Source organism: Pseudomonas sp. AG1028 (genome assembly GCF_007993955.1).
Taxonomy (GTDB): Bacteria; Pseudomonadota; Gammaproteobacteria; order Pseudomonadales; family Pseudomonadaceae; genus Aquipseudomonas; species Aquipseudomonas straminea.
The window spans coordinates 228,737-284,242 of sequence record NZ_VIVP01000001.1 but is presented as its reverse complement, the minus strand read 5'-3'; the positions used below and the strand labels follow the sequence as shown (position 1 = coordinate 284,242).

56 protein-coding genes and 1 pseudogene (2 of these 57 only partly in view) are annotated in these 55,506 nt (G+C 63.8%); 19 read left to right on the top strand and 38 right to left on the bottom strand.

What is annotated here, in order from left to right:
- The 6 genes and pseudogenes from carB to grpE form a co-directional block, all read right to left on the bottom strand.
- Positions 1-738, bottom strand: the 5' end (the start) of a protein-coding gene (gene carB / locus FB481_RS01280; RefSeq protein ID WP_147174845.1) for a carbamoyl-phosphate synthase large subunit. It extends 2,484 nt beyond the left edge of the window; the window shows 738 of its 3,222 coding nt (coding positions 1-738); it begins with the start codon at positions 736-738; its stop codon lies off the left edge, out of view.
- A gap of 36 nt (positions 739-774) precedes the next feature.
- The gene (carA, locus tag FB481_RS01275) at positions 775-1,911 is read right to left on the bottom strand and encodes a glutamine-hydrolyzing carbamoyl-phosphate synthase small subunit (protein WP_147174844.1); all 1,137 of its coding nucleotides are present in this window, start codon (positions 1,909-1,911) and stop codon (positions 775-777) included.
- A gap of 237 nt (positions 1,912-2,148) precedes the next feature.
- Positions 2,149-2,949, bottom strand: a complete 801-nt coding sequence (gene dapB, locus FB481_RS01265) for a 4-hydroxy-tetrahydrodipicolinate reductase (protein WP_147174842.1) — start codon at positions 2,947-2,949, stop codon at positions 2,149-2,151.
- Between the two features lie 68 nt (positions 2,950-3,017).
- Positions 3,018-4,145, bottom strand: a complete 1,128-nt coding sequence (dnaJ, locus tag FB481_RS01260; protein ID WP_093504146.1) for a molecular chaperone DnaJ — start codon at positions 4,143-4,145, stop codon at positions 3,018-3,020.
- Between the two features lie 123 nt (positions 4,146-4,268).
- Entirely contained in the window at positions 4,269-6,188 is a 1,920-nt protein-coding gene (gene dnaK, locus FB481_RS01255) for a molecular chaperone DnaK (RefSeq protein ID WP_093504147.1), read from the bottom strand.
- Between the two features lie 99 nt (positions 6,189-6,287).
- Positions 6,288-6,857: pseudogene (grpE, locus tag FB481_RS01250) on the bottom strand (nucleotide exchange factor GrpE); the annotation flags it as partial.
- A gap of 173 nt (positions 6,858-7,030) precedes the next feature.
- On the opposite strand from grpE, the gene recN reads away from it, so the two are divergent.
- Positions 7,031-8,704 (top strand): DNA repair protein RecN, encoded by a 1,674-nt coding sequence (gene recN, locus FB481_RS01245; protein ID WP_147174841.1) that lies wholly within the window; start codon positions 7,031-7,033, stop codon positions 8,702-8,704.
- 81 nt (positions 8,705-8,785) lie between these two features.
- Here the strand turns inward: recN and fur are convergent, their stop codons facing one another.
- Entirely contained in the window at positions 8,786-9,193 is a 408-nt protein-coding gene (gene fur / locus FB481_RS01240) for a ferric iron uptake transcriptional regulator (protein ID WP_093504150.1), read from the bottom strand.
- Positions 9,194-9,289: 96 nt separating this feature from the next.
- On the opposite strand from fur, the gene FB481_RS01235 reads away from it, so the two are divergent.
- Complete coding sequence (locus tag FB481_RS01235; protein ID WP_027903629.1) at positions 9,290-9,799, top strand: outer membrane protein assembly factor BamE; 510 nt, start codon at positions 9,290-9,292, stop codon at positions 9,797-9,799.
- A 75-nt stretch (positions 9,800-9,874) separates the two neighbouring features.
- Here FB481_RS01235 and FB481_RS01230 read toward each other — a convergent pair whose 3' ends face one another.
- Together FB481_RS01230 and FB481_RS01225 are read right to left on the bottom strand one after the other, a co-directional pair.
- Positions 9,875-10,195, bottom strand: coding sequence for an RnfH family protein (locus FB481_RS01230; protein WP_147174840.1), 321 nt, complete (start codon positions 10,193-10,195; stop codon positions 9,875-9,877).
- Entirely contained in the window at positions 10,185-10,622 is a 438-nt protein-coding gene (locus tag FB481_RS01225) for a type II toxin-antitoxin system RatA family toxin (protein WP_093504152.1), read from the bottom strand. Before FB481_RS01225 ends, FB481_RS01230 begins: the two co-directional genes overlap by 11 nt.
- A gap of 201 nt (positions 10,623-10,823) precedes the next feature.
- Here FB481_RS01225 and smpB point away from each other — a divergent pair, with 201 nt between their 5' ends.
- Positions 10,824-11,306 carry an SsrA-binding protein SmpB gene (gene smpB, locus FB481_RS01220; protein ID WP_013792693.1) on the top strand — a complete coding sequence of 161 codons (483 nt, stop codon included), beginning with the start codon at positions 10,824-10,826 and terminating at the stop codon, positions 11,304-11,306.
- Between the two features lie 78 nt (positions 11,307-11,384).
- Here the strand turns inward: smpB and FB481_RS01215 are convergent, their stop codons facing one another.
- A complete protein-coding gene (locus FB481_RS01215; protein ID WP_093504153.1) occupies positions 11,385-12,152 on the bottom strand; it encodes a GntR family transcriptional regulator in 768 nt (255 codons plus the stop codon).
- A gap of 296 nt (positions 12,153-12,448) precedes the next feature.
- On the opposite strand from FB481_RS01215, the gene FB481_RS01210 reads away from it, so the two are divergent.
- The 6 genes from FB481_RS01210 to FB481_RS01185 all read left to right on the top strand — a co-directional run bounded on the left by FB481_RS01210 (position 12,449) and on the right by FB481_RS01185 (position 18,995).
- On the top strand, positions 12,449-14,134 hold the full coding sequence (locus FB481_RS01210) for a lactate permease LctP family transporter (RefSeq protein WP_093504154.1): 1,686 nt from the start codon (positions 12,449-12,451) through the stop codon (positions 14,132-14,134).
- Positions 14,135-14,289: 155 nt separating this feature from the next.
- On the top strand, positions 14,290-15,429 hold the full coding sequence (gene lldD / locus FB481_RS01205) for an FMN-dependent L-lactate dehydrogenase LldD (RefSeq protein WP_093504155.1): 1,140 nt from the start codon (positions 14,290-14,292) through the stop codon (positions 15,427-15,429).
- Between the two features lies 1 nt (position 15,430).
- Complete coding sequence (gene dld / locus FB481_RS01200) at positions 15,431-17,137, top strand: D-lactate dehydrogenase (RefSeq protein WP_147174839.1); 1,707 nt, start codon at positions 15,431-15,433, stop codon at positions 17,135-17,137.
- Positions 17,138-17,459: 322 nt separating this feature from the next.
- Positions 17,460-17,939, top strand: a complete 480-nt coding sequence (locus FB481_RS01195; protein ID WP_027903635.1) for an Lrp/AsnC family transcriptional regulator — start codon at positions 17,460-17,462, stop codon at positions 17,937-17,939.
- A gap of 391 nt (positions 17,940-18,330) precedes the next feature.
- Positions 18,331-18,534, top strand: a complete 204-nt coding sequence (locus FB481_RS01190; protein ID WP_093504157.1) for a DUF2788 domain-containing protein — start codon at positions 18,331-18,333, stop codon at positions 18,532-18,534.
- A gap of 62 nt (positions 18,535-18,596) precedes the next feature.
- Positions 18,597-18,995 carry a globin gene (locus tag FB481_RS01185; protein WP_147174838.1) on the top strand — a complete coding sequence of 133 codons (399 nt, stop codon included), beginning with the start codon at positions 18,597-18,599 and terminating at the stop codon, positions 18,993-18,995.
- Between the two features lie 10 nt (positions 18,996-19,005).
- Here FB481_RS01185 and FB481_RS01180 read toward each other — a convergent pair whose 3' ends face one another.
- Both FB481_RS01180 and FB481_RS01175 read right to left on the bottom strand, forming a co-directional pair.
- Positions 19,006-19,575 carry a pseudouridine synthase gene (locus FB481_RS01180; protein WP_178109820.1) on the bottom strand — a complete coding sequence of 190 codons (570 nt, stop codon included), beginning with the start codon at positions 19,573-19,575 and terminating at the stop codon, positions 19,006-19,008.
- Positions 19,576-19,680: 105 nt separating this feature from the next.
- The gene (locus tag FB481_RS01175) at positions 19,681-20,607 is read right to left on the bottom strand and encodes a LysR family transcriptional regulator (RefSeq protein WP_147174836.1); all 927 of its coding nucleotides are present in this window, start codon (positions 20,605-20,607) and stop codon (positions 19,681-19,683) included.
- A gap of 126 nt (positions 20,608-20,733) precedes the next feature.
- Between FB481_RS01175 and FB481_RS01170 the strand changes: the two genes are divergently transcribed.
- Both FB481_RS01170 and lipA read left to right on the top strand, forming a co-directional pair.
- Complete coding sequence (locus tag FB481_RS01170; protein WP_147174835.1) at positions 20,734-21,129, top strand: RidA family protein; 396 nt, start codon at positions 20,734-20,736, stop codon at positions 21,127-21,129.
- 127 nt (positions 21,130-21,256) lie between these two features.
- Entirely contained in the window at positions 21,257-22,309 is a 1,053-nt protein-coding gene (gene lipA / locus FB481_RS01165) for a lipoyl synthase (protein WP_013792704.1), read from the top strand.
- Between the two features lie 63 nt (positions 22,310-22,372).
- Here the strand turns inward: lipA and lipB are convergent, their stop codons facing one another.
- The 11 genes from lipB to FB481_RS01110 form a co-directional block, all read right to left on the bottom strand.
- A complete protein-coding gene (lipB, locus tag FB481_RS01160) occupies positions 22,373-22,996 on the bottom strand; it encodes a lipoyl(octanoyl) transferase LipB (protein WP_093504162.1) in 624 nt (207 codons plus the stop codon).
- Complete coding sequence (locus FB481_RS01155) at positions 22,996-23,274, bottom strand: DUF493 domain-containing protein (RefSeq protein WP_093504163.1); 279 nt, start codon at positions 23,272-23,274, stop codon at positions 22,996-22,998. The genes lipB and FB481_RS01155 overlap by 1 nt, the downstream gene beginning before the upstream one ends.
- 68 nt (positions 23,275-23,342) lie before the next feature.
- Entirely contained in the window at positions 23,343-24,518 is a 1,176-nt protein-coding gene (locus tag FB481_RS01150; RefSeq protein WP_013792707.1) for a D-alanyl-D-alanine carboxypeptidase family protein, read from the bottom strand.
- Positions 24,519-24,649: 131 nt separating this feature from the next.
- Positions 24,650-25,663 carry a septal ring lytic transglycosylase RlpA family protein gene (locus tag FB481_RS01145; protein ID WP_093504165.1) on the bottom strand — a complete coding sequence of 338 codons (1,014 nt, stop codon included), beginning with the start codon at positions 25,661-25,663 and terminating at the stop codon, positions 24,650-24,652.
- A complete protein-coding gene (gene mltB / locus FB481_RS01140) occupies positions 25,660-26,673 on the bottom strand; it encodes a lytic murein transglycosylase B (protein WP_147175034.1) in 1,014 nt (337 codons plus the stop codon). The genes FB481_RS01145 and mltB overlap by 4 nt, the downstream gene beginning before the upstream one ends.
- A gap of 17 nt (positions 26,674-26,690) precedes the next feature.
- Entirely contained in the window at positions 26,691-27,794 is a 1,104-nt protein-coding gene (rodA, locus tag FB481_RS01135; protein ID WP_178109819.1) for a rod shape-determining protein RodA, read from the bottom strand.
- 44 nt (positions 27,795-27,838) lie between these two features.
- Complete coding sequence (gene mrdA, locus FB481_RS01130) at positions 27,839-29,743, bottom strand: penicillin-binding protein 2 (protein WP_147174834.1); 1,905 nt, start codon at positions 29,741-29,743, stop codon at positions 27,839-27,841.
- A gap of 12 nt (positions 29,744-29,755) precedes the next feature.
- Positions 29,756-30,223 (bottom strand): 23S rRNA (pseudouridine(1915)-N(3))-methyltransferase RlmH, encoded by a 468-nt coding sequence (gene rlmH, locus FB481_RS01125; RefSeq protein WP_013792712.1) that lies wholly within the window; start codon positions 30,221-30,223, stop codon positions 29,756-29,758.
- An 8-nt stretch (positions 30,224-30,231) separates the two neighbouring features.
- Positions 30,232-30,591, bottom strand: a complete 360-nt coding sequence (gene rsfS / locus FB481_RS01120; protein WP_027903646.1) for a ribosome silencing factor — start codon at positions 30,589-30,591, stop codon at positions 30,232-30,234.
- A 42-nt stretch (positions 30,592-30,633) separates the two neighbouring features.
- Positions 30,634-31,278: a nicotinate-nucleotide adenylyltransferase gene (gene nadD, locus FB481_RS01115; protein ID WP_147174833.1), complete on the bottom strand. Its 645-nt coding sequence runs from the start codon at positions 31,276-31,278 to the stop codon at positions 30,634-30,636.
- On the bottom strand, positions 31,278-32,543 hold the full coding sequence (locus FB481_RS01110; protein ID WP_147174832.1) for a glutamate-5-semialdehyde dehydrogenase: 1,266 nt from the start codon (positions 32,541-32,543) through the stop codon (positions 31,278-31,280). The genes nadD and FB481_RS01110 overlap by 1 nt, the downstream gene beginning before the upstream one ends.
- A 244-nt stretch (positions 32,544-32,787) precedes the next feature.
- Between FB481_RS01110 and FB481_RS01105 the strand changes: the two genes are divergently transcribed.
- The gene (locus FB481_RS01105) at positions 32,788-34,104 is read left to right on the top strand and encodes a bifunctional DedA family/phosphatase PAP2 family protein (RefSeq protein ID WP_147174831.1); all 1,317 of its coding nucleotides are present in this window, start codon (positions 32,788-32,790) and stop codon (positions 34,102-34,104) included.
- 1 nt (position 34,105) lies between these two features.
- Here the strand turns inward: FB481_RS01105 and FB481_RS01100 are convergent, their stop codons facing one another.
- Genes FB481_RS01100 through FB481_RS01090 form a run of 3 tightly spaced genes read right to left on the bottom strand, consistent with a single transcriptional unit; the run spans position 34,106 to position 35,779 of the window.
- Complete coding sequence (locus tag FB481_RS01100; protein ID WP_093504170.1) at positions 34,106-34,696, bottom strand: LON peptidase substrate-binding domain-containing protein; 591 nt, start codon at positions 34,694-34,696, stop codon at positions 34,106-34,108.
- A gap of 7 nt (positions 34,697-34,703) precedes the next feature.
- Complete coding sequence (locus tag FB481_RS01095) at positions 34,704-35,420, bottom strand: LrgB family protein (protein ID WP_093504171.1); 717 nt, start codon at positions 35,418-35,420, stop codon at positions 34,704-34,706.
- Positions 35,417-35,779, bottom strand: coding sequence for a CidA/LrgA family protein (locus FB481_RS01090; protein ID WP_093504172.1), 363 nt, complete (start codon positions 35,777-35,779; stop codon positions 35,417-35,419). Before FB481_RS01090 ends, FB481_RS01095 begins: the two co-directional genes overlap by 4 nt.
- 167 nt (positions 35,780-35,946) lie before the next feature.
- Here FB481_RS01090 and FB481_RS01085 point away from each other — a divergent pair, with 167 nt between their 5' ends.
- Together FB481_RS01085 and FB481_RS01080 are read left to right on the top strand one after the other, a co-directional pair.
- A complete protein-coding gene (locus tag FB481_RS01085; RefSeq protein WP_147174830.1) occupies positions 35,947-37,626 on the top strand; it encodes a C13 family peptidase in 1,680 nt (559 codons plus the stop codon).
- A 58-nt stretch (positions 37,627-37,684) separates the two neighbouring features.
- Positions 37,685-38,326 carry an oxidoreductase gene (locus FB481_RS01080; RefSeq protein ID WP_147174829.1) on the top strand — a complete coding sequence of 214 codons (642 nt, stop codon included), beginning with the start codon at positions 37,685-37,687 and terminating at the stop codon, positions 38,324-38,326.
- A 54-nt stretch (positions 38,327-38,380) separates the two neighbouring features.
- On the opposite strand, the gene FB481_RS01075 is transcribed toward FB481_RS01080, so the two are convergent.
- Positions 38,381-39,694 (bottom strand): CitMHS family transporter, encoded by a 1,314-nt coding sequence (locus FB481_RS01075; RefSeq protein WP_147174828.1) that lies wholly within the window; start codon positions 39,692-39,694, stop codon positions 38,381-38,383.
- A 198-nt stretch (positions 39,695-39,892) separates the two neighbouring features.
- Between FB481_RS01075 and FB481_RS01070 the strand changes: the two genes are divergently transcribed.
- A complete protein-coding gene (locus tag FB481_RS01070; protein WP_147174827.1) occupies positions 39,893-40,579 on the top strand; it encodes an SDR family oxidoreductase in 687 nt (228 codons plus the stop codon).
- Positions 40,580-40,690: 111 nt separating this feature from the next.
- Here the strand turns inward: FB481_RS01070 and FB481_RS01065 are convergent, their stop codons facing one another.
- Complete coding sequence (locus FB481_RS01065) at positions 40,691-41,791, bottom strand: calcium:proton antiporter (protein WP_147174826.1); 1,101 nt, start codon at positions 41,789-41,791, stop codon at positions 40,691-40,693.
- Between the two features lie 164 nt (positions 41,792-41,955).
- On the opposite strand from FB481_RS01065, the gene FB481_RS01060 reads away from it, so the two are divergent.
- On the top strand, positions 41,956-42,903 hold the full coding sequence (locus tag FB481_RS01060) for an adenosine deaminase (RefSeq protein WP_093504178.1): 948 nt from the start codon (positions 41,956-41,958) through the stop codon (positions 42,901-42,903).
- Between the two features lie 97 nt (positions 42,904-43,000).
- Here the strand turns inward: FB481_RS01060 and FB481_RS01055 are convergent, their stop codons facing one another.
- The 4 genes from FB481_RS01055 to FB481_RS01040 all read right to left on the bottom strand — a co-directional run bounded on the left by FB481_RS01055 (position 43,001) and on the right by FB481_RS01040 (position 46,327).
- Positions 43,001-43,480 (bottom strand): copper chaperone PCu(A)C, encoded by a 480-nt coding sequence (locus tag FB481_RS01055; protein WP_093504179.1) that lies wholly within the window; start codon positions 43,478-43,480, stop codon positions 43,001-43,003.
- A gap of 54 nt (positions 43,481-43,534) precedes the next feature.
- Complete coding sequence (locus FB481_RS01050; RefSeq protein ID WP_147174825.1) at positions 43,535-44,896, bottom strand: PepSY domain-containing protein; 1,362 nt, start codon at positions 44,894-44,896, stop codon at positions 43,535-43,537.
- A 71-nt stretch (positions 44,897-44,967) separates the two neighbouring features.
- Complete coding sequence (locus tag FB481_RS01045; protein WP_147174824.1) at positions 44,968-45,351, bottom strand: DUF2946 domain-containing protein; 384 nt, start codon at positions 45,349-45,351, stop codon at positions 44,968-44,970.
- Positions 45,352-45,409: 58 nt separating this feature from the next.
- Positions 45,410-46,327: a LysR family transcriptional regulator gene (locus FB481_RS01040; protein WP_093504289.1), complete on the bottom strand. Its 918-nt coding sequence runs from the start codon at positions 46,325-46,327 to the stop codon at positions 45,410-45,412.
- 111 nt (positions 46,328-46,438) lie between these two features.
- Between FB481_RS01040 and FB481_RS01035 the strand changes: the two genes are divergently transcribed.
- Positions 46,439-47,455, top strand: a complete 1,017-nt coding sequence (locus FB481_RS01035; protein WP_147174823.1) for a zinc-binding alcohol dehydrogenase family protein — start codon at positions 46,439-46,441, stop codon at positions 47,453-47,455.
- 78 nt (positions 47,456-47,533) lie between these two features.
- On the opposite strand, the gene FB481_RS01030 is transcribed toward FB481_RS01035, so the two are convergent.
- The 5 genes from FB481_RS01030 to FB481_RS01010 all read right to left on the bottom strand — a co-directional run bounded on the left by FB481_RS01030 (position 47,534) and on the right by FB481_RS01010 (position 52,249).
- On the bottom strand, positions 47,534-48,418 hold the full coding sequence (locus tag FB481_RS01030; RefSeq protein ID WP_093504183.1) for a ChaN family lipoprotein: 885 nt from the start codon (positions 48,416-48,418) through the stop codon (positions 47,534-47,536).
- A 10-nt stretch (positions 48,419-48,428) separates the two neighbouring features.
- Positions 48,429-49,196 carry a heme ABC transporter ATP-binding protein gene (locus tag FB481_RS01025; protein ID WP_093504184.1) on the bottom strand — a complete coding sequence of 256 codons (768 nt, stop codon included), beginning with the start codon at positions 49,194-49,196 and terminating at the stop codon, positions 48,429-48,431.
- Entirely contained in the window at positions 49,196-50,233 is a 1,038-nt protein-coding gene (locus tag FB481_RS01020; protein ID WP_093504185.1) for an iron ABC transporter permease, read from the bottom strand. The genes FB481_RS01025 and FB481_RS01020 overlap by 1 nt, the downstream gene beginning before the upstream one ends.
- Complete coding sequence (locus FB481_RS01015) at positions 50,230-51,117, bottom strand: hemin ABC transporter substrate-binding protein (protein WP_147174822.1); 888 nt, start codon at positions 51,115-51,117, stop codon at positions 50,230-50,232. Before FB481_RS01015 ends, FB481_RS01020 begins: the two co-directional genes overlap by 4 nt.
- A gap of 70 nt (positions 51,118-51,187) precedes the next feature.
- Positions 51,188-52,249, bottom strand: coding sequence for a hemin-degrading factor (locus tag FB481_RS01010; RefSeq protein WP_093504187.1), 1,062 nt, complete (start codon positions 52,247-52,249; stop codon positions 51,188-51,190).
- Positions 52,250-52,441: 192 nt separating this feature from the next.
- On the opposite strand from FB481_RS01010, the gene FB481_RS01005 reads away from it, so the two are divergent.
- Together FB481_RS01005 and FB481_RS01000 are read left to right on the top strand one after the other, a co-directional pair.
- Positions 52,442-54,646 (top strand): TonB-dependent hemoglobin/transferrin/lactoferrin family receptor, encoded by a 2,205-nt coding sequence (locus FB481_RS01005; RefSeq protein WP_147174821.1) that lies wholly within the window; start codon positions 52,442-52,444, stop codon positions 54,644-54,646.
- Positions 54,647-54,730: 84 nt separating this feature from the next.
- Positions 54,731-55,048 carry a Rieske (2Fe-2S) protein gene (locus tag FB481_RS01000; RefSeq protein ID WP_093504189.1) on the top strand — a complete coding sequence of 106 codons (318 nt, stop codon included), beginning with the start codon at positions 54,731-54,733 and terminating at the stop codon, positions 55,046-55,048.
- A gap of 97 nt (positions 55,049-55,145) precedes the next feature.
- On the opposite strand, the gene sfsA is transcribed toward FB481_RS01000, so the two are convergent.
- Positions 55,146-55,506 carry the 3' portion of a DNA/RNA nuclease SfsA gene (sfsA, locus tag FB481_RS00995; protein ID WP_147174820.1) on the bottom strand. 350 nt of this gene lie beyond the right edge of the window, so the window shows 361 of its 711 coding nt (coding positions 351-711); its start codon lies off the right edge, out of view; it ends in the stop codon at positions 55,146-55,148.

The following is a 55,506-nucleotide window of genomic DNA, read 5'->3' as shown; positions in this document are numbered from 1 at the left end:
GTCACCGGTGTGCACGCCCATCGGGTCGAAGTTCTCGATGGAGCAGACGATGATGCAGTTGTCCTTCTTGTCGCGGACCACCTCCATCTCGTATTCCTTCCAGCCGATCAGCGACTCGTCGATCAGTAGCTCGTTGGTCGGCGACAGGTCCAGACCACGGGTGCAGATCTCCTCGAACTCTTCACGGTTGTAGGCGATGCCGCCACCAGTGCCGCCCATGGTGAAGCTCGGACGGATGATGCACGGGAAGCCGACCTTCTCGAGCACGCCATAGGCTTCTTCCATGCTGTGGGCGATACCCGATACCGGGCAGGCCAGGCCGATGTCCTTCATGGCCTTGTCGAAGCGCGAGCGGTCTTCGGCCTTGTCGATAGTGTCGGCGTTGGCACCGATCATCTCGACGCCGAACTTCTCCAGCACGCCGTGACGCTCCAGATCCAGCGCACAGTTCAGCGCGGTCTGGCCGCCCATGGTCGGCAGCAGGGCGTCGGGGCGCTCCTTCTCGATGATCTTGGCCACGGTGGCCCATTTGATCGGCTCGATGTAGGTGGCGTCGGCCATGGCCGGGTCGGTCATGATGGTGGCCGGGTTGGAGTTCACCAGGATGACGCGGAAGCCTTCCTCGCGCAGGGCCTTGCATGCCTGGGCGCCGGAGTAGTCGAACTCACACGCCTGGCCGATGACGATGGGGCCGGCGCCGAGGATCAGGATACTTTTGATGTCTGTACGTTTTGGCATAGCGGTTACTCGAATCCTTGGGTCAGTCGGCGAGGCTTAGCGGCGCTTGGCCATGGCTTCGATGAAGCGGTCGAACAGCGGGGCGACATCGTTCGGGCCCGGACTGGCTTCGGGGTGACCCTGAAAGCTGAAGGCGTCCTTGTCGGTACGCTCGATGCCCTGCAGGGTGCCGTCGAACAGCGACTTGTGGATCGGACGCAGATTGCTCGGCAGGCTGTTCTCGTCCACGGCGAAACCGTGGTTCTGGCTGGTGATCATCACCACGCCGCTGTCGAGATCCTGTACCGGGTGGTTGGCACCGTGGTGGCCGTGGCCCATTTTCAGGGTCTTGGCGCCGGAGGCCAGGGCCAGCAGCTGGTGGCCGAGGCAGATGCCGAATACCGGGATGTCGGTTTCCAGAACGTCCTTGATCGCCTGGATGGCGTAGTCACATGGCTCGGGGTCGCCAGGACCGTTGGACAGGAACACGCCATCGGGATTGAGCGCCAGTACTTCGCTTGCCGGAGTCTGCGCCGGCACCACGGTCAGGCGGCAACCGCGCTCGACCAGCATGCGCAGGATGTTCAGCTTGACGCCGTAGTCGTAGGCGACCACATGGTACGGCAGCTCGCTGGCAGCGATCTCGGGATGGCTGTCGTCTTTCAAGTTCCACACGCTGGAGCGCCACTCGTAGCGCTCGGTGCAGCTGACTTCCTTGGCCAGGTCCATGCCTTTCAGGCCCGGGAAACCACGCGCCAGCTCCAGAGCCTTTTCCTCGGTGGCGTCGGCGCCAACCAGGATGCAGCCATTCTGGGAGCCTTTTTCACGCAGGATGCGGGTCAGGCGGCGGGTATCGATACCGGCAATGGCGACGGTGCCGTTTTCCTTGAGGTAATCGGGCAGCGACTGCTTGTTACGCCAGTTACTGGCGATCAGCGGCAGATCGCGGATGATCAGGCCGGCAGCCCAGACGCGATTGGACTCGGCGTCTTCCGGCGTGGTGCCTGTATTGCCGATATGTGGATAGGTCAGGGTAACGATCTGCTGGGCATAAGACGGATCGGTAAGAATTTCCTGATAGCCGGTCATGGCGGTGTTGAACACCACCTCCCCGACAGTTTGGCCGTCGGCCCCGATGGCCTCGCCGCGAAAAATGCTGCCGTCAGCAAGGGCGAGTATGGCTGGCTTACTCAAGAAGACCTCCCGTAGATCGTGGAGCAAACGCAGATTGTAAAAAAGCGGGATGACGTGTGAAGGTCATCCCGCTTTTTTGATTGATTCATTCTGCGCAACTTTTAGTGGACACACTAAAGCGGAAAGCTTACAGGAAAAGTGCCTTTTTCGAAAGCCGTTCAGGGCCAAAAACCTGAAATCCGATCCGTGGTCGCCCCTGATAACCACCGAGGGCGCCATTGGCACCCTCGGTTTCGGTTACTTCAGCCCCAGCACGTCCTGCATGTCGTAAAGCGCTGGCGAGCGCTGCTGCAGCCAGGATGCCGCGCGCACTGCGCCCTTGGCGAAAGTCATACGACTGGACGCCTTGTGGGTGATCTCCACGCGCTCGCCGTCAGCGGCGAACAGTACAGTGTGATCGCCGACTACATCACCGGCGCGCACCGTGGCGAAACCGATGGTCTCGCGCTGACGTGCGCCGGTTTGCCCTTCACGCCCATAAACCGCGACCTTTTCCAGGTCACGCCCCAGCGCATTGGCCACCACCTCGCCCATGCGCAGCGCAGTACCAGACGGCGCATCGACCTTATGACGGTGATGGGCCTCGAGCACTTCGATGTCCACATCGTCACCCAACACACGGGCGGCGGTGTCGAGCAACTTCAGGCACAGGTTCACGCCCACGCTGAAATTGGCAGCGAAAACGATGGGAATCTCTCTGCCGGCATCGGCCAGCAACTGCTTTTCCGCAGCACTGAAGCCGGTGGTGCCGATGACCATGGCCTTGCCGGCGCGGCGGCAGATTTCCAGGTTTTCGAGGGTCACCGTGGGATGGGTGAAGTCGATCAGCACGTCGAACTCGTCGATCACGCCCTCCAGGCTGCCGTACAGAGCCACGCCCAGCTTGCCGACGCCCGCCAGCTCACCGGCATCGGCACCAAGCAACGTGCTGGTCGGCCGCGCTACGGCGGCACCGAGCACGACGCCATCGGCCTGGTGAACGGCCTCGATCAGGTTCTTGCCCATGCGCCCGGCGGCGCCCGTGACTGCAATACGCATATGCATAACTCCAAAGTACAAACGGCGAGCAGCCGGCCACTGCCAGCTGCTCGCCGTGCATTACCGCATTAAAGGTCGCCGAAGAAGCGCTTCACGCCTTCGAACCAGCCATTGGCCTTGGGCGAATTGGAGCTGTTACCCACCAGGGACTGACGAAACTCCTCGAGCAGCTCGCGCTGGCGACGGTCGAGATTGACCGGGGTTTCCACCGCCACCTTGCACATCAGATCGCCCGCACCGCCGCCACGCACCGGGGCGACGCCCTTGCCGCGCAAACGGAACAGCTTGCCGGTCTGGGTGCCTTCCGGAATCTTCAGCTTGACCCGACCATCGAGGGTCGGCACTTCCAGCTCGCCGCCCAGAGCCGCATCAACGAAGCTGATCGGCACTTCGCAGTACAGGTGCTTGCCGTCACGCTGGAAGATCGCGTGCTCACGCACGTTGACCACCACGTAGAGGTCGCCCGACGGGCCGCCGAGGGTACCCGCCTCGCCCTCGCCGGACAGACGGATACGGTCGCCGGTATCGACACCGGCCGGTACCTTGACCGACAGGGTCTTGTGCTCTTCGACACGGCCATGGCCATGGCAGGAGCCGCAGGGGTCGGTGATCATCTTGCCGCTGCCGTGGCAGCGCGGGCAGGTCTGCTGGACCGAGAAGAAGCCCTGCTGCATGCGCACCTGGCCGATGCCGCCGCACGTGGTACAGGTCACCGGGCTGGTGCCCTTCTTGGCACCCGAGCCATCGCAGGTCTTGCAGTTGACCAGGGTCGGCACGCGAATGGTCACCGTGGTGCCACGTACCGCCTCCTCGAGATCCAGCTCCAGGGTGTAACGCAGGTCACTGCCGCGCTGCGCACCACCGCGCTGACCGCCACGCTGGCCGCCGAAGAAATCGCTGAACACGTCGCCGAAGATGTCGGAGAAGTTCGCGCCGCCACCACCAAAGCCGCCACCGCCGCCCATTTGCGGGTCGACGCCTGCATGACCGTACTGATCGTAGGCGCTGCGCTTGCCGGCATCGGACAGCACTTCGTAGGCCTCGTTAGCCTCCTTGAAGGCGTCTTCGGCCGCTTTGTCGCCGGGATTGCGATCGGGGTGATGCTTCATCGCCAGGCGGCGGTAAGCCTTCTTCAGCTCCGCCTCGCTGGCCCCGCGCTCGACCCCGAGCACTTCGTAGTAGTCACGTTTAGACATGGGTTTCTAGCACTCTCAAAATTCTTAAAGTCCAGACACGCCAACGCGGGAGCAAGCCCCCGCGCGGCGGATCACCCTGCCACACCGTAGCGTGACAGGGCGCAAACACAGGCAAGCCGGGGCTTACTTGTTGTCCTTGACTTCCTCGAACTCGGCGTCGACCACGTCGTCGGCAGAGCCCTTGGTTTCGCCAGCATCCGCCGCACCGGCAGCGCCAGGCTGCGGCTGCTCGGCGTACATCTTCTGCGCCAGCGGAGTGGTGGCTTCGGACAGCGCATTCATCTTCGCTTCGATGGCCGCCTTGTCGTCGCCCTTCACGGCAACTTCCAGCTCGCCCAGCGCCGCTTCGATAGCTGTCTTCTCTTCGGCAGTCGCCTTGTCGCCAGCCTCGGTGAGCATCTTGCGGGTGGCGTGCACCAGCTGGTCACCCTGGTTGCGCGCTGCTGCCAGCTCTTCGAACTTGCGGTCTTCCTCGGCGTTGGCCTCGGCGTCACGCACCATGCGCTCGATCTCGTCATCGGACAGACCGGAGTTGGCCTTGATCACGATGGACTGCTGCTTGCCGGTGGCCTTGTCTTTGGCGCCGACGTGCAGGATGCCGTTGGCGTCGATGTCGAAGGTCACTTCGATCTGCGGCACGCCGCGCGGAGCCGGCGGAATCTCGGCCAGGTCGAACTTGCCCAGGGACTTGTTCTGTGCGGCCTGCTTACGCTCACCCTGCAGCACATGAATGGTCACCGCGCTCTGGTTGTCGTCGGCGGTCGAGAACACCTGCGACTTCTTGGTCGGGATGGTGGTGTTCTTTTCGATCAGCGGCGTCATCACACCGCCCATGGTTTCGATACCCAGGGTCAGCGGGGAGACGTCGAGCAGCAGTACGTCCTTGACGTCACCGGCCAGTACAGCGCCCTGAATGGCAGCGCCCATGGCCACAGCCTCGTCCGGGTTGACGTCCTTGCGAGCGTCTTTGCCGAAGAAGTCGGAAACGGCCTTCTGTACCAGCGGCATACGGGTCTGACCGCCAACCAGGATCACGTCGTCGATCTTGCCGACGTCGATACCGGCGTCTTTCAGCGCGATGCGGCAAGGCTCGATGGTACGGCTGACCAGATCCTCGACCAGCGACTCCAGCTTGGCGCGGGAGATCTTCACGTTCAGGTGCTTCGGACCGGTGGCATCGGCAGTGATGTACGGCAGGTTGACGTCTGTCGACTGCGAAGACGACAGCTCGATCTTGGCCTTCTCGGCAGCTTCCTTCAGGCGCTGCAAAGCCAGCGGATCGTTCTTCAGGTCCATGCCGGACTCTTTCTTGAACTCGTCGACGAGGTAGTCGATCAGGCGCATGTCGAAGTCTTCACCACCCAGGAAGGTGTCACCGTTGGTGGCCAGTACTTCGAACTGGTGCTCGCCGTCGACTTCGGCGATTTCGATCACCGACACGTCAAAGGTACCGCCGCCCAGGTCATAGACGATCACGGTGTGGTCGCCCTTGGCTTTGTCCATGCCATAGGCAAGGGCTGCAGCGGTCGGCTCGTTGATGATGCGCTTGACGTCCAGACCGGCGATGCGGCCGGCGTCCTTGGTGGCCTGACGCTGGCTGTCGTTGAAGTAGGCCGGCACGGTGATGACCGCTTCGGTGACAGGCTCGCCCAGGTAGTCCTCGGCGGTCTTCTTCATCTTCTTCAGCACTTCGGCGCTGATCTGCGGCGGCGCCATGTCCTTGCCGCTGGCCTGCACCCAGGCGTCACCGTTGCTGGCCTTGACGATCTTGTAAGGCACCAGCTTGATGTCTTTCTGCACGACGTCTTCTTCGAAGCGACGGCCGATCAGGCGCTTAACCGCGAACAGGGTATTGTGCGGGTTGGTAACCGCCTGACGTTTGGCCGACTGACCGACCAGAATCTCGCCATCGTTGGCATAAGCAACGATGGACGGCGTGGTACGCGCGCCTTCGGCGTTTTCGATGACTTTGACGTTACCGTTTTCAAGAATGGAGACGCAGGAGTTGGTGGTCCCCAGGTCGATACCGATGATTTTGCCCATTTCACTCTCCCGAAACTTTGAAATATCCGCCGCGTTGTCGTGACCGCTGCGGTAGCACTAATACGCTTGACTCACTAAATGGGGTGTGGCCCGCCGATTTCAAGCCTGCTCATCGATAGATGGCGGCGCCTCGGCCGGGGCCTTACTGACCACGACCATGGCCGGACGCAGCAGGCGACCGTTGAGCAGGTAGCCCTTCTGGAACACCTTGAGCACGCTGTTGGGCTCGACGTTGGTGCTTTCCTGCATGGCCATCGCCTGATGATGCTCCGGGTTGAACGGCGCACCATGAGGGTCAATGGCTTCCAGCTGGTGGCGCTTGAGGGTGTCGAGCAGCAACTTAAGCGTCAGCTCCATGCCCTCACGCACCGCCTTGATCGATTCGTCGTCGGCGCTGGACAACTCGAGACCACGTTCGAGACTGTCGACCACCGGCAGCAGGTCGTTGGCAAATTTCTCGAGGGCGAACTTGTGCGCCTTCTCGACATCCTGTTCAGCGCGACGGCGCACGTTCTGCAGATCGGCAGCCATGCGCAGCGACTGATCCTGCGCAGTCGCCAGTTGCTCTTCCAGCGCTTGCACGCGAGCAGCCAGGTCTTCGCTTGGCGCGGCGTCGTTCGCTTGCGCTTCGGAAGTCTGCGGATCCAGGTTCTGTTCGTCAGCCATGCATTTCTCCTCTGAATGATTCGACGAGCCTCAACTCGCGCGTCTGCCGCCTATATAAGGATGATTTGTAGGGTTTCAAGGGCCACTACCACTTTCCGGCAGCCAGTCGTCAGCGTATTGCCACCTCATCGCAAACCACTGTATAAATAACCAGAACAACCCTGAGAGGCCTCGCCATGCTGGTGCACCTGTCCGTCCACAATTACGCCATCGTCGAACACCTGGATCTGGAACTGGACCGGGGCATGAGCGTCATCAGCGGCGAAACCGGCGCCGGCAAGTCGATCATGCTCGACGCCCTCGGCCTGACTTTGGGCGATCGCGCCGACAGCGGCGTGGTTCGCCCAGGCGCCGACAAGGCGGACATACTGGCCAGCTTCGACCTCGCCGACATCCCCGAAGCCCACGCCTGGCTCGCCGAGCGCGACCTGGATAACGACGGGCCGTGCATCCTGCGCCGGGTGATCACCGCCGAAGGCCGCTCGCGCGGTTACATCAACGGCACGCCCTGCCCGCTCGGCGACCTCAAGGCACTGGGCGAGCTGCTGATCGACATTCACAGCCAGCACGAGCACCAGTCGCTGCTCAAGACCGACACCCACCGCCGGCTGCTCGACGAATACGCCGGCGCCCAGGAGCTGGCCCGCCAAGTACAACTGGCCGCGCAGCGCTGGAAGCAGACCCGCAGTGAACTCGAACGCGTGACCTCCCAGGGCGACGAGCAGCGCGCCCGCCATCAGTTGCTCAGCTATCAGCTCGAAGAACTTGAGAACCTTGGTTTGGGTGACAACGAACTGGAGCAACTGGAGCAGGATCACAAGGCGCTGACCAATGCCGAGAGCCTGCTCAGCGCCTGCCGCCAGGTGATCGATCAGTGCAGCGAAAGCGATGCCGGCAACGTACTGTCGGTGCTCACTGCCAGCCTCAACCGCCTTAGCGGCCTGCAAGGCCAGCCGGGCGCCCTGAACGAAGCCACCAACCTGCTGGCCAGCGCGCAGATCCAGATCGAGGAAGCAGTGGGCGAGCTCAACCGTTTCCTCGACCACTTCGACGCCGACCCTGAGCGCCAGCAACAACTCGAAGAACGCCTGGACACCATCTATACCCTGGCGCGTAAACACCGCATCCACCCCAGCGAACTGCCCGCCATGCAGCAGCAGTTGTTCGACGAACTGGAAAGTCTCAATGCCGACGACCAGGCCGCCGAGCGCCTGGGCGAAGAGCTTGCCGCCTACGGTCGTCACTACCAGGAAAAGGCGGCCGAACTCAGCGCCAAGCGCCAGAAGGCCGCTAGCAAACTGGGCAAGGCGGTTGAAAAGGAAATGCAGACCCTGGGCATGCCAGGCGGACGCTTCAGTATTCAGCTGCAGCCCATCGAAGGCGGCGAGCCAAATGCCAATGGCCTGGAACAGGTCGAGTTTCTGGTCAGCGCCAACCCTGGGCAACCGATCAAGGCACTGGCCAAGGTCGCCTCGGGCGGTGAACTGTCGCGCATCAGCCTGGCCATCCAGGTGATCACCGCGCAAACCTCACGGGTTCCGACCCTGGTGTTCGACGAGGTGGACGTGGGCATTGGCGGCCCGACCGCCGAAGTGGTCGGCCAGCTGTTGCGCCGCCTCGGCGAGCGCGGTCAGGTGCTGACCGTCACCCACCTGCCTCAGGTCGCCGCCCAGGGCCACCAGCACCTGTTCGTCCACAAGGTGCGCGGCAACAACGCCACCCGTACGGCGGTCAGCAAGCTCGGCGAAGCCCAGCGTATCGAGGAAGTCGCACGCATGTTGGGCGGCATCGATCTCACCGACGAATCCCTGGCTCACGCCCGTAAACTGGTCAGCAACGCCCAGAGCTGACGCCCCACAGACATCTGCAGAAAACATTTCCTGCAGGCATGAAAAAGGCGACCTGAGTCGCCTTTTTTGTCAACCGAACGCTTATTTAGCGGTACGACGTACGTAAAGCACCAGATTGTGATCCACCAGCTCAAAACCGTGCTCACGAACGATTTCCTTCTGGCGTTTCTCGATCTCGGCGTCGAAGAATTCGATCACGTCGCCGGAGTCCACGCACACCATGTGATCGTGGTGACCACCGTCAGCCAGCTCGAACACGGCATGGCCGCCATCGAAGTTATGGCGCACCACCAGGCCGGCCGCTTCGAACTGGGTCAGTACGCGGTAGACGGTCGCCAGACCGACATCCTCGCCCGCATCCATCAGCGACTTGTAGACATCTTCGGCGCTCATGTGACGCTGCTCGGCAGAGTCCAGCATCTGCAGGATTTTGACCCGTGGCAGGGTTACTTTCAGGCCAGCTTTGCGCAGTTCGCTATTTTCAACCATGGTCTGCTTTCTCGCGGAAGCGCTTCGCAGCTTCCCTTATTGCGGGTATGATCGGGGTTTACGTTGCCCAGCCAAGATAGTGGAAGACGCCCACCGATGCAAAAAACCAGACTCCTGCTGACCAGCCTCACCTTCATGGGGCTCATCGCACTCGCCGGTTGCTCATTCCCCGGGGTTTATAAAATCGACATCCAACAGGGCAATGTCGTCACGCAGGACATGATAGACCAGTTGCGCCCCGGAATGACCCGGCGCCAAGTGCGGTTTATCATGGGTAACCCACTGATCACGGATACCTTCCACGCCAACCGCTGGGATTATCTGTACAGCATGCAGGCCGGCGGTAGCCAGCGTCAGCAGGAGCGTGTAACGCTCAACTTCGACGGCAACGACCAGTTGGTCAGCCTGTCCGGCGACTTCATGCCAGGCACCAGCCGCGACGACCAGATTCTCGGCCGCGATGGCGCCCCGACACAGGCACCGACTCAGCAACAAGATGAGCCAGCCGCACCAGGCTCGGTACTCGAGCAGATCCAGCGTGACGTCGACAACGTCGAAACCGTACCGGTACCGACACCGGAACCGCTGGAAACCTCGCCGCAGTGAGCTCGCGAGCAGCGCACAACGAAAAGCCCCGGCAAATGCCGGGGCTTTTTCATTACCGCCTGGAAATCTGGAAGCTCAACGCTGGTCAGCATTCCTCGCCCGCTCAGCGGCCTGGGCGGCGCGGCGTTTACGCACCTCTTTCGGATCAGCGAGCAGGGGCCGGTAGATTTCCACACGATCGCCCTCCTCCAGACGCTGCGTCTCGGGCGACGCGACGATCTTGCCGAATATCCCCAGTGGCGCCGCAGCCAGATCCAGCTCGGCAAAGTGCACCTGCAAACCGGATTGCAACGCGGCCTCGCGCACGGTGGCGCCGACAGGCAATTGCAGGCTGATCAGCATCTGCCGATCCGGCGCGGCGAAGACCACCTCCACCGACAACTGATTACTGACCATGCAGCTCCTTGGCCCGCTGGCAGAAGGCGTCGACCATGGTGTTGGCCGCCTGATTGAACAGCGGCCCCAGGGTTGCGCGCATAATCGGGCCGGCGTAGTCAAAGGTCAGGTCCAGGCTAATTTTGCAGGCCTTGTCGCCCAATGCCTTGAAGGTCCACTGACCGTGCAGATGCTCGAACGGGCCATCTTCCAGGTTCAGTTCGATGGACTGCCCCGGCACCAGCACATTGCGCGTGGTGAAGCGCTGGCTCAAACCAGCCTTGGCCACTTCCAGGCTGGCGACCATGTGCGTATCGCTGGCCTCGACGACCTCGCTTGACGCACACCAGGGCAGGAACTCGGGATAGCGCTCGACATCATTGACCAGGTCGTAGAGAGCCTGGGCCGGATACGGAAGCAAGGCCGAGCGCTGGATGTGAGTACTCATAACGATTGAATTTCCACGGTTGACGACATCGCAGCAGCGCGATGTCTCGGGCTGATGCTCTTACTACAGACATCAACCCGAGGCGAGTATCCCAATATTGTCGAGGATTCGCCTTGAGGGCTCAAGCGGACAGCTGCCGCAGTGCTTTTAGCACGCGCACGCATGGCGCACCGTCACGTGACTCCCTATAATGCGCCGCCTATGGCTAAACAAAAGAAACATCCGCAAGGCAGCATCGCCCAGAACAAGAAGGCGATGCACGACTATTTCGTGGAGTCCCGCTTCGAGGCCGGCCTGGCGCTGGCTGGCTGGGAAGTGAAGAGCCTGCGTGCCGGCAAGGCTCAATTGGTCGACAGTTACGTCCTGCTCAAGGACGACGAAGCCTGGCTGATGGGCTGCCACATCACGCCGCTGAAAACCGCCAGCACCCACGTCATCGCCGATCCGACGCGCACGCGCAAGCTGTTGCTCAATCGTCGCGAGCTGGAAAAGCTGTTCGGCGCCGTGCAGCAGAAGGGCCACACCTGCGTGGCGCTGTCTCTGTACTGGAAACAGCATCTGGTCAAATGCGAAATCGCCCTGGCCAAGGGCAAGAAGGATTTCGACAAGCGCCACACCGAGAAAGAGCGCGACGCCGATCGCGAAGTGCAGCGCGCCATGCGCAGCAAGGGCAAGGACGAGTAAGCACTGCGGTTCGATAGCGAACCGCAGCGCGCTCCAACCCCTTACATCTCGCCTTTCCAGGCAACTCCGACCGACTGACTACAGCCCCTGGCGCCGTTGCGCACGCTGCTCACGGGCTTCCTGCTGAACAACGTCCGCCAAGACCTCCTGCACATAATCGATATGCTGATTGGACAGCGCCCGCGCATCCTCGGCACGACCCTGCATGATCGCCTCGTATAGAGCACGATGCTGGGCGTTAAGCATGCCGCGGGTCTCGCCGCGCAGGGCATACATGCCACCGATGTTGGTGACCACGTTGCGCTTGAGCAGATCGAACAGACCGCGAATGGTGTGCAGTAGCACAGCGTTATGGCTGGCCTCGGCGATGGCCAGGTGGAAATTGGCGTCCGCCACACCCTCCTCGGCACGGGTCACCTCACCTGCGCGGCCGTAGCAATCCTGTAGCCGCTCAAAGGCTTCAGTGAGACGCCGGCGATCCACATCGGTAGCGCGCAGTGCCGCGTAATAGGCGCAGGAGCCTTCCAGGGTATGGCGAAATTCGAGCAGGTCGCGCTGGGCGTCGGCGCTGCTTTCCAGCAGGTGCATCAGCGGGTCGCTAAAGGTCGAGCCAAGGTTCTCGCATACATATGTACCGCCGCCCTGACGGCTGCTGAGCAACCCCTTGGTCGCCAGCTTCTGGATAGCCTCACGCAACGAAGGCCGTGACACACCGAACTGTTCGGCGAGCACCCGCTCGGCTGGCAGGCGCTCACCGGCCTTGAGCGTGCCTTCGAGGATCATTGCTTCCAGGCGCTCGACGATATCGTCGGACAGACGCCTTTGGCGCAGCGGACCGAAATTCATTGCTTCAACATCCCACACCACCCCGAAAACGCCGCCAGATCGCCTGGCGGCCGAAAATCCATGCAGCCTACCCAGTGACCTCTATCGCCACAAGCACGGCTCCCTTCACCACTCCTCAGACCAAAGTCGAAACAGCGCAAATTGACGCACCCGAGCAAAAGAAATTATTCTGGCGCTTGCCACTTGTAAATTGGTCTTACCAATAATAACAACCCGTTCGCAAAACTGCTCTGCATTCGGTGAATCACCAGCAGCTCGCGATCAGGCGATACCAACAACAATCAGCGAGCCTCCCCATGCAAACATGGCAACAGTTCTACACACCGCTCGGCAGCCTTGGCCTGTCCGCACTAGCGGCCGTGATCCCCATCGTTTTCTTCTTTCTCGCCCTCGCCGTATTCCGCCTCAAGGGGCATTTAGCGGGTAGCATCACTCTGGCGCTGTCGATCATCATCGCCATCGCTGCCTTCGGCATGCCGGTGGACATGGCCCTGGCCGCCGCCGGCTATGGCTTCGCCTACGGCCTGTGGCCGATCGCCTGGATCATCGTCGCGGCAGTGTTCCTCTACAAACTGACCGTCAAGAGCGGCCAGTTCGAAGTCATCCGCAGCTCGGTGCTTTCGATCACCGATGACCAGCGCCTGCAGGTACTGCTGATCGGCTTCTCGTTCGGTGCTTTCCTGGAAGGCGCAGCGGGCTTCGGCGCACCGGTGGCAATCACCGCCGCCCTACTCGTCGGCCTTGGTTTCAACCCGCTCTATGCAGCCGGCCTGTGCCTGATCGCCAACACCGCCCCGGTGGCGTTCGGCGCCCTGGGCATCCCGATCATCGTCGCCGGCCAGGTCACGGGTATCGACGCTTTCAAGATCGGCGCCATGACAGGTCGCCAGCTGCCCATCCTGTCGATCATCGTGCCGTTCTGGCTGGTGGCGATGATGGACGGCTGGAAAGGCATCCGCGAAACCTGGCCGGCTGCGCTGGTGGCTGGCGTGAGCTTCGCCATCACCCAGTACTACACCTCCAACTACATCGGCCCTGAGCTGCCGGACATCACCTCGGCGCTGGTCAGCCTGGTATGCCTGACCCTGTTCCTCAAGGTCTGGCAGCCCAAGCGCGCTGCCGACAGCCAGGTCGCCGGCACCTCCGGTGGCGCTGCGGTAGCCGGCGGCTTTGGCGGTGTGCGCAGCACCACACCGTCGCCCTACAGCTTCGCGCAGATCCTCAAGGCCTGGTCGCCCTTCCTGATTCTCACCGCCATGGTCACCGTCTGGACGCTGAAACCCTTCAAGGCGCTATTCGCCCCAGGCGGCGCTCTGGATCACCTGGTGTTCATGGTGCCGATCCCGCATCTGGATCAGCTGGTGGTCAAGGTCGCCCCCATCGTCGCCAACCCGACGCCGATCGCTGCCGTATTCAAGCTCGATCCGATCTCGGCGACCGGCACTGCGATTTTCTTCTCTGCTGTCCTGTCGATGCTGATTCTGAAGATCAACCTTAAAATTGGTCTGACCACCTTTAAGGAAACCTTCTACGAACTGCGCTGGCCCATCCTGTCCATCGGTATGGTGCTGGCATTCGCCTTCGTCACCAACTACTCCGGCATGTCGACTACCCTTGCCCTGGTGCTGGCTGGAACCGGCGCGGCCTTCCCGTTCTTCTCGCCGTTCCTCGGCTGGCTGGGCGTGTTCCTGACCGGCTCGGATACCTCGTCCAACGCACTCTTCAGCTCGCTGCAAGCCACCACGGCACATCAGATCGGTGTCAGCGACACCCTGCTGGTGGCGGCGAACACCAGCGGCGGGGTAACCGGCAAGATGATCTCGCCGCAATCGATCGCCGTAGCCTGCGCCGCGACCGGCATGGTCGGCAAGGAATCCGACCTGTTCCGCTTCACCCTCAAGCACAGCCTGATCTTCGCCACCTTCGTCGGCCTGATCACCTTGACGCAGGCTTACTGGCTGACCGGCATGCTGGTGCATTGAGGTACGAGCAGCTGCGCGTCGGCCCTGCGGCCACGCGCACTTGAATACAAACGCAGCGCCCTGCCCCGGGCATGCTACACACCCAAAGCCCGCGACAGTGTCCGGGCTTTGTAGCTGCCGCGGCAACGCGCCAGCCCAGACACGGAATAGAGCCCATGATCATTTCTGCCTCCACCGATTACCGCGCTGCTGCCCAGCGGCGCCTGCCGCCGTTTCTGTTCCACTACATCGATGGCGGCGCCTATGCCGAGTACACCCTCAAGCGCAACGTCGAAGACCTGGCAGGTATCGCCCTGCGCCAGCGCGTGCTGAAGAACATGGCCGAGCTGAGCCTGGAAACGAAGCTGTTCGGCGAGACCCTGTCGATGCCGGTGGCCCTGGCACCGGTCGGCCTGACCGGCATGTATGCGCGCCGCGGTGAAGTGCAGGCCGCCAAGGCAGCGGCGGACAAGGGCATCCCCTTTACCCTGTCGACCGTGTCGGTGTGCCCGATCGAAGAGGTCGCACCAGCGATCAGCCGGCCGATGTGGTTCCAGCTGTATGTACTGAAAGACCGCGGATTCATGAAGAACGCCCTGGAGCGCGCCAAGGCCGCGGGCGTGACCACCCTGGTGTTCACTGTGGACATGCCCACGCCCGGTGCCCGCTACCGTGACGCCCACTCCGGCATGAGCGGGCCGAACGCTGCCATGCGCCGCATGCTGCAGGCTTTCACGCACCCGGCTTGGGCCTGGGACGTGGGCGTCATGGGCAAGCCCCATGATTTGGGCAACATCTCCACTTACCGAGGCAACCCGACTGGGCTGGCCGATTACATCGGCTGGCTGGGTGCCAACTTCGACCCGTCGATTTCCTGGAAGGATCTGGAGTGGATTCGTGAGTTCTGGGACGGCCCGATGGTCATCAAGGGTATTCTCGATGCCGAGGATGCGCGCGACGCGGTCAAGTTCGGCGCCGACGGCATCGTGGTCTCCAACCACGGCGGTCGTCAGCTCGATGGTGTTCTTTCCAGCGCCCGCGCGCTGCCGGCCATTGCCGACGCAGTGAAGGGTGACCTGAAGATTCTCGCCGACTCCGGCATCCGCAGCGGCCTCGACGTGGTGCGCATGATCGCCTTGGGCGCCGACACGGTGATGCTCGGTCGCGCCTTCGTGTATGCCCTGGCTGCTGCGGGTGGTGCCGGGGTGAGCAACCTGCTGAGCCTGATCGACAAGGAAATGCGCGTGGCCATGGTGCTGACCGGCGCTAGGTCCATCGACCAGATCAGTGCAGATTCACTGGTTCGGGAGCTCTGAGATGATCAGCCGCGACGCACTGCTAAAACAGCTACGCGACGCCGTTGGCCGCGACCATGTGCTCACCGACGCGCAAAGCACCCGGCGCTTTCGCAAGGGCCACCGTACCGGCGTGGGCAACGTGCTGGCGGTGGTGCGCCCCGGCACCCTGCTGGAACAGTGGCGGGTGCTTGAGGCCGCCGTTGCCGCCGACCGTATTGTCATCATGCAGGCAGCCAACACCGGCCTGACCGGCGGCTCGACGCCGGACGGTAACGATTACGACCGCGAAATCGTGCTGATCAACACCCTGCGTATCAGCGGCGTACAGCTGATCAACGACGGCGCGCAGGTGATATGCCTGCCCGGCGCCACCCTCGACCGCCTGGAGCAGGCCCTAGCGCCCCTGGGCCGCGAGCCGCACTCGGTGATCGGCTCGTCGTGCATCGGCGCGTCGGTGCTCGGCGGCGTGTGCAACAATTCCGGAGGTTCGCTGGTACGCCGTGGGCCGGCCTACACCGAGCTCGCGCTCTATGCCCAGGTGAGAGCCGATGGCTCCCTGGAGCTGGTCAACCACCTGGGTATCGACCTGGGCAACAGCCCCGAGGAAATCCTCACGCGCCTGCAGCGCGGCGACTACGGCCCGCACCAGGTCAGCAACGAGGCAGCCGGCAAAGCCTCGGACCAGCGTTACGGCGAGCACGTACGCGATGTCGACGCCGACACGCCGGCACGTTTCAATGCCGACCCATCACGGCTGTTCGAAGCCTCGGGCTCGGCTGGCAAGCTGTGCCTGTTCGCCGTGCGCCTGGACACCTTCCCCAAGGAGCCGAGTACGGTCTTCTACATCGGCACCAACGCCGCGGACGACCTGACCGAGGTACGCCGCCACCTGCTCAACCAGCTGCCGAGCCTGCCGATCGCCGGTGAATACATTCACCGCACCGCTTTCGATATCGGCGAGAAATATGGCAAGGACACTTTTCTGCTGATCGACCGCTTCGGCACCGCCAGAGTGCCGGCTGCCTTCGCCATGAAAAGCCGGGTCGACGGCTTCTTCGAGCGCTTCGGCCTGCGCGGCGTCAGCGACCGCATCATCCAGCTGGCCATGAATCTGCTGCCCAGCCACCTGCCGGCGCGCATGCGCGATTACCGCGAGCGTTTCGAGCATCACCTGATGATTCGCGTGGCCAACGACAGCCTGGAAGAAACCAGGCGTTTTCTAGCCGAGTACTTCGGCAGCGCCAGCACCGGAGCCTTTTTCGAGTGCGACGCCGACGAAGGCCGCAAGGCCTTTCTGCATCGTTTTGCCATTGCCGGCGCGGCGATTCGCTACCGTGAGGCGCACCCCGGCAGCGTCGAGGACATCCTCGCTCTGGATATCGCCCTGCGCCGCAACGACCGTGACTGGGTGGAAACGCTACCGGCGCACATGGAGGCGCAGATCATCCACAAGCTTTACTACGGGCACTTCTTCTGCCACGTGTTCCACCAGGACTACATCGTCAAGAAGGGCGTCGATCCGATCGCCATGGAGCACGCGATGTGGAAGCTGCTCGACGAGCGCCGCGCCGAGTACCCGGCCGAGCACAACGTGGGCCATCTCTACGTCGCCAAACCGGCCCTGGCGGACTTCTACCGCGAGCTGGACCCGACCAATGCCTTCAACCCGGGCATCGGCCAGACGTCCAAGAAGAAGCACTGGGTATCCTGCTGCAAGAATCACTGAGGCACGAAAAGAAGAAAGGGGAGACCTCTCGGCCTCCCCTCTCGTAGATGTCCTGTGCTGGCAATTCTGTCGCCGCTTTCGTCGCCCGCCTGGTTGGGCAGTGCGGACCCGGGTGCCGTGACGACCCGGTAGGGTCGGCGGCGCCAGCTCCCCTGATTGGGCGAGCCGGGTGGACGTGTCGTCCGGGCCGTGAAACTGAGGTAAAGACTACGCCCACGGCCGTGAAGAAAGATTGCTAACATTGCTAATCAGATAACCAATTGCGCAATAATAAATCGATTAACAAACCAAAACAGCAATCTGATAACGAAATCGGTTAACCATGAACAAACTCGATCGCTACGACCTGAATATTCTCGCCGAATTGCAGCGCGACGCGACGCTATCCAATCAGGAACTGGCCGAGCGTATCGGCCTGTCGCCCTCGCCTTGCTCACGCCGCGTCAAACAACTGCAGGATGACGGTTACATCACTGGCCAGGTCGCGCTGCTCGACCGCCGCCAACTGGGGCTCACCCTGACCGCCTATGTACTGATCGGCATGGATCGCCATACGCCCGAACGCTTCGAGCACTTCCAGGAAGAGATCCGCAAATGCCCGGAAGTGCTGGAATGCTGCCTGGTTACCGGGATGGACGCCGACTACCAGCTCAAGGTGGTGGTGCCGGACATGGACCATTACCAGAAGCTGCTGCTCGGCACCCTGACCCGGATCGATGGCGTGTCCAGCGTACGCTCAAGCTTCGTGCTGCAGCAGATCCTCTCCAGCACCCAGCTGCCGCTGCAGCACCTGCGCGGCTAAGTGGCGGGAGTAGCCGTTCTCGTAAACGTGTAGGAGGGGCGCTTTAGCCCCGAGCTCTATGTTTGCCTCAATAAAAAACTCGCGGCTAAAGCCGCTCCCACGAGATCGCTGAAAGTCAGGACGTAGGGTGGATGACGCTTTTTTCGTCCACCATTGTGGTTTTGGAGCGGTGGACGCGTCGGGCCGCGTAGGTGAAGCGTCGTCCCCCCTTTGCAGAGACAGTCCGCTTTTGCCTTGTAGCTACCGCTTCAGGCGCATAAAGATCGTGAACAGGTTCTAAGACCATCGGGCAACTACGCCTACTGGCCAGCAACGCTGTAATATCCACACCTTTGTTGTGCCTTGCCGCCCGACCCTGGGCGGCAGCCGATGGATCGCCGCCGAGGTCAGGATGGAACCCGAGTTTTTCGAAGAGCTGATGATGACCCTGCTAGTAGGCGGCCTGGTGCTGTTCATGGCGTTCATCGTCTGGGACCTGGCGAAAAAGTCCCGCGCCGGCCGCTTTGGCACCTTCATTCTGTTCTTCGCCCTGGGCCTGGGCGTGCTCGGCTTTGTCATCAAGAGCCTAGTCATCGCTGGCCTGGAAAGCGTCTGAAACCACCAAAAAGAATCGCGGCGCCCGCCGCATTGCCTTGTCTGCTGCCCATGGAGAAACACATGAACGCCACCGATCGCGTCATGCAAAGTTACGGACGCTGCTGTGCCAGCCCGGCCTTTTTCGACGATTTCTACCGGCACTTCCTCGCCAGCTCACCGGCCGTGCGCGAGAAGTTCGTCAATACCGACATGGCCGCGCAGAAGTTGCTGCTGCGCCAGGGCATTCTCAACCTGGTGATGCACGCCCGCGGTATGCCGGACACCAAATTGCGCGCCCTGGGCTGCACCCACGCACGCAGCGCCATGGATATTCGCCCCGAGCTCTACGATCTGTGGCTGGAGGCGCTGCTCAAGACCATCATCGAGCACGACAGGGAAGCTGACGCAGCCACCCTGCAAGGCTGGCGCGAGGTGCTGATCAAGGGTATCAGCGTGATCAAGGCCGGCTACGACGGCTAAGCCGCCTGACTCAATCGAGGCGCGGCGACAGGTCGCGCCACTCCCCCGGCTGCAGGCCATCCAGGGACCAGGGACCGATGCGTACGCGCACCAGGCGCAGGGTCGGCAAGCCGACCGCTGCCGTCATGCGCCGCACCTGGCGGTTACGGCCTTCGCGAATAACCAGCTCCAACCAGCTGGTGGGCACGCTCTTGCGAAAGCGCACCGGCGGATTGCGTGGCCACAGCTCGGGCTCATCCAATTGCCGCGCCTCGGCAGGCAACGTCGGCCCATCGTTGAGCTGCACGCCGTCGCGTAACTGCTTCAGCTGTTCCATGCTGGGCTCGCCTTCTACCTGCACCCAATAAGTCTTGGCCAGCTTGTGCTTGGGGTCGGCGATCTTCGCTTGCAACTGCCCATCATTGGTGAGCAGCAGCAAACCTTCGCTGTCGCGATCCAGCCGACCAGCCGGATATACACCGGGCACGGCGACGAAATCCTTGAGCGTGGCGCGGCCCTGGTCGTCATTGAACTGGGTCAGCACATCGAACGGCTTGTTCAGCACGATCAACCGCGGCTCGGCGGGCGGGGCCTTGGCCACTCGGTAGGGACGCGATGCGGGGCGTTTGGGTCGAGACATACGACGAACATCATGGCGAAACGGGCGCGCAGTTTACCGCAAAGCCGCCGTGCCTCAGTCCGTTTGTCAGCGACCGCTGCGGTCGATCACCGGCGCATGCAGCGCCATGAGCTCGACGATCCACTCGATGAACACCCGCAGCTTGGCGCTAACGTGACGGTTGGGCGGATAGGCGATGTACATGGGCATCGGCTCGAACTGCCAATCCGTGAACACCTCGACCAGCTCGCCGCGCTGCACATGCTCATCGGCCATGTAAGTGGGTAGCCAGAGTACGCCCAAGCCGGCCAGGCCGGCGGCCTGATAGGCATTACCGTCATCCACGGCCAGCACGTAGCGACCTTCCACCTCCAGGCGTTCGTCGCCGCGTTGCATGCGGTAAGCAAACAGCTTGCCGGTCCGCGCCCGCTTGAAGCCGACGATACGGTGATGGCTGTCGACCAGCTCCTGCGGGTGCAGCGGCGTACCGCAGCGCTGCAGGTAATCCGGCGCGGCATAGACGCCGGAACGCAGGTCGCCGACACGGCGGGCCATCAGCGATTGATCGGTTATTTCCCCGCCGCGGATCACGCAATCGACGTTCTCGCCGAGCAGGTCGACGAGACGGTCACTGGCGCCGAGATCGAGCTGGATGTCCGGATAGCGGGCATGGAAGGCCGGCAGCGAGGGCACCAGGATCATCCGCGCGAATGGGCTCGGCACGTCGATACGCAGGCGCCCGCGGGGTTGGCTACTGGCATCGGACAGGCTGGTCTCGGCGTCGTCCATGTCGGCGAGCAGGCGCACCACACGCTCGTAATAGGCAGCGCCATCGGCTGTCACGGCAACCTTGCGGGTGGTGCGGTTCAGCAGGCGCACACGCAAACGCGCTTCGAGCTGCTGCACCAGTTGGGTCACGCTGGTCTTGCTCATGTGCAGGGTATCGGCTGCCTTGGTGAAGCTGCCTGACTCCACCACCCGGGCGAAGGCGCGCATCGCATCGAATCGGTCCATCCGCTCAACCACTGATTGTTTGGGATTTACAAACAGTGTTGAACGAACTGGCCGGTTTATCCAGCGCCCGAGCCTTTCTAAAGTGAATCCATTACTTGAACGGGCCAAAGGCCCAGAGGAGACGACATGACAACGCGCGACGTGGTTTTCCCCGCCGGCCGCCAGGCCCTCTACGAACGCAACCGCTACTCACCGGCTGTACGCTCCAACGGCCTGCTGTTCGTATCCGGCCAGGTGGGCAGCCGCCCGGACGGCTCACCCGAGCCGGATCTCAAGGCCCAGGTTCGTCTGGCCTTCGAGAATCTCAATGCGGTGCTCAGGGCCGCCGATTGCAGCTTCGACGACGTGGTCGACGTGACGGTATTCATCGTCAACCCCGAAGAGCGCTTCGAGACCATCTGGGAAGTGGTGCCCGACTATTGGGGCGACGCGCCTTTCCCGAACATCACCTGCGTGGGCGTGACCTGGCTGTATGGCTTCCAGTTCGAGATCAAGGTGATCGCCAAGCTGCCGGACGCCTGATCGCCGCCCGAGGCGGCTCCACAGGGGCAGACGGTCGGGCGCTTGCCGCCGCGCGCTGTGATACACTGCGCGGCGGTCAAAAGCTGCCCCTCCGCCACCGCAGCCCCTACCGGAGCCGAGATTTTCGATGTCCGATACTGCCCCCCCGAAGCCCATCGCCAGCGGCGAAAAATTCCGCACTGCACAGGGTATTACCGCCATCAAGGACGGTCAGAAGCGCCGCGCCTCGACCGAAGCAAAGGTGTACGAGCCCAAGCCGAGCTGGTTGCGGGTCAAGGCGCCGGGCGGCAGCCGTTTCGAAGCGGTCAAGCGTAACGTTGGCGAGCATCGCCTGAGCACCGTCTGCCAGGAATCGCACTGCCCGAACATGGGCGAGTGCTGGTCCAATGGCACGGCGACCATCATGCTGATGGGCTCGGTGTGCACCCGCGCCTGCCGCTTCTGTGCAGTGGACACCGGCAACCCGAACGGCTGGCTGGACAAGGAAGAGCCACAGAACACCGCCAAATCGGTAGAGCTGATGGCCCTGCGCTACATCGTGCTGACCTCGGTGGACCGCGACGACCTGCCCGACGGTGGCGCCGCGCATTACGCGGCCTGCGTCCAGGCGATCAAGGCCAACACCCCGCAGGTGGTGGTCGAAGCCCTGACGCCGGACTTCGACGGCGACCTGGCGTGCATCGAGCGCGTAGTGGATTCGGGCCTCGAGGTGTTCGCCCAGAACGTCGAGACCGTCAACCGTCTGACCCGTGAAGTGCGCGATCCGCGCGCGGGTTACCGCAAAACGCTCGACGTGCTGGCCCACGCCAAGCGCCATCGTCCCGACGTGCTCACCAAGACCAGCCTGATGCTCGGTCTCGGCGAGACCGATGACGAAGTGTTCGAAGCCATGCAGGACATGCGCGCCGTGGGCGTCGACATCCTTACCCTCGGCCAGTACCTGCAGCCGACCCGTAACCACCTTCCGGTCAAGCGCTGGGTGAGCCCGGACGAATTCAATCGCTTCCGCGACATCGGCCTGCAGATGGGCTTCATGGAAGTGGCAGCCGGCCCGCTGGTGCGCTCCAGCTACCGTGCCGACAAGGTGTTCGAGAAGAACAATCTGGGCCTGGCTGCACCGGTTCCGGTGCCGGGCCAGCAGGTCGACAACAGCCTGATCCCCGCGCTGAACGTCAACTGATCACGTTCTACCGGACGAACAAAAAAGGGACGCCTCGGCGTCCCTTTTTTGTTGCTTACCGTATTAAACGTAGCCCAAGCACTGACGTAGCACCTGCTCAAGGCGCTTGGCGACCTCATCGAAGGCAGGCGGCGTCGCCACCAGATCCTTCAACTGGGTCATCTTCAAGCCGGCATAGCCGCACGGGTTGATGCGCCCGAAAGGCGTCATGTCCATGTCGACGTTGAGCGCCAGGCCGTGGAACGAGCAGCCGCGGCGCACCCGCAGCCCCAGCGAGGCGATCTTGTCACCGCCCACGTAAACGCCCGGCGCATCAGCCTTGGGCGCTGCCTCGACGCCATAGCCCGCCAGTACCTCGACCAGTGCCTGCTCCATCAGCGTGACCAGTTCACGCACGCCCAGATCGAGGCGACGCAAATCCAGCATCAGGTAGCCGACCAGTTGGCCGGGGCCGTGAAAGGTCACCTGCCCGCCGCGCTCGACCTGCACCACCGGAATGTCGCCGGGTGCCAGCAGGTGCTCGGGCTTGCCAGCCTGCCCCTGGGTGAACACCTGCGGGTGCTGCAACAGCCAGATCTCGTCGGGCGTGGCTTCATCTCGCTCGGCGGTCAGCGTGCGCATGGCCTCCAGGGTTGGCAGATAGTCCACCAGCCCGAGATGGCGCACGATCAGTTCGGCTGCAGCCACTACAGCACCATGTGCACGCGGCCGGTGGCACGCAGGTCGACATGAATGGCTTCCAGCTGCTCGACACCGGTGGCGGTGATCAGCACCTGCACGGAGAGAAAGCGGCCCTTGCTGCTGTCGCGCGTGACCAGAGTGCCGGCGTCGAAGTCGGGCGCGTGGCGCTGCATCACTTCGATCACCATGTCGGTGAACCCGTCGCCAGCTTCACCGATCACCTTGATCGGATAGTTCTTGCAGGGGAATTCGATTTTCGGGGCTTGTACGTCGGTGTCGGTCATGATGTTCCCGGATCCAAAATGAAACGCCCTCGGTTCGAGGGCGTTCATCACAACATGGGGGCAAGCTGTCAGTTAAACAACCCGTAGAAGAACAGGCGGATGCTATCCCACAGCTGACGGAAGAAACCACCCTCCTCAACCGCCTCCAGCGCCACCAGGTCGGCGCTGTGCACCACCTGATCACCCATCTTCACTTCTACTTTGCCGATCACGTCGCCCTTGGCGATGGGCGCGGTGATCTGCTGGTTGAGAGTCATACTCGCCTGCAGCTTCTCCAGCTGGCCTTTGGGCAACGTGAGGGTCAGGTCCTGCGCCAGACCGGCCTTGACCTGGGAGGTCTGGCCTTTCCACACAGGCGCCTGAGCCAGCTCGGTGCCCTTCTGGTAGAAGGTACGGGTTTCGAAGAAACGGAAACCGTAGGTCAGCAGCTTCTGGGTTTCGGCAGCACGAGCGCTTTCGCTGTCGGTGCCGAATACCGAGGTGATCATCCGCGCGCCGTCACGTACGGCCGAGGCTACCAGGCAGAAACCGGCTTCCTGGGTGTGGCCGGTTTTCAGACCGTCGACGGTGCGGTCGCGCCACAGCAGCAGGTTGCGGTTGGGCTGCTTGATGTTGTTCCACAGAAACTCTTTCTGCGAGTAGATGGCGTAGTGCTCGGCATCTTCGTTGATGATCGCGCGCGCGAGAATCGCCATGTCATGAGCGCTGGAGTAGTGCTCAGGGTTCGGCAGGCCGGTGGCGTTCATGAAGTGGCTGTTCTTCATGCCCAGACGCTCGGCAGTGGCGTTCATCATGTCGGCGAAGGCGTCTTCACTGCCGGCGATGTGCTCGGCGATGGCGATGCTGGCGTCGTTGCCGGACTGAATGATCACACCGTGCAGCAGCTCGCCGACGGTAGCCTGACTGTTCACCGGCAGGAACATGGTCGAGCCACCGGAAGCCGCACCACCTGTACGCCAGGCGTGCTCGCTGATGGTGACCTTGTCCTGCTCGCTGATCTTGCCGTTGCGGATTTCCAGCGTGGCAATGTAGGCGGTCATCAGCTTGGTCAGGCTGGCCGGCGGCAGACGCTCGTCACCGTTGTTCTCGACCAGGATGTTGCCACTGGCGCCGTCCATCAGCACGTAGGACTTGGCTGCCAGTTGGGGTGGAGCCGGCAGCGGCGCCTGGTTTGCCCAGGCACTGGAAGCGCCGAGCAAAGTAAGTGACAGGAAGATGCGTTGCGCGAAGCTGGTGATTTTCATCCGTCTCTCTAGATCGCTGGAAGGTGGAACAGGCCCTTGCGGGTAAATGTGCAACGTGGCCGCCACATCGCGGCGAGCCACTGCTTAGTCAGGCGGCGAGCCATTTAGTTGCTCGCCAGAGGGCTATGCCCTCACTCCGCCTTGACCAGGGTCGCCTGGCCGAGGTTGGCGACGCGGATGCTGTCACGCACCCGGTCAGCCTCGCCCTGGCTGCTGATCGGTCCCAGCCGCACGCGGTGCAGTATCTGCTGGTTGCGCGCCACTGAGTTGATGAATACCGGCGCACTCACCGTTTGGCTCAGCTTGTCCTTCAGGAGCTCCGCAGCGTCGGGATTGGCGAAAGCTCCAACTTGGAGATATAGGCCAGACGCTGCGGCTGAACCGTTTTTTTTTGAGTCGATCTGCACCGGTACGGTGGCGGCGGCATGCTGCTGCGGTGGTGGCGAGTACTGCTCGACCGGCGCGCTAGCCAGTTTCAACTGCTCCACCTGAGCGCCCTGCACCTGGGCCATCTTAGGCTGCGCCATCATCATCGGCACCGGGCGCCCCTGCTGGGCCCACCACTCGGTCGGGTCGATGCCTTCGACGCGCACCTGGGCAGTGCCCTTCTCGGCATACCCGAGCTTCTTGGCGGCGGCGAAGGACAGGTCGATGATCCGGTCGGAATAGAACGGCCCACGGTCGTTGACGCGCAGGATCACGCTCTTGCCATTCTCCAGGTTGGTCACCCGCACATAGCTGGGCAGCGGCAAGGTCTTGTGCGCCGCGGTCATACCGTACAGGTCGTAGGCTTCACCATTGGCGGTGGCCTGACCATGGAACTTGGTGCCGTACCACGACGCCGGGCCGGTCGCCACGTAGCGACGGGCGTCGGTAAGCGGGTAATACTGCTTGCCGAACACGACATAGGGGCTGGCCTTGACCGGGCCGTAGTGAGGCATCGGTACGGCGTCCTGGATCTTCGAGACGTCGACGTCCCACCAGGGCGCGCCGTCCTTGTGCGGACGGTTGAAATCATCCGGGCCGGACATCGAGCTGCCCGCCTGGGTTGGCGACGAGCTGCTCGGCGCCCGGCTGGAAGAACAACTGGCCAGCAGCAAAACAGCGATGCCACAGGCGGCCAGCTTGAACGGCAAGCGTGTCATTGATTGGCACCTCGGGCCTGAACCAGCAACTCGGACAACTGATTGACCGCCATGGCGTACATCACGCTGCGGTTGTAGCGAGTAATGACGAAGAAATTCGGCTGACCAATCCAGTACTCGGGACCTTCGGCGCCGTCGAGACGAAAGGCGGTGACCGGAAGATCGTCGGCAAGGGCGTCTTGGCTCGACCAGCCCAGGGCGCGCAGCTCGCCAACCGTCTTGTCCGGATCGAGACCAGCACTCAGGCCCTGATCCACCTGCTCGCCCTTGACCTTGGCCGGGGTTGCCACCGGCTGCCCCGGCTGCCAGTTATGGCGTTTGAAGTAGCTGGCCACGCTGCCGATGGCGTCGGTCGGATCGCTCCAGATGTTGATGTGGCCATCGCCATCGAAGTCCACGGCGTAGGCGCGGAAGCTGCTCGGCATGAACTGCGGCAGACCCATGGCGCCGGCGTAGGAACCCTTGAGGCTGGCCGGGTCGACCTGCTCCTCACGAGTCAGCATCAGGTATTCGCGCAACTCCTTGCGGAAGAACGGCGCGCGCGGTGGGTAATCGAAGGCCAGGGTCGACAGCGCGTCGATCACTCGGTAGTTGCCGGTGTTGCCACCATAGGAGGTTTCCACGCCAATGATGGCAACGATGATCTGCGCCGGTACACCGTATTCCTTCTCGGCACGCGCCAGAGCTTCGGCATGCTCGTTCCAGAACGCCACGCCCTTGTCGATGCGTGCGTCGGTGATGAAGATCGGCCGGTATTCGCTCCACGGCTTGACCCGCTCGGCGGGCCGCGAGATGGCATCGATGATCGGTTGCTTGCGTTCCACATCGGCGAACAGAGCGGTCAGTTGTTCGCTGGCGAAGCCGTAGTCACGGGTCATCTCGGTGATGAACTCGCCCACGTCCGGGGAGTTCGCGTATTCGCCGGCAGCCATCGCCTGAGGCGCTCCGAACAGGCCGGCGACTGCCAGCCAGTGTGCATGTCGTGCGGCCCAGCCACGCAGAATCTGCATTGAATTCATAACCCCAATCATGCCTGAGCGATCCACTTGCGATGCGTGTGGATGGACATCAGGATTCCGAAACTCGACAACAACGTAATCAGTGACGTGCCGCCATAACTGATGAACGGCAGCGGTACCCCCACTACCGGCAACAAACCGCTGACCATGCCGATATTGATGAACACATAAACGAAGAAGGTCATGGTCAAACCGCCGGCAAGCAGCTTACCGAACAGCGTCTGCGCTTGCACGGTAATCACCAGACCGCGCGCAATCAACAGGCTGTACAACAGCAGCAACAGACAGACACCAATCAGGCCGAATTCTTCGGCCAGAACGGCAATGATAAAGTCCGTGTGGCTTTCCGGCAAAAAGTCCAGGTGCGACTGGGTGCCGAGCAGCCAGCCCTTGCCGAACACGCCGCCGGAGCCGATCGCCGCCTTGGACTGGATGATGTTCCAGCCGGCGCCCAGCGGATCGCTTTCCGGATTCATGAAGGTCAGTACCCGGCGCTTCTGGTAGTCATGCATCACGAAGAACCACATCGCCACGGCAATCGGCGCCACCGCTGCCACAGCCCCAGCGATCCAGCGCCACTGTAGACCGGCCATGAACAGCACGAAGGCGCCCGAGGCAAGAATCAAAAGCGAAGTACCGAGGTCCGGCTGTAACAGAATAAGCACGAACGGCGTGACCACCAGGCCCAGGCTCACCGACACGTGCTTGAGGCTCGGCGGCAAGGTGCGCTTGGACAGGTACCAGGCCATGGTCGCCGGCATCAGGATCTTCATGAATTCCGAGGGCTGGAAGCGAATCACACCGGGGATGTTGATCCACCGCGTGGCACCCATGGCGTTGTGGCCCATGACGTCCACCACCACCAGCAGACCAACCCCGCACAGGTAACCCAGCGGCACCCAGCGGGCCATGAAGCGCGGCTCGAACTGGGCGATGATCACCATCGCCACCAGGCCGATACCGAAGGATGAAGCCTGTTTCATCAGCAGGTCGACGTTCTTGCCGCTGGCCGAATAGAGGACGAACAGGCTGCCAGTGGCGAGCAACAACAACAGCAGCAGCAAGATGCCATCGATGTGCATGCGCTGCAGCAGGCTGGAGCGCCGCCGCAAAACGTCTTCGCTGGACAGCGTACGGTCGAAGCTGCCGGTCAGGCTCATGGTTGCTTCACCTCTGCGTTGAGTGGCGCCGCAGCACCGGGCTTGGCGTACTCGGCCTTGAGCTGGCCGTTTTCGTCGAGAAGCCAGGCGTCCATTACCTGCTTGACCAGCGGTGCACCGACCCCGGAGCCGGACTCGCCATTCTCGACCATCACCGACACCACGATCTGTGGATTGTCCGCCGGCGCGAAACCGACGAACAGGGCGTGGTCACGGTGGCGTTCCTGTACCTTGCTGCGGTCGTACTTCTCGCCCTGCTTGATCGCGACCACCTGGGCGGTACCGCTCTTGCCGGCGATCCGGTAGGCGGCGGTGTCGCCGACCTTGCGCGCCGTACCACGAGCGCCGTGCATCACCGACTCCATACCCTGTCGCGCGTAATCCCAATATTTGGGATCGCGCATCACGATATCCGGCATCGGATTCGGATCCTGGGGCGGGCTGCCGTCGATGGTGCGCGCCAAGTGCGGACGAATCCACTTGCCCTTGTTGGCTACCAACGCGGTGGCCTGGGCCAACTGCAGCGGCGTGGCCTGCATGTATCCCTGTCCAATGCCGAGAATCAGCGTCTCTCCCGGGTACCATCCCTGACGATAGCGGGCGCGCTTCCACTCCCGCGACGGCATCAGGCCGGCGGTTTCCTCGAACATGTCCAGCGACACGCGCTGGCCGATGCCGAAACGGCTCAGGTAGTCATGCAGGCGATCAATGCCCATCTTGTGGGCCAGATCGTAGAAGTAGGTGTCGTTGGACCGCATGATCGCCGTGTTCATGTCCACCCAGCCATCGCCGGTGCGATTCCAGTTACGGTACTTGTGGCTGTTGTTGGGCAACTGATAGTAGCCGGGGTCGAACACCCGTGTACTCGGCGTTACCACGCCGGCATCCAGCCCCGATACGGCAACCATTGGCTTGATGGTCGAACCTGGCGGATACAGGCCGCGCAACACGCGGTTGTAGAGCGGTCGGTCGATGGAATCGCGCAGCTCGGCGTAAGCCTTGAAGCTGATACCGGTCACGAAGGGGTTGGGGTCGAAACTCGGCTGACTGACCATCGCCAGCACTTCACCGGTCTGCGGCTGGATCGCCACCACTGCACCACGGCGTCCGCCCAAGGCCTTCTCGGCGACTTCCTGCAGATGCACGTCGAGCGTCAGCGTCACGTCTCGACCGGGCAGTGGGTCGGTGCGGTTGAGCACCCGCAGCACGCGACCACGGGCGTTGGTTTCGACTTCTTCGTAACCGACCTTGCCGTGCAGCTCGTCTTCGTAGAAGCGTTCGATACCGGTCTTGCCGATATGGTGGGTGCCGCTGTATTCGACCGGATCGAGCTCCTTGAGCTCTTTCTCGTTGATGCGCCCCACATAGCCGACCGAGTGGGCAAAGTGCTCGCGCTGCGGATAGTGGCGCACCAGCTGGGCGACCACCTCGACGCCGGGCAGACGGAACTGATTCACCGCCAGGCGGGCGATCTGCTCCTCGCTAAGTTCGAACAGCACCGGCACCGGCTCGAACGGCCGCCGCCCCTGCCTGACGCGGCGCTCGAACAGCTCGCGATCCTCGGGGGCAAGCTCCAGCACCTCGACGATCACGTCTAGCACCTTCTCCCAGTCGCCGGCGCGCTCGCGGGTCAGGGTCAGGCTGAAGCTGGGCCGGTTGTCGGCGATGATCACCCCGTTGCGGTCGTAGATCAGCCCACGGTTGGGCGGGATCGGCTGCACGTGGATGCGGTTGTTTTCCGCCAGAGTGGAGTGGTACTCGTACTGGATCACCTGCAGGTAATACATGCGGGCGATCAGCACCAGGGTCAGCACCAGAAATACCGAGCCGCCGACCAGCGCGCGCTTGCGAATCAGGCGCGCGTCCTTCTCGTGATCTTTTAGACGGATCGGCTGGGGCATCGGGACCGCTGACTACTTGTGATAAGGGTGACCGGACAACACCGTCCAGGCACGATAAATCTGTTCGCCGACCAGTATCCGTACCAGCGGGTGGGGCAAGGTCAGCGGCGACAGCGACCAGCGCTGTTCGCTACGCGCCATCACTTCCGGCGCCAGGCCTTCGGGGCCGCCGACCATCAGGTTGACCGTGCGCGAATCGAGCCGCCACTTGTCCAGCTCGACCGCCAACTGCTCGGTGCTCCAGGGTCGCCCTTCGACTTCCAGGGTGACGATGCGTTCCCCGGGCTGCACCTTCGCCAGCATGGCCTCACCCTCCTGACGGATCATCCGCGCCACGTCGGCATTCTTGCCACGCGTGGTCAGGGGAATTTCCACCAGTTCCAGGGACAGCTCGGACGGCATGCGCTTGGCATATTCCTGCCAGCCGTCCTCGACCCAGCGCGGCATGCGCGAGCCGACAGCGATCAGTTTGATACGCACGCGAATGCCTACTCGCGCTCGCCGCCCTGCTGGGCACGGCTCTGCTCGGCGCCCTGCCACAGACGCTCCAGGTCGTAGAACTGGCGGGTGGTCGGCAGCATCACGTGAACGACGATGTCGCCCAGGTCGAGCAGGGCCCACTCGCCGCTGTCCAGGCCTTCGCTGCCGATCGGGCGCACGCCCTGCTCCTTGGTCTTTTCCAGCACGTTGTCGACCAGCGACTTGACGTGGCGGCTGGAGGTGCCGCTAGCGATCACCATGTAGTCGGTGATGCTGGTCTTCTCACGCACGTCGATGGTGGTGATGTCCTGGGCCTTGATTTCTTCCAGTGCTGCGATGGCCACTTTGACCAAGTCTTCACTGTGCATGGTTTTGTCCGTCATAACGTGCTCGTTTGCCTCGTGTTCGATTCACCCACGGTACAGTCCATGGGCGTTGATATAAGCCAGAACCGCATCGGGCACCAAAAAGCGCACCGAACGGCCGCTCGCCAATAGCGAACGAATCTGGGTGGCAGACACCGACAAAGGCGTCTGCCAGATGAAAGAAATCTGTCCCGCCGGGCCCTTGAGCGCCAGCGGGTCTGCCACGTTGCGCGCGGCCATCAGGTCGCGCAGCGGCTCGCTCGCCTCACTGCCGGCATCCGGGCGCTGCAACACCAGAATATGGCAGTGCTGCAGCAACTCGTCCCAACGGTGCCAGGCCGGCAAACCGCAAAAGGCATCCCAGCCCAGAATCAGAAACAACTGGTCGTCCGCGGCCAGCTCAGCGCGCAACGACTCCAGGGTGTCGATGCTGTACGACGGTCTGTCGCGTTTGAGTTCACGATCATCCACCTGCAGCGGCGAGAGCCCCACCACCGCCTGCTCGACCATCGCCAGGCGATCCTGCGCCCCGACCTGAGGGGTTTCACGGTGCGGCGGGCGGGCGCTGGGGATCAGCCGCAACTCGTCCAGCGCCATGAACTCGGCCACCTCCAACGCACCGCGCAAATGGCCAATATGCACCGGGTCGAACGTACCGCCGAGCAGCCCGATGCGCCTGGGATTTGCCATCAGGTGCGCACGTGCCCGTCGCCGAATACCACGTACTTCTCGCTGGTCAGCCCCTCGAGGCCGACCGGACCACGGGCGTGCAGCTTGTCGGTGGAAATGCCGATCTCCGCGCCCAGGCCGTACTCGAAACCATCGGCGAAGCGCGTCGAGGCATTGACCATCACCGAGCTGGAATCCACCTCGGTAAGAAAACGCCGGGCGTCGCTGAAGTTCTCGGTGATGATCGCGTCGGTGTGCTGCGAACCGTATTGATTGATGTGCTCGATGGCCGCTTCCAGCGAGTCGACCACGCGGATCGCCAGGATCGGCGCGTTGTACTCGGCGTACCAGTCGTCTTCACTGGCCTCCAGCACGTCAATGCCAAGCAGTGCGCGGGTCTGCGCATCGCCGCGCAGCTCAACGCCCTTGTCGCGGTAGATGGCGGCCAACGGCGGCAGCACGCGGGCGGCGATATCAGCATGCACCAGCAGGGTTTCCATGGCGTTGCACGGCGAGTAGCGCTGGGTTTTCGAGTTGTCGCAAACACGGATGGCCTTGTCGAGATCGGCGGCGATGTCCACGTAAACGTGGCAAACGCCGTCGAGATGCTTGATCACCGGCACCTTGGCGTCACGGCTGATGCGCTCGATCAGGCCCTTGCCGCCGCGCGGCACGATGACGTCGACGAACTCCGGCATGGTAATAAGCGCGCCCACGGCAGCGCGGTCAGTGGTTTCCACCACCTGCACGGCGCTGGCCGGCAAACCGGCCTCGGCCAGACCAGTCTGGATGCAGCGGGCGATGGCCTGGTTGGAATGAATGGCTTCCGAGCCGCCGCGCAGAATGGTGGCATTGCCGGATTTCAGGCACAGGCTGGCGGCATCGATGGTCACGTTAGGCCGCGACTCGTAGATGATGCCGATCACGCCCAGCGGCACACGCATCTTGCCGACCTGAATACCGGACGGCAGATAACGCATGCCCTGGATCTCGCCAATCGGGTCCGGCAGGGTGGCGACCTGACGCAAGCCTTCGATCATGCTGTCGATGACCTTCGGGGTCAGCGCCAGGCGGTCGACCATGGCCGGCTCCAGGCCACTGGCGCGGGCGGCGGCCAGGTCCTTTTCGTTGGCGGCAGTCAGCTCGTTACGCGCGGCATCGAGGGCAGCGGCGGCGGCCTGCAGGGCCTGATTCTTCTGCGCAGTGCTGGCCCGCGCGAGCACGCGCGAAGCCTGGCGGGCGGCGCGGCCCAGGCGGGTCATGTAGTCAAGCACGGACTCGGTCATGGCAACTCAGGTCGGCAGTTGGAAAAAGTTGCTGATTATAGCGGTCATGCCGCCCCGCGCACAGCGGCGCCTGGCAGATGGTCATCAACGGCTTGTAACCGGGCGTTTGAACGCCCTTTCAATCACCTGTCGCGTTGCTATGATCGGCCGCTGTCGCCGCCTGGCCGCGTTCGTCCGCCAAAGGAACCGCTTTTCAGCTGGGCAGGTCGAAGCCTCGATTTCTCCTCTATGAAGGTGTCCATCCATGGGCCAATGGCTCGATAGTCTGACTACCTGGCTGACGGCTAACCCGCAGTGGCTGGGTTTGGCGATCTTCGTGATCGCCTGCATCGAATGCCTGGCCATCGCCGGCATCATCGTTCCCGGCACCGTGCTGCTGTTCGCCGTCGGTGTGATGGCCGGCAACGGCGCCCTGAGCCTTTGGGAAACCTTGCTGTTGGCCTATTTCGGCGGCCTGCTCGGTGACGCCATCTCCTACGCTCTGGGCCGCTACTTCCATCAGGACATACGCCGCCTACCGGGCCTGCGCAGCCACCCGCAGTGGCTCAGTGGCGCGGAAACCTATTTCGAACGCTATGGCGTGGCCAGCCTGCTGGTGGGCCGCTACATCGGCCCGTTGCGCCCCATGCTGCCGATGGTTGCCGGCATGCTGAGCATGCCGGTTGGCCGCTTCATCGCCGTGAGCATGCTGGCCGCCGCCGGCTGGGCGATCGCCTACCTGATGCCGGGCTGGGCCGCCGGAGCCGCGCTGCGCCTACCATTGCCCGATGGCTTCTGGCCGCAAGCGGCGGTGGTGGCCGGCGGCCTGGCGCTGCTGCTGGTGCTGACCATCCAGAGCAGTCTGCGCGAACAGCGCCAAGCTGCACTGATCGCTGCCGGGCTGGGCAGCGTCCTGCTGATCGCGCTGTTTATCGGCTGGCCACACCTGATCGCTCTGGACCAAGGTCTGATGAAGCTGATTCAGGAAGAACGCAATCCGCGCTTCGATCATATCGCCGTGCTGGTCACCCACTTTGGCGATTTCGGCGTGCAGTTCGCGGTCGCTGCGCTGCTGTGCATCCTGCTATTGCTCAATCGCCAATGGCAGGCGCTGCTGTTCGCCGGCGGCGCCATGCTCAGCACGGCGCTGGGCAATCGCCTGTTCAAGGGTTTGTTCGAGCGGGCGCGACCGGATGTGCTGCTCGAGCCGCTCAATACCTACAGTTTTCCCAGCGGCCACAGCTCGGCGGCCTTCGCCTTCTTCCTGAGCGTTGCCATTCTGGCCGGCCGTGGTCAGCCGGCGCGCCTGCGTCTGACCTGGATTCTACTGGCCTGCCTGCCGGCGCTGTTCATCGCCCTGTCGCGGGTTTATCTGGGTGTGCATTGGCCGAGCGACATTATCGCCGGCGCCCTGTTGGCCAGCAGCCTATGCGCGCTGAGCTTGGCACTGATGCAGCGCTACGCGTCACTGCCGCCGCTGCCGGCGCGGGCGTGGTGGATGATAGTGCCGGCCTGCGCCCTGCTGCTCACCAGCATGGCGCTGATACGCATGTCCGAAGGGGTGGAGATTTACCGCTACTAGGCTAGGCGGCGCCGTCGCCCTGCAGCTCCTCGACCCATGCTTGCAGCATGTCCAGCCGCACGCTGGCGTCGGGCTCGGCCAGCAGGGCGACCTTTTGCTCGGCGCCGAACGGCAATAGATAGCCGAGTTTGTCGGCCAGCTCGGCCTGGCTGCCGGCGTCTGCGCCCATGTCCAGGCTGGCGACCATCGGGTGCTCGGCCAGGGCGGCGAGCAGCGCCAGCAAATCCTCATGTTCCTCACCCAGCGGCGCATCAGGTTGCTCGTCAAGCCATTGCACCTGAGCGACGGTCAGCTTGTCGGGCAGCACCTGAGCCTGCTTGACGCGAAAACGCCGCCCGCCCTCTACGCGAATGCCCAGCAGGCCATTGGGACGCTGCTGGAAATCGGTGATCCGCGCTTCGCAACCGATCTGCGCGACGCGCTCGGCGGCCTCGCCGACCTCGGCGCCTTCGACGATGCACACCACACCAAAACCTTCACCCTGCTTCATGCAGCGGCTGATCATGTCCAGGTAGCGCGCCTCGAAGATCTGCAGATCCAGCGTGCAGCCGGGAAACAGAACAGTGTGCAGCGGGAATAGAGATAGGGTCATAAGGCTCTCAACTCAGCAAGACGATGGCGAGCGGCAGCAGGATCGCCGTGAACACGCCCATCAGGCTCATGGCCAGAGCCGCAAACGCGCCGCACTCCTCGCTCTCCTGCATCGCGCGTGATGTACCGACTGCGTGGGCGGTGATGCCCAGCGCCATGCCCATGGCGGCATGATTGCGCACGCCACACCAACGCAGCAACGACGGCCCGATGATCGCACCCAGTACCCCGGTAATCATCACGAACACCGCGGCAAGTGCCGCGAGGCCGCCAATCTGCGTGGCAACTAGCATCGCGATCGGCGAGGTGACGGACTTGGGCGCCATGCTCATCAGCATGTTGTGCTCGGCACCCAGCAACCAGGCCAGGGCGACGCCAAGCACCGTGGCGACCACGCCGGCGACCAGCAGGGTGAGCACCGTAGGCCAGAAGACCTGGCGGATGCGCCGCAGGTTGAGGTACAGCGGCACCGCCAGGGCGACGGTGGCCGGGCCGAGGAACAGGGTCAGTGTGTCGGCGCTGGCCTTGTACTCGGTAAAAGTCAGGCCACACAGCAGCAGGATAGCGATCACCAGGCTGGTCGACACCAACACCGGCTGCAGAAATACCAGGCGAGTCCTTTCATAGAGAGCAATCGCCAATTGATAGGCACCAAGGGTGACGCCCGCGCCAAACAGCGGGTGATGGGTAACGGCCATCCAGGCGCCGTGCCAGTCGAGCATCATGGCTGCTCCCGACGGCGCGCCTGGCGCTCGATCAACTTCTGCATCATCCAGCCGGCGAACACCAGGGACAGAATCAGCGACAGCACCAGCGCACCGATCACCGCCCAGAAGTCGGCGGCGATGGCCTCGGCATAGGCCATCACGCCCACTGCCGGCGGTACCAGCAATAGCGGCAGGTATTTGAGCAGTCCGCTGGCTGCCTGCTGGATCGGTTCATCGACCTGGCCGCGGCAGAGCAGAAATCCCACCAGCAGCAGCATGCCGAGAATCGGCCCCGGCAGCATAGGCAGCAACAGCGCATTGAGCGCCGTGCCCAGCAGTTGGCACAGCACCAACCAGAACAGGCCACGAAGCAGCATGATTGTCTCCCGCAAACTCGACGGGCGCGCCCGTCAACAAGACGGCCATTATAGGCCGCGAATACAGGTGCCTTAACACCCTTGGCTGCGAGTGAATCAGCCGGGCAGCGCGCGGCAGAGAGTTTGCGGCATACTGCGGCATCTCCTCGCTGACAGGGACGTACCGCATGCTTCGCCTCGCGCCTTTGGCCCTCACCCTTGCCCTCACGGCCTGCGGCCCGAGCACGCAGCTGCTGCCACCTGACGCTATCCTGCCCGACGGCTCGCGCTACCAAGGCGATGTGGTCGACGGCCTGCTGCAGGGCAAAGGCCGCCTCGACTATCCCGACGGCAGCCGCTACGTCGGCCACTTCGTCGATGGCCAGCGCCAGGGCGCCGGGGAGTGGCAGGGCGCCAATGGCGAGCACTACGTCGGTGAATTCGCTGCCGGCCGTTACGACGGCCAGGGTACGCTGAAAAAAGCTGATGGCAGCCATTACAGCGGCGGCTTCCGCCAAGGCCAGTTCGAGGGCGAAGGCGTGCTGGAAGAAGCCGGGCAAACCTATCGCGGGCAGTTTCGTGCTGGCCGCTTTCACGGCTTCGGCATTCTCGGACAGGCCGATGGCAGCCGCTTCCAGGGCTTATTCGTCAAAGGCCTGCCGGACGGCCAGGGCATGCGCGAAGACGAAGCCGGCAACCAGCTTTCCGGGCACTTCGCAGGCGGCCAGCTCAAGGGGGCCGGCAGCTACCGCGGCAGCGAAGGCGACAGCTACGACGGCGACTTCAAAGACAACCTGTTCCATGGCAAGGGCCGCTACCAGAGCGCAGCCGGCGATGCATGGAGCGGCACCTTTGCCGAGGGCGCGCTCAACGGCAAGGGCGAATACCGCGGCAGCGATGGCAGCCGTTATACCGGGCAATTTCGCGACTGGCGCTACCAGGGGGAAGGCCATCTGCAACAGGCCGACGGCAGCCGCTATGACGGCCAGTTCGCCAATGGCCAGTTCAACGGCGTGGGCACTCTGCTCAATGCCGATGGCAGCAAGCAGCAAGGCACCTGGCGTCGCGGCATTCGCGTGCGTGACGAAAACGGCCAGGCGCTGCCTGATCCACTGGAAATCGGCCTGCTGAAACAGGGCGAGCTGCTCGACCAGGCCATCGCTGCCCTGCCCGCCTCCACCCCGCGCCGCGAGCTCTATGCGCTGACCCTGGCCGGCGACGGCAAGCAGGGCGTGTTCCTGCGTGAGGCCGACTACGTGGCCGACTTGCTTAGCAAACGTTTTGCCGCCTACGGCCGCATCACCCTGGCCAACCACCGCGATCATCTGGCCGATCGCCCCGTGGCGACCCGCGAGAACCTGCGCCGCGCGGTGCAGGCCATCGCCGAACGCAGCGGCCCGGAAGACCTGGTGTTCATCTACCTGACCAGCCACGGTTCGCGCACTCACGAGCTGAACCTGGACCAGCCGCGCCTGCAACTCGCTGATCTGCTCGCCGGTGATCTGGCCGATCTGCTCAAGCCCCTGGCCGACCGTGACAAGGTGGTGGTGATTTCCGCCTGCTATTCCGGTGGGTTCATCCCGGCCCTGAAAGATGACAAGACCCTGGTAATGACTGCCGCCCGCGCCGACCGGGTGTCCTTCGGTTGCTCCGAGGAGGCCGACTTCACCTACTTCGGCCGCGCCCTGTTCGCTGAAGCGCTGCAGCAGACCGACGACCTGCAAAAGGCTTTCGAGCTGGCCCGCGCTGCAGTAGCCGATCGTGAGCAGGCCGATGGCTTCGAGCCGTCCGAGCCGCAGATCTGGGCGCCTGCCGCAGTGCTCGATCACTGGAATGCGCTGCAGCGGGCAAACAGCGAAGCGCCTTGAACGATAAATCGGCGATTGCCCTCTAAACTCCATAATGAATAGCAGTCGAGGATCGACCATGTATTTGACTCCCCAGCACATTCTTCTGGCAGGCGCCTCGGGCATGACCGGTGAACACCTGCTGGACCGCCTGCTCAACGAACCTACCGTCGAGCGCGTGCTGGCACCGAGTCGCAAGCCGCTGGCCGAACATCCTCATCTGGAAAACCCGGTCGGCGAATTGCTCGACCTGCTGCCAGCCCTGGATGGCTCGGTGCATACCGCCTTCTGCTGTTTGGGCAGCACCATCAAGCAGGCTGGCTCGCAGGACGCTTTTCGCGCCGTCGATCATGACCTGGTAGTAGCTTTCGCGGCGCGTGCCCGGGAACTGGGCGCCCGCCACCTGCTGGTAGTCAGCGCCATTGGCGCCGACCCGCAGTCCTCGGTGTTCTACAACCGCACCAAGGGCCAGGCCGAAGAAGCGCTCAAGGCCCAGGGCTGGCCGCAACTGACCATCGCCCGCCCTTCCCTGCTGCTTGGCCCGCGCAACGAGTTCCGCCTTGGCGAGCGGCTGGCCGCGCCCTTCCTGCGCTGGCTGCCGGGCAAGCACCGCGCCATCGACGTCACCGCCCTGGCCCGCGCTCTTTGGCGCCTGGCCTTGGAAGAAGGCGAAGGGCTGCGTATCGTCGAATCCGACGAGCTGCGGCGCCTGGGCCGCTGAAAGCAAAAAGGCGCCGTTTCCACGGCGCCTTTTTTATTCAGCAAAGGTTTTTGCTCAGAACAGCCCAATGGCCCAGGCCGTGGCGAACAGCGCCAGCGAGAAGCCCCACATCCACCAGAACGAATAGCGAATGTGCTGGCCCATCTCCAGGCGCGCCAGGCCGAGCGCTAGCCACAGTGCCGGGGAGAATGGGCTGATGAAGGTGCCGATGATGTTGCCGATCATCAGCGCGTAGACCACGCTCGGGGCGGCGACACCATGGTTCTCGACCACTTCCATCACCACCGGCAGCAGGCCGAAATAATAGGCGTCGGTGTTGAGTACGAATTCCATGGGGAAGCCGAACACGCCGAGGATGATGTGCAGTTGGCCGACCATGCCGGCGGGCAGCACCTTGACCAGATCCTGGGCGATGGAAGTGAGCATGCCGGTGCCGGACAGAATGCCGAGCATGGAGCCAGCGGCCAGAATGATCATGCCCATGCCCAGGGCCGCCGAAGAATGCGCGGCGATGCGCTGCATCTGCATCTTGCCGTTGGGGTAGTTGATCAGCAGCGCCAGGCTCAGGCCGATCATGAACACGTAGCCGGCCGGCAGCACGCCGGTGAACAGCGCCACCAGCACCAGCACGAACAGGCCGAAGTTGATCCACATGCGGCCCGGGCGCTCCAGGGCACGCTCTTCGTCGCTGATCTGGCCAGGCGCACCGACATGATCCTGGGAGCCATCGTCCACTACGGTGCCACCGGTCGCAGCAATGCGACGCTGCTCGCGCCAGCCAAGAAAGGCTGCCAGCACTATTAGCAGCACGACGCCGGTGCCCTGAATGGCCAGCAACGGCCGCCACAGTTCAGTGACGTCCAACCCGGTGACCGCGGCCGAACGGCCCAGCGGGCCTGCCCACGGAACCATGTTGAGGATGCCGGCGCCGGTGGCCAGCAGCATCAGCATCAGGTACGGGCTCATGCGCAGCTGCTTGTACAGCGGCAAGAGGGCGGGAATGGTCAGCAGGAAAGTAGTTGCGCCGGCACCGTCGAGGTGGGCCAGCATGCCGATGATCGCCGTGGCGAGCGCAACGGCGATGACGTTGCCGCGGGTCAGTTTGACCAGAAAGCCGATGATCGGCCGAAACAGGCCGGTGTCCTGCAGCACGCCGAAGAAGGTAATGGCGAAGATGAACATGGTGGCGATGGACACCACCTTGCCAACGCCGTCGGTGAAGAACCCGGAAATCTCATCCGCGCCGAAACCGGCACACAGTGCGCCCAGCAAGGGCACCACGATCAGCGGCAATGCGGGTGACATGCGCCCGCTGAGCAGCATCACCACCAGGCAGAAAATGGTCAACAAGCCAATCAGGGTCAACAAACCGGGTTCTCCTCTTTTTCTTGTTCAAGTCGGTGCGGGCACGGACACGAGGCGCGGACTCTAGACCACCAACCTTTCACGAACCTTTATGGCTGGCGTCGCTAAGCCCATGATTTGTCAGTGAATATGTAGTAATCCGAGGTAACAGTTGCGCGCCCTTGCTAAGCTGATGGCCTTGCCAATTAGCGGAGCTTCGTTATGCCCTCGAACAGAACTGCCTTGATCATCGGCGCCTCGCGCGGCATCGGCCTGGGCCTGGTACGCCAGCTACACGCCGATGGCTGGCAGGTGACCGCCACCGTGCGCAGCCCAGCGCGTGCCACCGAACTACAGGCATTGAGTGGTGTGCAGATCGAATCGCTGGATATCGATGACGGCGCTGCGCTGGATGCCCTGGCGCAACGCCTGCAGAGCCAGGTCTTCGACCTGCTGTTCGTCAACGCAGGCGTTCTGGGCCCCGGCCACCAGTCGGCCGCACAGGCTACAGCCGAGGAGCTCGGCCAGCTGTTCCTGACCAACGTGACAGCGCCTATCCGCCTGGCCGAGCGCCTGGTCGGTCAAGTGCGCCCGCAGACCGGCGTGCTGGCGTTCATGAGTTCGGGGCTGGGTAGCGTGGCCAACCCGGAAGGCAACAACCTAGCGCTGTACAAGGCCAGCAAGGCAGCGCTGAACTCGCTGACCAACACCTTTGTCTGCGAACTGCCCGAGCCGCGCCCGACCGTGCTGTCGCTGCATCCGGGCTGGGTGAAGACCGATATGGGTGGCGAAGGCGCCATGGTCGAAGTGGCCGACAGCTGCCGCGGCCTGATCGCCCAGGTCGAGCGCTTCGCCGGACAGGGCGGCCATCACTTCGTCGACTATCAGGGTCAGAAGATCGATTGGTAGTACGGTGATGGGCTGGCGCCCATCCTACGATTCTGACGCCCGCGCCCACATATTGCGACGCGCAACCGTGGGATGGGCGACAGCCCATCGAGACTGCGGTAGAGACGCTACCTAAAGCCCCAGCATCGCCAACATGATGAAGGTTGCAAACAGCACGAAGTGAGTCATGCCCTCGATGGCGTTGGTTTCGCCGTCGTTGAGGTTGATGGCGCAGACGATCAGGGTGATGAACACCATCACCGTCTGCACCGGGGTCATCGCCATCTGGAACGGCTGGCCGCTGTACAGCGCCATGGCCTCCATCACCGGCACGGTGAGAATCACCGTCGACAGCGACGCACCCAGGGCAATGTTGACCACCGACTGCATGCGGTTGGCCAGCGCCGCCCGCAATGCGGTGAGGATCTCTGGCGCGGCGGATATGCCGGCTACCACGATGGCAGTCAGCACGGGCGGCGCGCCGGTACCTTCCAGGCCGACGTCCAGCGCCAGGGACATCACTTCGGCCAGCACGCCGATGACGATCACCCCGAACACCAGCACGCCGATCGACCAGGCCACGTTGACCTCCGAGCCCTGCTCGCTGTGACCATGCCCGTCGCCGCCGCGGTGCTTCTTCTCCGGGTAGCTGTAGCTGAAGAAGTAGCTGTGCGGGCCGACCTGCATGCGCAGGAACACCGCGTAGAGCACCAGCATGGCGCCGATGGTGAACATCGAGTACGCCTTCCAGTCCGACTCGGGAATGAACTCGGGCACCACCATGGAAATGCCCATGGCGGTGAGGATCATCACGCTGTAGCTGCGCGCCGAGTCATCGTTGTAGGGCTGCTCGCCGTGCTTGAGGCCGCCCATCAGCGCGGCCAGGCCGAGAATGCCGTTGATGTCGAGCATCACCGCCGAATAGATGGTGTCGCGTACCAGGGTCGGCGACGCCTGGTTGCTCATCATGATCGCCAGGATCACTACCTCGACCAGCACCGCCGACAGGGTGAGGATCATGGTGCCGTAGGGGTCACCGACCCGCTCGGCCAGTTGCTCGGCATGGTGGGCGACGCGCAGCGAGGCGCAGACGATGGCGGCGATCAGCGCCACCGCGCCAGCCAGGGCGATGACCTGGCCATGGCCGAGCAGCGCGTGCTCCATCGGCAGAGCGATCAGGGCGGCGAGCACGGCCAGCAGCAGCCAGTATTCCTGCTTGATGGCATTGAACATGGGGTGATTCCTTTCTATGGGTCTGTGACGGCGGACGATCCTGCTCCGACTGCAACATTCTGTAAATGATTCAACCCAACTACCGCTCGGCAAGGCCGATGCCGCACGAGCGACCCCAGGCAGGTAAACTCCGCGCCACGTTTTCAAGCTGATGAGATTTGCCCATGTACGACTGGCTCAACGCCCTGCCCAAGGCCGAACTGCACTTGCACCTCGAAGGTTCGCTGGAGCCCGAGCTGCTGTTCGCCCTGGCCGAGCGCAACCGTATCGCCCTGCCTTGGAGCGATGTCGAGGCGCTGCGCGCGGCTTACGCCTTCAACAACCTGCAGGAATTCCTCGACCTGTATTACCGCGGCGCCGATGTGCTGCGCACCGAGCAGGACTTCTACGACCTGACCTGGGCCTACCTGCTCAAGTGCAAGGCGCAGAACGTGGTGCACGTCGAGCCGTTCTTCGATCCACAGACCCACACCGACCGCGGCATTCCCTTCGAAGTGGTGATGCGCGGCATCAAGGGCGCGCTGGTCGATGGCGAGAAGCAGCTGGGCATCAGCCACGGCCTAATCCTCGCGTTCCTGCGCCATCTGCCCGAAGAGCAGGCCTTCAAGACTCTGGAGCAGGCCATGCCGTTTCGCGACGCCTTTATCGGCGTTGGCCTCGACAGCTCGGAGAAAGGCTTTCCACCGCGCCTGTTCGAGCGCGTGTTCGCCAAGGCCCGCAGCGAAGGCCTGCACGCCGTGGCCCATGCTGGCGAGGAAGGCCCGCCCGAGTACATCTGGGAAGCGCTGGACCTGCTGAAGATCGTGCGCATCGACCATGGCGTACGGGCCAGCGAGGACGAGCGGCTGATGCAGCGCATCATTGACGAGCAGATTCCGCTGACCGTCTGCCCACTGTCGAACACCAAACTCTGCGTGTTCGAGCACATGGGCCAGCACAACATCCTCGACATGCTCGAGCGCGGCGTGAAGGTCACCGTCAACTCCGACGACCCGGCCTACTTCGGCGGCTACGTCACCGAGAACTTCATGGCCCTGCACGAAGGCCTGGGCATGAGCGAAGCGCAAGCCAAGCGCCTGGCGCAGAACAGCCTGGATGCCAGGCTGGTGTGAAAAGCCGGTAGCCCGGCGTTGAGCGAAGCGATACCCGGGGCAGCCGATTCCTGGGTATCACTGCGCTCAAAAGCAGCCTACGGGTGGCGAGCCGGGATCAATGCCCCTTATGCTCATGCCCACCTTCCGCCGCCGGCTCATCCTTCTGCACCGCCACTTCGACCGTCACCGGCCCGGCCTTTTCGAAGGTCAGGGTCATCGGAAAGCGATCACCGGCCTGGGCCTGCTGCTTCAGGTTGAACAGCATCACGTGATAGCCCATGGGCGCGAACTTCACTTCGCCGCCAGCCGGAATCACCACGTTCTGTACCTGCTGCATCTTCATCATGCCGTTCACGTGGGCGTGCTCATGGATCTCCGCCTTGCCGGCAACCGGCGTTTCGACGGTGAGCAGACGGTCATCGGCATCGCCCTTGTTGTGCACCACGAAGTAGGCAGCGGCAGTCGGCGCCACCGGCGGCATTTCACGCGACCAGGGGTGGTCGATGTGCAGTTGGCCGACTTCATATTCGTGAGCATTGGCCAGCAGGCTAGTGGCGAGCAGTGCGGCGGTCAGAGCCAGTTTCTTCAAGATCATGGTGTTTCTCCTTCAAATGAATTCGGGTCGGCCGCTGCGAGGCGGCCGACAGGTTCAGGCCAGACGGCGCGCGCCGAGGCGTGACAGCAGCAGAAAATCGAGTGCCCAAATCGCCAACAGCGAAGCGCCGACCAGGGGGAACAGCACGCCGAGGCCGATCATGATCGCCACGCCGATCTTCCAGCGCGGCAGGTCATGGCGCAGCGGCGGCACGCCCAGGCCTCCGGCGGGGCGGCGTTTCCACCACATGATCAGGCCACTGACCGAGCTGAGCAGAATCATCAGACACACGAACAGCATGAACAGCTGATGTGGCAGGCCGTAGAATTTGCCCATGTGCAGCATCACGCCACCTTCCACTGCACGCGCCGCCAGGCCGTAGTCGGCCCAGCGCACGTCAGCCAACACCGCGCCGCTGTATTGATCGACATGCAGGGTGGCGTCGTTGCGCGGATCATCGGCGAACACCGCGATGGTGTAGACGCCGGTCGGCGTAGTCGGAAAGGTGATGCTGTAGCCTGGGTGCACGTTTCGCTCGCTGGCGATGTCCACCACCTGCTGCAGGCCCACGGTCGGGTTGGCGGTGGATGCCGGGGTGGCGCCGCCATTGTGCGCCGCATGGGGGTCGGATTCGGGCAGCGGGGTGTTCTCCAGCGCCCAGGGCACGGTTTGCTTGTGGCTCTGATTGAGCTCGCCGGCCTGGCGCTCGGAGGTCGGCACCTGATCCCACATAGCGGCCGGAAACTGGTTCCAGGCGCCAGCGAACTGCTTGCCCCAGAAGCCGGTCCAGGTCATGCCGGTGAGCAGCATGAACAGCAGTAGCAAAGCGCCCCAGAAGCCGGTGACTGCGTGCAGATCACGCCAGAACAAGCGGCCACGAGCCGACAGCCGTGGCCATAGCACACCCGCGCCGCGCCCACGCGGCCACCACAGGTACAGCCCAGACACCACCAGCACCACGCCCCAGCCGGCAGCCAGTTCGATCAGCCGATCGCCCGGCGTGCCTATCAACAGGTCGGCGTGCACGGCGCGGGCCAGGGCCTGCAGGTTGTCGTGGGCGTCCTGGGTACCGAGAATCGCGCCCCCGTAGGGGTCGACGAACACGTTACGAGTGCGCTCGCCGACCTTCACCACGAACTGGGCGCTGTGGTTGGCGTCCACCGGCGGCAGGTACTTGCCAATGCTGCCCTGGGGATAAACGGCCTGCACGCGGGCGAGCATCTCGTCGGCGGTCAGCGGCTGGCCGCTCGCCTCGACCTGCAGCAGGTCGGCGTACATCAGCCCATCGAGCTGCGGTTTGAACAGGTAGATGATGCCGGTCAGCGACAGCATGATCATGAATGGAATGACGAACAGCCCGGCATAGAAGTGCCAGCGCCAGGCGAGGTTATAGAACGACGGTGTCGCGTTTTTCATGTGAAGCCCGATCGTGTGCATGAGCGAACTGCCCACGGCGACAAGCGCAGCAGGCAACGACAATCAGCGATTCAGGCGATCAGGGGCGAAGCGCGAGGGTTGGCCGAGGGCCACAGGTAACGGACCGCCCCACCGGGCTCGGCGCTGGGGCGTGGGGTGGCGGGGCGCTGCCGGGGCAGCAAGCCGAGCAGGCCGAAGAAGGCCGCCAGGGCCAGGGCCACGAAGGTGGAGCACAACGGACACACCGAGCCCATGAACGGCATCGGCACGCCCGAATCCACGCCGCCCATGTCCATGCTGCCGCTGGCATCCAGGCCGCAGTAGCCGCCATCCATGCCGCTGAGCTGCAGACCGGTCATCTGCCCATGACCGACCGCACAGGCGAGCGCGCTGAACAGGACGCTGAAATACAGCACCCAGGCGAGCAATGAGCGGTTGGAGCGGGACAGGTTCATGGCTGGCGATTTTAGGGGCAGTGGCGGCAAACGGGCTGTGGTGGATTGCCGCAGCAGCTTAGCGGCGCCACGGCGCCTGCGCCAGCAACTCGGCGCAACGGGCCTGCACGAACTCGCGCAGCAGGTGCACCGGCTTGCTCAGCTGCTCGCGGTGGGTACAGATCAGGTTGAGCGGCGTCGGTTCGCCGAGCACCTCTGGTAGCAGCACTTTCAGGCGCCCGGCGTGCACGTCGCCGGCCACGTCCAGCCAGGATTTGTACACCACCCCGGCGCCAGCCACGGCCCAGCGCCGCACCACATCGGCATCGTCGCTGAGGCGATCACCCGCCACCTGCAGGCTGTGTGCCCGGTCGCCGTCGTGAAACCGCCAGCGCTCGTAGGCGCGGCCACCAAGCATGTAGACCAGGCAGTTGTGCTGGCGCAGATCAGCGATCTGCCGCGGCTCGCCATGGCGCTGCAGGTAGGCTGGCGCGGCGCACAGCACCCGGCGGTTGCCCGGCGCCACCGGCAGCGCCACCAGGCTCGAGTCCTCTGGCTCGCCGTAGCGCAGGGCGATGTCGACGGGCTCGCGAAACAGATCGGTGACCCGATCGCCAAGCAGCAGGCGCAATTGCACCTGGGGATGGGTCTGCATGAAGGTATCGAGCCAGGGCAGCAGCGTGTTGCGGCCGAAGTCCGAAGGCGCCGCGAGCTGCAGCGGCCCGCTGATCGCCGACTTGCTGCCGGCCAGTTGCTGGCGCCCCGCCTCCAGGCTCTGTAGCGCCTGGCGAGCGTGCAGCAGAAAGGCCTCGCCGTCGGCGGTCAGCCGCAAGCTGCGGGTCGAGCGCACGAACAGGCGCGCCTGCAACTGCTGCTCCAGGCGTTTGAGGCCGGCGCTGGCCACGGCCGGCGATATGTCCAGCTGGCGCGCGGCCGCCGACAGGCTGCCCTCCCCGGCGATGCGCACGAACAGTTGCAGGTCATCGAAACGCAGCATGGCGATCATCTTCAAAAAAATATTGAAAGAGACTCTAGCTGCCTATGGTTTCTCCTGGCAATGGATTGGCGCAAGCTGCCTTCCATCTCACATCCGCTACAGGACGCCCCCATGAAAGCCGTTGCCTATCACCAGTCGCTGCCCATCGATAATCCGCAGGCTCTGCAGGACGTCACGCTCGACGCACCGACGCCCGGCCCGCGCGACCTGCTCGTCGAAGTGAAAGCCATCTCCGTGAACCCGGTGGACACCAAAATCCGCCGTAACGTGGCGCCCGACGCCGGCCAGCCCAAGGTGCTGGGCTGGGACGCCACCGGTGTGGTCAAGGCGGTCGGCAGCGAGGTGACGCTGTTCAAGGTCGGTGATGAAGTCGCCTACGCCGGCGCCGTCAACCGTGCCGGGGCCAACAGCGAGCTGCACGTGGTCGACGAGCGCATCGTCGGTCGCAAGCCAAGCAGCCTGCCCTTCGCCGAAGCCGCTGCCCTGCCGCTGACCGCCATCACTGCCTGGGAGCTGCTGTTCGACCGCCTGCAGGTCGCCGATGGCACGGCCGACCAGGGCCAGAGCCTATTGGTCATCGGCGCCGCCGGTGGCGTCGGCTCGATCCTCGTGCAACTGGCCCGACAGCTCACCGGGCTGACCGTGATCGGCACCGCCTCGCGTCCGGAAACCCAGGCCTGGGTGCGCGAACTGGGCGCCCATCATGTGATCGACCACAGCAAGCCGCTGAACGAAGAACTGGCGCGGATCGGCATCGCCCAGGTCACCCACGTGGCCAGCCTGACCCAGACCGACCAGCACTATGACGCCATCGTCGAAGCCCTGGCCCCGCAAGGCCGCCTGGCGCTGATCGACGACCCGCTGCAGCCGCTGGACGTGATGAAGCTCAAGCGCAAGAGCATCTCCCTGCATTGGGAACTGATGTTCACCCGCTCGCTGTTCGAGACCGCCGACATGATCGAGCAACACCGCTTGCTCAATCGCGTCGCCGACCTGGTGGATGCCGGCACCCTGAAAACCACACTGGGCGAGCACTTCGGCACCATCAATGCCGAAAACCTGCGCCGCGCCCATGCCCTGCTGGAAAGCGGCAAGGCCAAGGGCAAGATCGTGCTGGAAGGGTTCTGATCCTGCCTGAGAGGCGCCGATAACCGGAGCGCCTCGCCTCTGGGACAGGCACCTGACCTGCCCTACGGGGATCTTGCACTATCGAAATCGTGCGCAATGATCCTCGGGCGGCAAGGCGGCGGTGTACCACACGTAATCCGCTTGCTCGGCGGTCACCGGTTTACCCACTTCGGAAAGGATCAGCACCTGGGCGCCATCTGGCTCGCCCAGGTCGCTCAGGTGCAGCGGCACGCCCAGATCGCGCCGCACGTGAAAGGCGCCAGCGAACAGCATCGCCGGCTGCGGCGCTTTCAACAGTTGCTCGGCCATGCGCCGGTCGCGTTGCTGCTGCACGGCGAGCATCGCTGGCAGCTGGCTGATCGGCAGCTTGTCGCAATGGGACTCGCGAATCTGCGCCAGTAGCGGCTCCTGCACGGCCGCCGCGGTCGAGGCCTCCCCTCTCAGCAGCGATTGCTTGCGGTAAATCGTCATGATCTCGGCACGGTCGAGATTCGCTGCACGCAGCGGGTAATCCTGCACCAGTGCATGACGCACGATGGGGCCGTACAGCGCCCACGGCCAACCGTTACTCCACTCCAGCGCCTTGGGCAGATCGGCGATCTGCAGGCCTTCACGCAATTGCTGCTTCACATCTTCGACCTGCGGCTGCTGGCTGTTCGCGAGCATTTCCAGCAACAGGCTGCCTTGCCCTCGCCGCGCCTCCAGGGCGCGCAGCAACCACAGCTGCAGGGCATGGTGATCCGGATTGTCATGCTGCTCGCCGACCAGCACCCGGGGCGCCTTCGCCAGGTGAGCGACGAGTTGCTCGGGCGTCAGCCGTGCGCCGCTGCGCAGGTCGATGATCTGCCCCAGGTTGGCGTGCCCACGCCCCTCCGGGCTTTGCCACACGGGCACGGGCGCCAGGGCGGGCGGGCTTTGGCAGGCAGTGAGCAGCAACAGCAGGGCGAAAAACAGCGTACGCATCGGGCTTCCTTCAACGGGCGACGATCAACGGGTGCCCGCGTTCGGGGTGGCGTTGCACCAGCACTTCCAGGCCGAACACCGCGTGCAGCGGCTCGGCACGCAGCACCTCGGCAGGCAGTCCGATGGCATGGGCACGACCGTCGTTGAGCAACAGCAGGCGGTCGCAATAACGCGCCGCCAGGTTCAGGTCATGGAGAATGACCATCACCGCGGCGCCCTGTTCGGCGAAGCGGCGCACGGCCTGCAAGGTGGTGTGCTGATGCAACGGGTCGAGCATGGAGGTCGGCTCGTCGAGCAGCAGCGTCTGCTCGGCACCGCCAGGCCATAGCTGCGCCAGCACCCGCGCCAGGTGCACACGCTGACGCTCGCCGCCGGACAGCTGCAGGTAGCTGCGTTCGGCCAGGTGCTCGGCATCGGCGGCCTGCAGCGCCTCGCGGACGATCTGTTCATCACGCTCGCGGCCGGTGTCGTGGGGCATGCGGCCCATCATCACCACATCGCCGACCACGAAACCGAAGCTCAGCGACGAGCTTTGCGGCAGCACCGCCAGGCGCCGCGCGCGTTCCGTGCCCGGCCAACCCTGCAGCGGACGATCGTCCAGAACGACCTCGCCCGCTGCAGGGCTCAACTCGCCGCACAGGGCGCCCAGCAAGGTGCTCTTGCCAGCGCCATTGGGGCCGAGCACGCCCAGCACTTCACCAGGCTGCAGCTGCAGGTCGATATCGGCCAGTACGGTCTTGTCGCCACGCTGGATCGACAGCTTGCGGGCACTGAGCATCAGGTGCGTCCTCGCAGCAGCAGGTAGAGAAAGAACGGCGCGCCGATCAGGGCGGTGACGATGCCGATGGGCAGCTCGGCGGGGGACAGGATCAGCCGCGCGAACAGGTCGGCGAGCAGCAGCAAACTGGCGCCCGCCAACGCCGAGGCCGGCAGCAGCACGCGGTGATCGGGGCCGACCAGCAGCCGCACCAGGTGCGGCACCACTAGGCCGATGAAACCGATCATCCCCGCAGCAGCCACGGCAGCACCCACGCCCAGCGCGGTACAGAACACCAGCTCGCGCTTGAGGCGTTCCACCGCAACGCCCAGATGGCGCGCCTCGGACTCGCCGAGCAGCAGGGCGTTCAGCGCCTGGGCGCGGCGCGGCAGCCACAGCGCCACCGCCAGGGTGACCAGCAGCAGCGGCCACAGCCGGGCATAGCTGGCGCCGTTGAGGCTGCCCAGGTTCCAGAAGGTCAGGGTGCGCAAGGTGGCATCGTCGGCCAGGTAGGTGAACAGGCCGATGCAGGCGAACGCCAGGGCATTGAGGGCGATGCCGGCAAGCAGCATGGTGGTCACGCTGGTTTGCCCGTTGCGGCGCCCCAGGCGATAGACCAGCGCGGTCACCACCAGGCCGCCGAGAAAGGCGCACAGCGATAGCAGGTAAGGCGCGAACAGCTCCGGCATCCCGCCCATGGCGGCGCCCCCGACGATGGCGATGGCTGCGCCGAGTGCCGCACCGCTGGAAACGCCGATCAGGCCGGGGTCGGCCAGCGGGTTGCGAAACAGCCCCTGCATGGCCACGCCGCACAGCGCCAGCACGGCGCCGACCGCCAGGCCCAGCAGGGTGCGCGGCATGCGGATCTGGCCAAGAATCAGCTCGGCTTGCTGCAGGCCATCGTCCGCCAGTGGTAAGCCGGCCAGGCGCAGGGCGGCCCGCAGGGTATCGCCCAGTGGCAGGCTCACCGGCCCGAGGGCCAGGGACAGCCACAGGGCGAGCGCCAGCAGCAGGCCCAGCGCGATGAACAGTGAGCGCGGGGCGATCACCGGTTTCATGGCGTGGCGGGTGCCAGCGGTGTAAGCCCGGGATAGAAGGCGGCGGAAAGCTCGGCGAGGCCGGCGGGAATGCGCGGGCCGAGCCCGCCGACCAGCAGGGTCGGGTCGATAGCCACCAGGCGCCCTTGCTTGCCGGCCTTGGTCGAGGCCAGAGCCGGGTTCTGCTTGAGCAGCGCCTGGCGGGCCTCGTCGCCGCTAAGGCGGCGGTCGGCGAAGACCACCACCTCAGGATCCAGCGCCAGCAGCGCCTCGGTGGACAGCGCCTTGTAGCCTTCGTGGGTGGTCAGGTTCTTGCCGCCAGCCTGCTCGATCATCCAGGCAGCCGCCGTATCCTTGCCGCCGGCCATGGGGCTGCTGCCGGCATGGCCGAGCAGCAGCAGAACGGTCGGCGCCGGGCTTTGCGCCTGGGCCCTGGCGACCCAGTCGGCCTGTTCGCTCAAACGCGCCTGATAAGCGGCGAACACGCTCTCGGCCCGCGCCTCGTCGCCCAGCAGCACCCCAATGCGCTTGAGATTGCCATGCAGCACCTGCAGGTCGGCATCGGCAGGCAGCGCCTCGACCTTCACGCCGGCGGCGGCCAGCTGCGCCAGTACCGGCGGCGGGCCCATCTCCTCGGTACCGAGGAGCACCTCGGGGCGCAAGGCCAGAATGCCCTCGGCGGCCAGTTGGCGCTGGTACCCGACGCTTGGCAGCTTCTGCAACGAGGCCGGGTGTTGGCTGGTGGTGTCCACGCCGACCAGTTTGGCCTCACCGCCGAGCTCGACCACCCACTCGCTCAGGGAGCCCCCGGCGCTGACCCAGCGTTGCGGCAGGTTGTCGGCGCTTGCCGCCAGTGGCACCAGCAGGCTGGCGAGCAGGGTGAATGCAGCGAGGGGACGGATCATGGAACAACTCCGGAAGCGGGTTCGTAGCGGCCGCCCGAACGCAGGGGCGGCCGAGGCTGGCAGTGTAGCGTCAGGCCGGCAGAGCAGGTGTCTGCTCGGCCAGAAGACGCCAATCCTCGCGCTCCGGCACGCCGGGCTTGCGCGCGCCGAACAACTGCACGATCAGCTCACCGCTGGCATCGAACGCCTCCCAACTGGTGATCACGCCGTCGCTGCTCGGTTTGCGGACGCGCCACAGTTCATGGATGTCGCCGGTCTTGAGGTGCAGGTTGAACTGCGGGTCGAGCACGTTGAACCAGGTGTCCATCCACTTCAGGTTGCTGACCGGCCCGGTATGGATCTGGATGCAGTGACGGTTGCCGACGAACACCATGATCGGCACTTCGCCGGCTGCCGCGCGCTCGAACAACCCCGCAAGCGCCTCGGGCGCCAGCGGTTCGGCCCATTCACGACCGGCCAGGCGCAACGCCTGGGTGCGTGCCGCGCCGTGGTTCTTCAGCAGGGCGAAGAAATGGTGGGTGTCCTTCAGCGCTGCCCAGCCGGCGCGCAAGGCGTCGCCGTCGATAGCGGCGTCCGGCTGAACGGTCGCAGGAGCCGGCATCGGCTTGAGCGCCAGTTCGCTGCTTTGCTGCTCATCGCGAAAACGCGAGAGCAGCGGCTCCCAGGCTTCCAGCTCGCTGCGTTCGGTAAGGTAGACCTTGTGCACCGCGGTGCCCTGGTGATCGAACACCTGCACGCTGCGCAGCACGCCGCGCGGCGTCTGCTCGGCCACGGCGAAGACGCTGGCCCAGCCGCCGAGGAACAGACGCAGGTCGATATCCGGCGACACCACCAGGCCCATCTGGCCATTACCGGCGATCGTCACCTCGCGGTAAACGCCCTTGCGCTCGTGCACGCAGGATTCGTTGCGGGTCAGCGCCATCACGTGGCCGAGCTCGCCCAGCGCGGGCAGCAGCGTTGCCCAGTCGGGGCGCAGGCGCACGGTATCCACAGCCAGGCGGCTGGCGGTCAGCTCGGCCTCACTGACGCCCAGCTTCGCCGCCGCATCCCGAGCCCGCAGGTGCGGCTGCTCGGCACGCAGGTTCTGCCAGGCGGCATGCAAGCCCTCGCCCGCTACGGATAGATCACTCATCACACCAACTCCTTTTAGGCCCATCGACAGGCGGGGCGCCCCTAATTGAAAGGTTAAACGCCTGGTACGGGGAACGAAACCGCCAACAGCCGACGAATCCTAATCGACAAACAATCTCTTTTACAAATACGAATCATTAATATTTAATCAGCCGCCGTGCCGACCCCTTCCGACATGATCAAGGAGAATCGCATGTCGACTCGCCCGCCCTACCCGCTTCGCGCCTGCCTGCCCTTGTTGCTATTGGGCTCCACCCTCGCCATCGCAGAACCATTGCAGCTGGAACGAACCACGATCAGTGCAACCCGCACGGAACAGCCTGTGGATACCGTACCCAGCACCGTGACGATGCTGACCGAGCAGGACATCGACCGCAAGAACGTGAAGGACATCCGCGATCTGGTGCGTTACGAGCCCGGGGTGTCGGTCAGCGGTACAGGTAGCCGATTCGGCCTGGCAGGCTTCACCATTCGCGGCATCGGCGGCAATCGCATCCTCACCCAGGTGGATGGTGTGCCGATGCCGGATGCATTCGCCTTCGGCCCATTCCTCGACGCGCGGCGCAACTATGTCGACCCGGATACGCTCAAGCGCGTGGAGATCATTCGCGGCCCCGCCAGCTCACTGTACGGCAGCGATGCGATTGGCGGCGCGGTCAGCTTCCTGACCAAGGATGCCGCCGACTATCTCGACGCGGGCGATGACGCCTACGCACGATTCAAGACGGGCTACGATGGCGCCGACGACAGGTGGTCGCGCAGTGCCACGTTCGCCGCACGCCAGGGTCAGGTCGATGGCCTGCTGCACCTGGGGCGACGTGACGGCCAGGCGCTCGACACCTTCGGTGGACGCAGCGGAATCGGGGCTGCACGGGAAGAAGCCAACCCCCAGGACTACACAGCCAACAACCTGCTCGCCAAGCTCGGCTGGAATTACCTCGACACTGATCGCTTGCAACTGACCTATGAGCGCTACGAAGACGATGCCGATACCCGGGTGCTCAGCGAATACAGCACCACGGCCACCGTCCGTACCTCCGACGCGACCGACAACACCGACCGCCAGCGCCTCAGCCTGCAGCACAGCTTCGCCCTGGATACGGCCATCAGTGACAGCGCCGAATGGCAAGTGAGTTATCAGCAAAGCCAGATTCGGCAGCGTACCTTCCAGCAGCGCTTCAGCGGTGGCAGCCTGCGCGAGCGCAGTCGCGACTCGACGTATCAGGAAGACCTGTGGGCGTTCAACGCCAAGCTCGACAAGGCCTTCGACACCGGAGCAGCAAGCCACCACCTGATTTATGGCGTCGACTTCAAGCGCTTGGAAAGCAGCGACCTGCGCAAGGGCCGCGAAGTATTCGCCAGCACCGGCTTGCCCGTACCGGCCATTCCCGGTGATGAAAGCTTCCCGCTCAGCGACTTCCCCGATCCCACCTCGACCGAATACGCCTTTTTCGTGCAGGACACCATCGACATCGGTCGCTGGACGCTGCTGCCCGGCTTGCGCTACGACCATTATGAGATGAAGCCGGAGGTCACAACGCACTACCTGAACAGCCAGCCGATCAACCGCAACCCGGCTGATTATCGCGATGAGGCGCTATCGCCCAAGCTCGGTATCACTTATCGCATCGATGACGCCCACAGTGTTTACGGCCAATACGCCGCTGGGTTTCGCGCACCTAACCCGGTGGATATCTTTGGCGAGTTCATCAACTTCGCCCGTAATTACCAGACCATCGCCAACCCCAGCCTCAAGCCGGAAACCAGCGACAGCTACGAAATCGGCCTGCGCGGTCAGTACGATGCCGGGGCCTTCGGCATCGCTCTGTTCTACAACCGCTACGACGACTTCATCGAGCAGGTCACGCTGCCCAACGACCCAACGGGAGCGGGCCGCATGACGTTCCAGTACCAGAACCTCGACCGGGTGACCATCCGTGGTGCCGAGGCGCGCGGCGAACTGCGCCTGGATCGCCTCGGTCTGCCCGCCGGCAGCCATTTGCGCAGCGCCATCGCTTACGCCCGCGGCAAGGATGAGGCAACCGGCCAGCCGATCAACAGCATCGACCCGCTCAAGGCAGTCTTCGGTCTCGGCTACGATGCACCGAGCGGGCAATACGGCGGCGAACTGAGCTGGACCCTGGCGGCCGCCAAGAAGCGTGTCGATCAGACGCAGATCGCCAATCAGTACGAACCCTCGGGTTACGGCACACTGGATCTGAGCGCGTACTGGAACATCGGCGCTGGCGTATCGGTCAATGCCGGGCTGTTCAACCTGACGGACAAGCAGTACTGGCACTGGGGCGACGTGCGCAGCCTCACCGAGAACAGTTCGAGCCTTGGCCGCTACACCCAGCCAGGTCGTCACGCGGCCTTCAACCTGATCTGGGAGATCTGAGCCAAAGCTCCTTGCATACGGACGCGCGCCCCTTCCATCCCCAGGCCGATGCGGGATAATCCCCGCCCTGGCCTGGAGAATTCGATGATCCGTCTATGCGCCCCCGATGAGCTGCCGGAAGCTCAGAGCCGGGGGTTTCGTGTTGAAGACATGCAGCTGTTCGCCGTGCGCAAGGGCGGCGAGGTGTTCGTGTACCGCAACCGTTGCCCGCACCGCGGCGTGCCGCTGGAATGGCAGGCCGACCAGTTTCTCGATCCCAGTGCCAGCCTGATCCAGTGCGCACGGCATGGCGCGCTGTTTCTGATCGAGTCCGGTGAGTGCGTGGCGGGGCCGTGCGAGGGGCAAGCGCTGCGGCCTATCGACAGCCGCGAAGATGGCGAGGGGATCTGGGTCGATCTGTAGCGCCAATAACCCTGGGTATCGCTTCGCTCAACCCCAGGCTACAGGAGCGACGCCGCCCCGTAGCCCGAGTCGAGCGCTGCGATACCCAGGAACGCACTCAACCCAGCAGCACATCCAGCCGTCGCATCACCTCGATCCCCTGAGGCGAAATATCCACCCCATAGGCCAGCACCTCGACGCCCGCCTGCACCGCCTCGCGCAGCGCAGCGGCGTAAGCCGGATCGATTTCCTCGGCTGGCCGCACAGCCTCGATGCCCGACAGGTTCACGCAATACAGCTGCACGGCGCGCACGCCGCTGCGCGCCAGGGCAGCCAGCTCGCGCAGGTGCTTGGCGCCGCGCTCGGTGCGCGCATCCGGGAAAGCAGCGACCCTGCTGTCGGCAAACCCCAGGGTCACGCTTTTCACTTCAACGAAGGCCACGCTGCTCGGGTACTCGAGGCAGAAGTCGACCCGGCTG

Excerpts from the sequence above, each read along its gene's own strand:
- dapB (WP_147174842.1), bottom strand. The coding sequence starts at position 2,949 with ATGCGTATTGCAGTCACGGGCGCCGCCGGGCGCATGGGCAAGAACCTG.
- dnaJ (WP_093504146.1), bottom strand. The coding sequence starts at position 4,145 with ATGTCTAAACGTGACTACTACGAAGTGCTCGGGGTCGAGCGCGGGGCC.
- dnaK (WP_093504147.1), bottom strand. The coding sequence starts at position 6,188 with ATGGGCAAAATCATCGGTATCGACCTGGGGACCACCAACTCCTGCGTC.
- recN (WP_147174841.1), top strand. The coding sequence starts at position 7,031 with ATGCTGGTGCACCTGTCCGTCCACAATTACGCCATCGTCGAACACCTG.
- fur (WP_093504150.1), bottom strand. The coding sequence starts at position 9,193 with ATGGTTGAAAATAGCGAACTGCGCAAAGCTGGCCTGAAAGTAACCCTG.
- FB481_RS01235 (WP_027903629.1), top strand. The coding sequence starts at position 9,290 with ATGCAAAAAACCAGACTCCTGCTGACCAGCCTCACCTTCATGGGGCTC.
- FB481_RS01230 (WP_147174840.1), bottom strand. The coding sequence starts at position 10,195 with ATGGTCAGTAATCAGTTGTCGGTGGAGGTGGTCTTCGCCGCGCCGGAT.
- FB481_RS01225 (WP_093504152.1), bottom strand. The coding sequence starts at position 10,622 with ATGAGTACTCACATCCAGCGCTCGGCCTTGCTTCCGTATCCGGCCCAG.
- smpB (WP_013792693.1), top strand. The coding sequence starts at position 10,824 with ATGGCTAAACAAAAGAAACATCCGCAAGGCAGCATCGCCCAGAACAAG.
- FB481_RS01215 (WP_093504153.1), bottom strand. The coding sequence starts at position 12,152 with ATGAATTTCGGTCCGCTGCGCCAAAGGCGTCTGTCCGACGATATCGTC.
- FB481_RS01210 (WP_093504154.1), top strand. The coding sequence starts at position 12,449 with ATGCAAACATGGCAACAGTTCTACACACCGCTCGGCAGCCTTGGCCTG.
- lldD (WP_093504155.1), top strand. The coding sequence starts at position 14,290 with ATGATCATTTCTGCCTCCACCGATTACCGCGCTGCTGCCCAGCGGCGC.
- dld (WP_147174839.1), top strand. The coding sequence starts at position 15,431 with ATGATCAGCCGCGACGCACTGCTAAAACAGCTACGCGACGCCGTTGGC.
- FB481_RS01195 (WP_027903635.1), top strand. The coding sequence starts at position 17,460 with ATGAACAAACTCGATCGCTACGACCTGAATATTCTCGCCGAATTGCAG.
- FB481_RS01190 (WP_093504157.1), top strand. The coding sequence starts at position 18,331 with ATGGAACCCGAGTTTTTCGAAGAGCTGATGATGACCCTGCTAGTAGGC.
- FB481_RS01185 (WP_147174838.1), top strand. The coding sequence starts at position 18,597 with ATGAACGCCACCGATCGCGTCATGCAAAGTTACGGACGCTGCTGTGCC.
- FB481_RS01175 (WP_147174836.1), bottom strand. The coding sequence starts at position 20,607 with ATGGACCGATTCGATGCGATGCGCGCCTTCGCCCGGGTGGTGGAGTCA.
- FB481_RS01170 (WP_147174835.1), top strand. The coding sequence starts at position 20,734 with ATGACAACGCGCGACGTGGTTTTCCCCGCCGGCCGCCAGGCCCTCTAC.
- lipA (WP_013792704.1), top strand. The coding sequence starts at position 21,257 with ATGTCCGATACTGCCCCCCCGAAGCCCATCGCCAGCGGCGAAAAATTC.
- FB481_RS01155 (WP_093504163.1), bottom strand. The coding sequence starts at position 23,274 with ATGACCGACACCGACGTACAAGCCCCGAAAATCGAATTCCCCTGCAAG.
- FB481_RS01150 (WP_013792707.1), bottom strand. The coding sequence starts at position 24,518 with ATGAAAATCACCAGCTTCGCGCAACGCATCTTCCTGTCACTTACTTTG.
- FB481_RS01145 (WP_093504165.1), bottom strand. The coding sequence starts at position 25,663 with ATGACACGCTTGCCGTTCAAGCTGGCCGCCTGTGGCATCGCTGTTTTG.
- mltB (WP_147175034.1), bottom strand. The coding sequence starts at position 26,673 with ATGCAGATTCTGCGTGGCTGGGCCGCACGACATGCACACTGGCTGGCA.
- mrdA (WP_147174834.1), bottom strand. The coding sequence starts at position 29,743 with ATGCCCCAGCCGATCCGTCTAAAAGATCACGAGAAGGACGCGCGCCTG.
- rsfS (WP_027903646.1), bottom strand. The coding sequence starts at position 30,591 with ATGCACAGTGAAGACTTGGTCAAAGTGGCCATCGCAGCACTGGAAGAA.
- nadD (WP_147174833.1), bottom strand. The coding sequence starts at position 31,278 with ATGGCAAATCCCAGGCGCATCGGGCTGCTCGGCGGTACGTTCGACCCG.
- FB481_RS01110 (WP_147174832.1), bottom strand. The coding sequence starts at position 32,543 with ATGACCGAGTCCGTGCTTGACTACATGACCCGCCTGGGCCGCGCCGCC.
- FB481_RS01105 (WP_147174831.1), top strand. The coding sequence starts at position 32,788 with ATGGGCCAATGGCTCGATAGTCTGACTACCTGGCTGACGGCTAACCCG.
- FB481_RS01100 (WP_093504170.1), bottom strand. The coding sequence starts at position 34,696 with ATGACCCTATCTCTATTCCCGCTGCACACTGTTCTGTTTCCCGGCTGC.
- FB481_RS01095 (WP_093504171.1), bottom strand. The coding sequence starts at position 35,420 with ATGATGCTCGACTGGCACGGCGCCTGGATGGCCGTTACCCATCACCCG.
- FB481_RS01090 (WP_093504172.1), bottom strand. The coding sequence starts at position 35,779 with ATGCTGCTTCGTGGCCTGTTCTGGTTGGTGCTGTGCCAACTGCTGGGC.
- FB481_RS01085 (WP_147174830.1), top strand. The coding sequence starts at position 35,947 with ATGCTTCGCCTCGCGCCTTTGGCCCTCACCCTTGCCCTCACGGCCTGC.
- FB481_RS01080 (WP_147174829.1), top strand. The coding sequence starts at position 37,685 with ATGTATTTGACTCCCCAGCACATTCTTCTGGCAGGCGCCTCGGGCATG.
- FB481_RS01070 (WP_147174827.1), top strand. The coding sequence starts at position 39,893 with ATGCCCTCGAACAGAACTGCCTTGATCATCGGCGCCTCGCGCGGCATC.
- FB481_RS01065 (WP_147174826.1), bottom strand. The coding sequence starts at position 41,791 with ATGTTCAATGCCATCAAGCAGGAATACTGGCTGCTGCTGGCCGTGCTC.
- FB481_RS01060 (WP_093504178.1), top strand. The coding sequence starts at position 41,956 with ATGTACGACTGGCTCAACGCCCTGCCCAAGGCCGAACTGCACTTGCAC.
- FB481_RS01055 (WP_093504179.1), bottom strand. The coding sequence starts at position 43,480 with ATGATCTTGAAGAAACTGGCTCTGACCGCCGCACTGCTCGCCACTAGC.
- FB481_RS01050 (WP_147174825.1), bottom strand. The coding sequence starts at position 44,896 with ATGAAAAACGCGACACCGTCGTTCTATAACCTCGCCTGGCGCTGGCAC.
- FB481_RS01045 (WP_147174824.1), bottom strand. The coding sequence starts at position 45,351 with ATGAACCTGTCCCGCTCCAACCGCTCATTGCTCGCCTGGGTGCTGTAT.
- FB481_RS01040 (WP_093504289.1), bottom strand. The coding sequence starts at position 46,327 with ATGCTGCGTTTCGATGACCTGCAACTGTTCGTGCGCATCGCCGGGGAG.
- FB481_RS01035 (WP_147174823.1), top strand. The coding sequence starts at position 46,439 with ATGAAAGCCGTTGCCTATCACCAGTCGCTGCCCATCGATAATCCGCAG.
- FB481_RS01030 (WP_093504183.1), bottom strand. The coding sequence starts at position 48,418 with ATGCGTACGCTGTTTTTCGCCCTGCTGTTGCTGCTCACTGCCTGCCAA.
- FB481_RS01025 (WP_093504184.1), bottom strand. The coding sequence starts at position 49,196 with ATGCTCAGTGCCCGCAAGCTGTCGATCCAGCGTGGCGACAAGACCGTA.
- FB481_RS01020 (WP_093504185.1), bottom strand. The coding sequence starts at position 50,233 with ATGAAACCGGTGATCGCCCCGCGCTCACTGTTCATCGCGCTGGGCCTG.
- FB481_RS01015 (WP_147174822.1), bottom strand. The coding sequence starts at position 51,117 with ATGATCCGTCCCCTCGCTGCATTCACCCTGCTCGCCAGCCTGCTGGTG.
- FB481_RS01010 (WP_093504187.1), bottom strand. The coding sequence starts at position 52,249 with ATGAGTGATCTATCCGTAGCGGGCGAGGGCTTGCATGCCGCCTGGCAG.
- FB481_RS01005 (WP_147174821.1), top strand. The coding sequence starts at position 52,442 with ATGTCGACTCGCCCGCCCTACCCGCTTCGCGCCTGCCTGCCCTTGTTG.
- FB481_RS01000 (WP_093504189.1), top strand. The coding sequence starts at position 54,731 with ATGATCCGTCTATGCGCCCCCGATGAGCTGCCGGAAGCTCAGAGCCGG.